We start from the raw sequence: 40,824 nt of genomic DNA on the forward strand, positions 1-40,824 counted from the left end.
ACGCGGCCGCCCGTCGGCCGCGTCCGGGGGCGGTCACGTTCCGCCGGCCCGTCAGTGCCGGTCCGTGATCTGATGATTCGTCAATTCTTTTGTGGTGAAAGCCTCGTGATGCCGTCGGGCGCCGGCTCGCCGGTCAGCCGGCGGTAGGCCGGCACCTCGGCCAGCAGGCTGCGGTGCGTTCCCAGCAGGGGCTGCGCTCCGTCCAGGAACAGGACCCGGTCCGCGCGGCGGGCCGGGCCGATCCGGTGCGTGATGGTGACGACCGTGCCGGGCCGGTCGCGGAAGGCCCGGTCCACCCGGAGTTCCGCGGCCGCGTCGAGGTGGCGGGTCGCCTCGTCGAGGATGACGAGCCGTGCGTCGCAGAGGTGGGCGCGGGCCAGGGCGATCAGCTGCCGTTCGCCGGCCGACAGGGCGGCCGGGGTGACGTGCCCGCCCGGTCCGCCGAGCCGTTCCACCAGGGACCGCGCGCCGACGGCGTCCGCGGCCGTCAGGACGGCGGCTGTCGAGGCGTGCGGGGCCAGCCACCGGAGGTTCTCCGCGACCGTCCCGGTGAAGACGTACGGGTCCTGGGGGAGCAGGACCCGGGCGCGGGCGAGGTCCGGTCCGGTCAGCCGGGCGGGCGCGATCCCGCCGAGCAGTACCCGGCCGCGGTCCGGGGCCACCACGCCGGCCAGGATGTCGGCGAGCGTGGACTTCCCGATGCCCGACGGACCGACGACGGCGAGGTGTTCGCCGTCGTGCACCGCGAGGTCGAAGCCGTCGAGGACCGGGTCCGCGGCGGCGCCGTAGGCGAAGGAGACACCGGTCAGTTCGACCGAACCGTCGGCTGGGCGGGCGGCCGCGTCGTCGGGGTGGTCGACGGGCGTCGCCGTCCCGGCCTCGGCGGGCTCCGGGGCGCCGTCGTCGGGGTGGCCGACGTCAGGGTGGCCGCCGGCGGGGTGACGGTCGGTGGTGGGGCCGTCGTCGGGGTGGCCGCCGGCGGTGGCGAGGCGGTCGGCGGCCACCGCCAGCCGGAGCCAGGAGGCGCCCGCGCCCTGCACCAGCAGCCGCAGGGCGGGTTCCAGGGTGCCCGTCAGATATGCCAGCACGCCGACCACGGCGCCGGGCGTCATCCCCCGGCCGACCAGGGCGGGGGCGGCCAGGACGACCAGCAGCAGGGGGAGGTGCGCGCCCGCGGACACGATCAGCCGCCGCGCGCCGGCGAGCCGGGCGAGGGACCGCCCGGCCGCCTCGTTCGCCGCGACGGTGGCCAGCACCTCGCGCTCGGCCTCGTCCCGGGCGCCGCACGCGACCAGGTCGCGCAGGGCCTGCAGGGCGTCGGCGCAGGACCGCGCCAGTTCCTCCTCGGCCGCGAAGGCCTCCCGCTGGCGGCGGACGGTGGCCGGTGCGAGGGCCGCGAACGCGAGGAGCGACAGCAGCAGCGGGCCGGCGATCAGCAGGGCGGCGGCCGGGGCGAGGGCCGCGCTGCCGGCCACGACGGCGACGGCGGTCAACGCGAAGTGGGACACCACCAGCAGCTGTCCCGCGACGGTGTCGCGGACCGCCTCGACCTGACGGGTGAGCCGGGCGACCGCGACCGCGCCCGAACCGTCGGTCCGGCCGGGGGTGGCGGCGGCGCCGTGGAGCATGCCGGTCACCACCCGGCCCAGCAGCCGGTCGCGCATCGGCTCGACGACTTCGGCCAGCCACGGGTACGTCTGCCGGGACGCCCAGGCGCCGGCCACCGAGACCACGGCGAACAGGGCGAGCCAGCCCGCCGCCTGGGCGGGCCGGCCGGCGAGGAAACCGCGGTCGACGGCCAGGGCCAGCGCCTTGCCGGACACCAGGGCGGGCGCCGCGGAGAGCAGTGACCAGGCGAGGAGCCGGAGCACCGCAGGCCGGCTGTGGGCGAGTGCCGAGCGCAGCAGCCGCAGGCCCGCCCGGCCCGGTCGGTCCGCCCCGCCCGGCGGACGGGGCCGGTCCGGCGGGCGTGCCCGGTCCGGTGGATGCGGCCGGTCCGGCCGGTCCGTGCGGGAGGGAGACATCGCAGCCGCCTTTCACGGGTGAGGACCGGCGGGTGACGGCCCCCACGGGTGGACGGGGCCGGGCCGGGCGGGGCCGGGTGGGGTCAGTCCTGCGGTCCGCCCCCGAACAGGGCCCGGTAGGCGGGGACGGCGCAGAGTTCCTCGTGGGTGGCCAGCGCGCGGACGCGGCCCTCGCAGAGCCAGGCCACCGTGTCGGCGTGGGCGGCCACCGCGGCGCGTCGGGTGACCACCAGCCGGGTGCGATGGCCGGCCTCTTCGCGCAGGGCGTGCAGCACCCGGTTCTCGGTGGCCGCGTCCAGGGAGGAGGTCGCGTCGTCCAGGACGAGCAGCCGGGCGTCGCGGGCCAGCGCCCGGGCGATGCCGAGCCGTTGGCGTTCCCCGCCGGAGAACGGGGCCCGGTCCATCGGGGTGCGGTAGCCGTCGGGGAGGCGGCGGACGAACTCGTCGGCCCGCGCCGCCCGGGCGGCGCGGTGGACGCGGTCGTCCGGGCCGGGGGCCAGGCCCAGGCCGATGGCGTCGAGGACCGTCCGGCCGGGCAGGGCCGGATCGGCGAAGGCGCAGGCGACGGCGGTGCGCAGCTCCTCCGGGCGGACCGCGCCGAGCGGGACGCCGTCGAGCAGCACCGCCCCCTTGTCCGGGTCGAGCAGGCCGGCGGCGACGGCGGCGAGCGCCGAGGTGGCGGCGTCGTCGGCGCCGACCACGGCGGTCCACGTCCCGCCGGGGACCGTCAGGTCGAGCCGGTCGAGCACGGGGCCGCCGGGCCCGCCGACGACCACCCCGCGCAGGTCCAGGCTCCCGGCGCCGGGGAGGGCGGGCGGGAGCGGACGGGTGCCGACGGGCCGCTCCGGTGCGTCGAGCAGCTCGGTGAGCCGGGCGGTTCCCGCGCGGGCCCGGGAGACGTCGAGCAGGCTCTGGGCGGCGCCGAAGCCGCCGAGGCCGATGCCGGTGTAGCCGAGCACGGCCAGCAGCCCGCCGACGGACAGCGTGTGGGCGGCCACCGCCGCGCCGGCGGCAGCCAGGACGGCGAGCTGGGTCGCCGGGGCGAGCAGGGCGGAGCACCAGGCGATCCGGCGCTGGCTGTCCCAGAGTTCCCGGCCGTGCCGGGACAGTGCGGGGACGGGCCGCAGCACGCGGGCGGCCTCGCGGTCCACGGCGCGGGCGGCGGCGATGCTGCGGCTGCCGGAGACGGCGTCGAGCAGCCGGGTCGCGATGTCGGCCTGGGCCTGCTGGTAGTCCTCGCCGAGCCGGGTGGTGCGGCGCAGTTGGCGCCGGATCGCCGCGTAGCCGAGCGGGGCGGTGCCGAGGAAGGCGAGCGCGGCGGTCGGTGCGAGGACGGCCAGGGCGACGAGGGCCGCGGCGGCCATGGCGAGTTGGGCCGCGGAGTAGACCACGGCGGGAGCGGCGAGGGCGGCCTGCGGGGCGCTCGCGGTCAGTCGCGCCGCGACGTCCCCGACCGGGAGGCGGTGCGCTCCGAGCGGGCTGCCGGCCAGTACCCCGTGGACCGCCCGTTCGCGCAGTCGCGCGGTGGCGTCGGTGGAGATCCCGGGGCCGGCGTACTGGCCGACGGCCTCGGAGCCGGCCAGCAGGGCGAGGGTGCCGGCCAGCGGCAGGACGCCCCGGGTGCCGGCGCCGGCCAGGGCGGCGTCGACGGCGCGGGCGAGGACGGCCGGGAGGGCGAGGGCGGCGCCCGTGCTGGTGGTGACGGCGAGGGCCATGACGGCTGCCCGGCCGCGGGTGAGGCCGAGTACCTGCCGCAGCCCGAGTGGTTGCCGCCGTCCTCGCCGGGGAGGGGCGGGCTCGGCCGGGGGCCCGCTCGGCGGGGCGGTCGACGGGTCGGTTCGCGGCACGGTCGACGGGGCGGCGGTCGGCGCGGGTGTCGGCGCGGGCGCCGGGCGGGCGGGGTCCGTGCGCAGTGCCGCGGACGGGGAGGGTTCGGTCGGCACGGGTGACCTCCGGACGGGTGCCTCGCCCGGAGCGGGTGCCGGGACCGGGCCTGGAACGGGAACCGGGCCCCGGCCGTGGGACCGGGGCCCGGCGTCGTCCTCGGCCGGCCGGCCCCGGACCCACGGGGACGGCCGGCCTCGGACACCGGCCGCGGGGCGTGCCCGCGGCCGGTGGTCGCTCAGAGGCAGAGCAGGGTGCTGACCGTGCTGTTGGTGCAGTTGACGGCGCTCAGCGAGCTGAGGACCGAGCGGTACTCGACGGTCTCCTCGACGGTCTCCAGGGCCTGCAGGTTCAGGATCGACATGGTGAACTCCCATCAGGTTGTGGTGCCGTGCTTCCGGCAGTAGCCGGAACTCGTGGGCGGCGGGTGTCGCCGCGGGGGTGGGCAGCCGGCCGGTGGTCGCGCTCGGCGTGCCGGGGGTGGGACGGTCCGGGGCGGGTGCGCACGCGCGCGGCGTGGCGGGCCGGCCGGATCGCCGGGGTGGTCGGTTCGGCCGGGCCGCGGGTGCGGTCAGGCGCGGTTCTCGCGGGGCCCGTCCGGGGCCGCCGGCGAGGGCCAGAACGGCATCGCGGGCGTGTCCGCGAACACCGCTCCGAGTGCGGTCAGCACGCCGGCGCTGCCGGTGGCCAGGTCCATCGAGAGGCGCAGCAACTGCTCGCCGGGGAAGGCGAGGTGGCCCTGGTAGGGGATGGCGTGCCAGGCGAGCCGCCGGACGTGGCGGCGGATCGCGTCCGGGTGCGCGGTGTCCCCGTCCCGGGCCTGGCGGAGCAGGGCGATCAGACCGGCCCGTCCGTTGAACAGGCCCGACTGGACGATGAATTCGGGCTCGGCGGCGCCGCGGATCTGCTCCAGCCGTTCGGTGAGCGCGGCGTCCGGGCGGTGCCGCAGGTACTCGTGGAGGACGGCGGCGATGCCGGCGCTGCCGGACTCCAGGTAGGGCAGCACCCGGGTTCCGTCGTCGACCTGGAGGGTGCCGTCCTCGGCGAGGACGCAGCGGTCCAGGTCGCGGTCGAGGGCCCGCCGGGCGAGGTCGAGCAGCCCGGTGTCACCGGTGTCCTCGTAGAGGCGCAGCAGGAGCAGGGCGGCTCCGGTGGGGCCGTGCATCAGCCCGGTGCGGGCCCCGGCCGGGGCGCCGGTGTCGTCCGGCAGGTGGAGGCCGAGTTTGAGCACGGTGCGCCGGGCGGCGTCCACGGCGGCGTCGAACATGGCCTTGTCGCCGGTGGTGCGGGCGAAGTGGTGCAGGGTCAGGCCGACGCCGGCCAGTCCGCCGGCCAGGTCGGTGCCCAGGCCGTCGGGGTCGTCCTTGCCGAGCCGTTCCAGCAGGTCCAGTGCCTCGGTGCGGCGGCCGAGCAGGTCGAGGACGTAGGCGACGCCGTGGCCGCCGAGGAACAGGCCGGACCGGCAGGGTTCGCGGTTCACCGCCTCGGTGAGCCAGCGGACGTGGTCGGGGTCGATCTCGGCGCCGGTGGTGTGCAGGGCCCAGAGCACGCCGGCCGCGCCGTAGGACAGGCCGAGTCCGTCGTGGGTGAACTGGCCGGGGTCTCCGGGGAAGAGCCGGTCGGTGCGGTCCGGGGTGGCGGTGGCCGTGATGGCGGCGGTGAGCTCCCGGCGCAGGCGTGGCCAACTGGCGGGCTCGCCGTCCAGCAGGTCCTCGAAGGAGCGGTACGGCGTGCCGGCGGTGCCCGAGGCCGAGGGGGCCGGCGGGTCGGGCAGCAGTTGCGGGGACAGCCCGAACCGCTGCCGGGCGGCCCGGACGAGCGAGCCCGCCTTGCCGGGGCTGAGGACGGTCAGCGGCATCAGCGGCAGGAAGAGCCACAGCCGGATGGCGGCCAGTGCGTGGTCGTCGACGGCGAATCCGGTCAGTCCGGGCGGGGCGGCGAATCCGGCCGCGCCGAGTGCGGGCCTGAGGAACTCGTCGACGGGGGAGGCGAGTTCGAAGTCGACGAAGGTGACGCCGCCGTCCGGCCGGACGATCAGGTTGCGCGGGTGGAGGTCGCCGAACACGATGCCGCGGTCGTGGATCGCGCGCAGGCCCTCGGTGATGCCGTCGAGGATGCGCAGCGCCTTGGTGCGGTAGTCGTCGACGGCCGCGGTGTCGGTGTGCGGGTGGACCAGCGGGTAGTTCAACCCGAACCAGCGGTGCAGCGGTTCGCCCTCGACGTACTCCTGGACCAGGAAGTGGTGTTCCCAGGAGGTGAGGTACCCGAGGGCCTGCGGGACGGCGTCGAGGCCGCGCAGGTGCTGCAGGACCTCGTGTTCCCGGCCGAGGCGCCGGACGGCGTCCTCGCCGCGCTGGTCCAGGCCGGCGTAGGGCCGGGCCTCCTTCAGCACGACCTGGGGTCCGCCGCCCTCGGGGCGGCCGAGGTAGATGCCGCCGCCGTTGGAGAAGTGCAGGGCCCGTTCCACCGTGTAGGGGAAGTCGCCCGGGCCGGTCCGCGCCGGGTCGGCCAGGGCCGGGGCGAGGACGGCGGGCACCGGTGCCCACTCGGGGACCTCGAAGACGGCGCGGCGGACGTCGGGGCGCAGCGCGCCGGAGGGCTCGCGGAAGGCGAGGACCAGTTCGCCGGTCTCGGTGCGGCAGAACTGTTCGACGAACCCGCCGTAGCGCAGGTAGAGCGGTCCCTCGCGCCAGCGGAGGTCGCTGAGGATGTACGGTCCGGGGTCGCCGTCGAGGGCGGCGTCGAGGTCGGTGAGACATCGCTCCAGCGCGTCGTCGCCGACCGGGTAGAGCGTCATGAACTTGCCGCTGGAGCCGCGCGGGGCGTACTTGGCGTTCTGCGTCTGGACCAGCGCCGGGCTGCGCAGGAACTTGAACGGGACGCGGTGCTCGAAGCAGTGGGCCCGTACGAGGTCCAGGATCCGCGGGGCGTTGTCCATGCGCGCCGAGACGTGGATCTTCCAGCCCTGTTCGGGCAGCCGGAGGTCGACGGGTTGGAAGCCCACCCACACCTCGCGGGTGTTGCGCGTCCAGCCGGACGGCGCCGGCTCGACGGCGGCGGGGAACTCGTCGAGGGTGGCCCAGCGGACCGGAGAGTCGTAGAAGAGCGGATCGGCGTAGGAGTACGCCTCGTAGCGCATGTCCATCGGAATCCTCCAGGGGGCGTCGAGCAGCGTCGACCGCACGCCGTCGTCCGGGCGTACGGCACCACTGGGCCGGGGGAGAAACCTGGGAGAGGGGGATCGCAGCTGTGGAGGCCTCGGGTGGGAGACCGGGGCGGCTGGTGAGCGGCCCGGGGAGAGTCTGCGGTCAGCGCTCCGGCGGACGCCAGTAGATCCAGGATGTTTGGCTGAATATCCCATCGGGATATTGGTCGGGACGATTGGCATGGGCCCCCACCAGCGGTGATCGCTCCGGGTGCAGGGGCGACTGCGTCCCGTGGTGGGATCGCGCGGGGCCGCGCGACGTGATCGCAGGTCGCACGGCCCGGCCGGCGCACGGCCGCGCCGGGCCGGCCGCCGGTCCGCCGGACCGGTCCGGCCGGCACCCGCGGTGCGATCTTCACCCGGACGGTGCGGTCGGTTCGGCGGCGTACGACCGCTCCGGATTTCCGGTCATGGCCGGATCCCTCCCGGCGCGCTCGCGGCGCAACCGTCGGCGCGTCCGGTCCGCCCGACGGCGCGCGCGGGGGGACGGCCCGTCCCGTGCGACCGGGGTACGAACGGATCGTCCACCACCCACGGCGGGCCGGGGGGTGACGGCGCGGATCCGGTCCGGGGGGCGTGCCCGCCGCCCGGACCGGACGCCGGCCCCCGTGGGCCGGGACTTCACCCGCCCCTGGTGGGCCGGGACCTCACTCGCCCTCGGTGAACGCCTCCCGCAGCCGGGCCTCCTCCTCCTCGGAGAGGTTCGTCTCCAGGAGTTCGGCGTGCAGGCCCCCGAACGCGGACCGGACGGCGTCGAGCACGGCGTCCGTGCTGAGGACGAACAGCGCGGAGGTGCCGGGCGTCACCTTCTCCCGCAGCCGCTTGACGAAGTCCTCGTCGAGTCCCAGGTGCGCGAGGTGGCCCCCCAGGGCGCCGCCGGCCGCACCCACCGCTGCGCCGAGGACCGGCACGAAGAAGACCAGCCCGAGCAGGAAGCCCCAGAAGGCGCCGCCCAGCGCCCCCATGCCGGTCATGTCACTCAGGTGGCGGGTCCTGGGCTTCTTGGCGCCGTCCGGCCAGGCGACCACGGCGCCGTCCTGGACCTTGATCAGCTCCTGGCGCTGCAGCTTCTTCAGGGTGTCGAGGGCCTCGTCGGCCCCGGTCGCGGTGGGGAAGCGCCATACCGTCAGGGTCGCCATCACGGCCTCCGATCGCAGGGGAATGCACGGCAGCCCCATCGTCGGCCCGGACCCCGGGCCCCGCCACACACCGGCTCCGGTGGAGCGACCCCGGGCCGCCGAGGGGCCGTTCCACCGGACAGCCGTCGCGCACCTCCGCGCCCGGGCCGTCGCACGGCCGGCCCGGCGGACCCGGAAGGACGCCGCCGGATTGCCGCGGTCACCCGCGTGCCACAGCGTGGCACGTAGCACTCTCCGGGAGAGGACGTGGTAGGGCGATGTCGGATCGACGGACGGCCAAGCGCATCGCGAAGTTCGTCAAGCCGTTGCGGGTGGAACCGGGATCGCGGGTGGACCTCGCGGAGGACTTCGACCCCCGGTACAAAGCGGGCATGAAGAAGCGCGACGGTGTCGAACTGCTGCGCACCGGCGTCTCGCTGCTGTCGGAGTACCAGGCGCGGCTGGCCGCCCAGGACACCTACGGGGTGCTGCTCTGCCTCCAGGCGCTCGACGCCGGCGGCAAGGACGGGACGATCCGGCACGTCATGAGCGGGGTCAACCCGCAGGGCGTCCACGTGAGCGGCTTCAAGGTGCCGTCCGCGGAGGAGCTCGACCACGACTACCTGTGGCGGTACGCGCAGCGGCTCCCCTCGCGCGGCGAGATCGGGATCTTCAACCGCTCGCACTACGAGGAGGTCCTGGTGGTCCGGGTCCACCCGGAGAACCTGGACCGGCAGAAGCTCCCCGCGGAGGCGAAGGGCCACAAGGTCTGGCACCGCCGCTACCGGGAGATCAACGACTGGGAGCGCTACCTCACCGACAACGGGATCAAGGTGGTGAAGGTCTTCCTGAACCTCTCCAAGGAGGCGCAGCGCACCCGGTTCCTGAAGCGGATCGACCTGCCGGAGAAGAACTGGAAGTTCTCCGCGGCCGACATCCGCGAGCGCGAGCGGTGGGACGACTACCAGGAGGCGTTCTCCGACATGCTGTCGGCGACGAGCACGCCGTGGGCGCCTTGGTACGTGGTGCCGGCCGACCGGAAGTGGTTCGCGCGGATCTGTGCGGCGGCGGTGCTCGCGCACACCCTGATCGGGATCGATCCGCAGTACCCCGAGGTCGACGACGCGGTCCGGAAGGACCTCCTCGCCGCCAAGCGCCGCCTGGAGCGGGAGGCCCCCAGGGGAGCCGCGCGCGACCCCTACGCGGCGAAGCACCGGACCGACTGACGCACCGCGGGCCCCCGGACCGCACCGGCGAGTCCCGCCGGCGCCTTCCCGGACCCCACCGGCCCGTTCCCGGACGTTGAGTTCCCGGACGTTGAGGAGTGAAGATGTCGGAGCAGGCCGACCTGCCGGGACCGCAGGAGCCCCCTGACCCCTGGTACGCGCGTTCTCCCCGGGAGGTCGCGGCCGCGCTCGGGGTGGACCCGGCGACCGGGCTCAGCTCGGCCCGGGCGGCCGAACTGCTCGCCGCGCACGGGCCGAACGCGCTGCCGGAGGAGAAGGCGAGGCCGGACTGGCTGCGCTTCCTCGACCAGTACCGCAGCTACATGCAGATCATCCTGGTGGCCGCGGCGGTGGTGTCGCTGGCGATCAAGGAGTGGACCACCGCGGTCCTGCTGATCGTCCTGACCCTCTTCAATGCGGTGATCGGCCTGCGCCAGGAGGGCAAGGCAGAGAGCGCGATGAACGCGCTCAGGTCGATGATGAAGACCACCGCACGGGTGCGGCGGGACGGCACGGAGGCGGAGATCCCGGCCGAACAGCTGGTCGTGGGCGACGTGGTGCTCGTCCGGGCGGGCGACGAGGTCCCGGCGGACGGGCGGATCGTCGAGGCCAGCGCGCTGCAGATCGACGAGTCGGCGCTGACCGGCGAGAGCGTCCCCGCCGCCAAGGACGTCGCCACCCTGCCGGCCGGGCCGCTGTCCCCGGGCGACCAGACCGACATGGCGTTCATGGACACCCCGGTCACCCACGGCAGCGGACTGCTCGTCATCACCGGGACGGGCGCCGGGACCGAACTGGGCAAGATCTCCGGGATGCTGTCGGCGACCGAGAAGGAGCAGTCGCCGCTCACCAAGGAGCTCGACACGCTGACGCTGTGGATCGCGTCGGCGGCCGGTCTGACCATGGTGGTGATGTTCGTGCTGGGCCGCAGCCGCGACCAGGCCTGGGACGCCCTCTTCGTCAGCGCGGTCTCGCTGGCCATCGCGGCCATCCCCGAGGCGCTGCCGACGGTCAGCCAGGTGATCCTGTCCGTCGGCAGCCTCAACCTGGCCAAACGGAACGCGATCGTGAAGGAACTGCCGTCCGTCGAGACGCTCGGCTTCACCTCGGCCATCAACTCGGACAAGACCGGCACCCTGACGATGAACCAGATGACGGTCGTGGAGGTGCTGAGCCCCACCGACCGCTACACCGTCTCGGGCACCGGCTACCGGCTCGACGGGCGGATCCACCACGCCGTGGGCTCCGCCGCGAGCATCGAGGAGGCCGTCCTGCCCTACCTGGTCGCCAACGACGCCAAGCTGGTCGACGGCGAGGTCGTCGGCGACCCGACCGAGGGCGCCCTGCTCGTCCTCGGCCACAAGGCCGGGCTGGACATCGAGGCCACCCGGGAGCGCTTCCCCCGGCTCGCCACCCTGCCGTTCGACCCCACCTACAAGCTGATGGCCACGTTCAACGAGGCGAAGGACGCCGACGGCCGGCCGGTGGTGCGGTGCTTCGTGAAGGGCGCGGCCCCCGCGGTGACGTCCCGCGCCGGCGCCGCCGTCGCGGACGGCGCGGTCGTCCCCTGGGACGCGGACCTCAGCGGGCGCGCCCAAGCGCAGGCCGAGCGGATGGGCGGCGAAGGACTGCGGGTGATGGCCGGGGCCGTCCGCGACCTCGACCCGGCGGAGTTCGACCCGGACGGCGACCTGCTGGCGCTCGTGCGGGACCTGCGGGTGACCAGCCTGGTGGGCATGGTCGACCCGCCGCGGGAGGAGTCCCGGGCCGCGGTCGCCAGCGCGCAGGCCGCCCACATCCGGGTCCGGATGGTGACCGGCGACGACGTCACCACCGGTGCGGCCATCGCCCGGCAGCTCGGCATCGACGGCGAGGCCGTCCTCGGCGCCGACTTCGCCGCCCTGCCGGAGCACGAGCGGCTGGCCCGGATCGACGGCATCGGCGTGGTCGGCCGGGTCGCCCCCGAGCACAAGGTGCTGCTCGCCGACACGCTGAAGAAGAAGGGCGACGTGGTCGCGATGACCGGCGACGGCGTCAACGACGCCCCGGCCATCAAGGCCGCCGACATCGGCATCGCGATGGGCAGCGGCACCGACGCGGCGAAGAACGCCAGTCGCATGGTCCTCGCCGACGACAACTTCGCCACCATCGTCTACGCCGTGGAGGAGGGCCGGAAGCTCTACGACAACCTCACCAAGTACATCCGGTTCGTCCTGGTGCTGCTGGTGACGTTCGTGCTGACGTTCCTCGGGGCGGCGCTCCTGAACATCGCCGCCGGTGAGCCGTTCACCCCGGCACAGGTCCTGTGGGTGCACTTCGTGGTCAACGCCCCGTTCGGCTTCGCCCTGGGGTTCGACCGGGAGAGCCCCGGCCTGATGCGGCGCACCCCGCGCCCGCGCGGGGAGACGGTGCTGACCAAGCCCGTCATGGTCACCGTCGGGCTCGCCGGGCTGGTCGTCACGGTCGCCCTGCTCGGGCTGACCAAGCTCGGCGAGGCGCACTACCACAGCGCGGCCGTCGGCAACTCGATCGCGTTCACCGCCTTCGCGCTCTGTCTGATCGTGGCGGCCTTCGAATGCCGCAGCGAGCGCGGCACGGCGCTGACCGTCCGGACCTTCGACAGCAAGCAGATGAACCGGGCGGCCCTGGGCGAGTTCGTCCTCGCGGTGCTGGTCACCCAGATGGACGCGTTCCACCGCCTCCTCGGCACCACCGACATCAGCGCCCGGCAGTTCGGCTGGGCCGTGCTGGCCGCCGTCGCGCTCCTGCTGCTGTGGGAGCTGGGCAAGGCCCTGGCCCGCCGGTCGCCGGCCGCCGACGGCGCCCCGGCGACCGCCGACCGTCCGTGACGGCGCTCCCGGATCCCCCGCCGGAGCCGGGCGCCGTCCGTGACAGCACCGACGGCCGGCACCGTTTCGTGCCGGCCCTGCCGGGGCTCGCGGTGCTGCGCGGCTACCGGCGGGACTGGCTGCGCGGCGACCTGCTGGCCGGCGCCACCGTGGTCGCCTACCTGGTGCCCCAGGTCATGGCGTACGGGAGCGTGGCGGGCCTGCCGCCGGTGACCGGACTGTGGGCCATCCTGCCCGCGATCGTCCTCTACGCCCTCGTCGGCTCGTCCCGCCTGCTGTCGGTCGGGCCCGAGTCGACCACGGCGCTGATGACCGCGACCGTGGTCGGGCCGCTGGCCGGCGGCGACACCGGCCTCTACGCGAGCCTGGCCGCGAGCCTGGCGGTGGTGGTCGGCGTGCTGTGCGTGCTCGCCTGGCTGGCCAGGCTGGGCTTCGTCGCCGATCTGCTCTCCCGGCCGGTGCTGATCGGCTACCTCGCGGGCGTGGCACTGATCATGATCGTGGACCAGCTGTCCAAGCTCACCGGGATCGACATCAAGGGGGAGGGCTTCTTCCCGCAGCTGGTGTCGTTCGCGTCGGACATCACCGAGGTGCACCTGCCGACGGTCGCCTTCAGCGTCGCGACCCTGCTCTTCCTCCTCCTGGTGGCCCGCTTCCTCCCGCGGCTGCCCGGCCCGCTGCTGGCCGTCGTGCTCGGCACCGCGGTCTCGGCGGCGTTCTCGCTCCAGGACCACGGCCTCGCGGTGATCGGCGACATCCCGGCCGGGCTGCCCCGCCCCGCGCTGCCGGACCTGAGCCGGCTCGACAAGCTGGTGCTGCCCGCACTGGGCATCCTGCTGGTCGGCTACACCGACTTCATCCTCACCGCCCGCGCCTTCGAGGACTCCGGGCAGGAACAGCGGCTGGACGCCAACCAGGAACTGCTGGGTCTCGGCACCGCCAACCTCGGCGCCGGCTTCTTCCAGGGCTTCCCGGTGAGCAGCAGCGCCAGCCGGACCGCCCTGGCCCAGTCGGCCGGCGGCCGGACCCAGGTGTACGCGCTCGCGGCCGGCGTCGGCGTCCTCGCCGTGCTGCTGTTCCTCAGCCCGCTGCTGCACGACACCCCGGACGCCGTGCTCGGCGCCCTGGTCGTGTTCGCGGCGCTGCGGATGATCGACCTCGCCGGCTTCCGCCGGCTGGCCTCCTTCCGGCGCCGCGAACTGCTGCTGGCGCTCGGCTGCACGATCGGCGTGCTGAGCCTGGACATCCTGTACGGCGTCCTGGTCGCGGTGGGGCTGTCGGTGATCGAGCTGCTCAGCCGGGTCGCGCGGCCGCACGACGCGGTGCTCGGGGTGGTGCCCGGCGTCGCCGGGATGCACGACGTCGACGACTACCCCGAGGCGCGGACCGTCCCCGGCCTGCTGGTCTACCGCTACGACTCCCCGCTGTTCTTCGCCAACGCGGAGGACCTCCGGCGCCGCGCGCTCGCCGCCCTGGCCGAACAGCCCGAGCCGGTCGGGTGGTTCGTCCTCAACACCGAGGCGAACGTCGAGGTGGACATCACCGCGCTGGACTCGCTCGACGCCCTGCGGCTCGAACTCGACGCCCGCGGCGTCGTGTTCGCCCTGGCCCGGGTCAAGCAGGACCTGCGCGACGAGCTCGACGCGTACGGCCTCAGCGAGTCCGTCGGCGCCGACCGCATCTTCCCCACCCTGCCGACAGCGGTGGCCGCGTACCGCGCCTGGGCGGGCGGCGAGGCGGGGCCGGAGGACGCGCCGTCCCGGTGACCGGCGGGACCACCGGTCCCGGGTGACCGGGCCGTCCGACCCTGGGCGCCGTCACGGCCCGATCCCATCCTGGAGGAGCCGCCGGACGGCCCCCCGGAGCCCGCCCGGCACGACGCCCCACGAGTCCCGGAGGACCCGCATGTTCTGCTACCAGTGCGAACAGACCGACCGCACCGGCACCACCCCCGGCTGCGCCGGCCCGATCGGCAACTGCGGCAAGGATTCCGCCACGTCGGACCTCCAGGACCTGCTGGTCCACGCGGTCGAGGGCATCGCCCAGTACGCCGCGAAGGCGCGCGCCCTCGGCACCCCGGACGACGACGCGTCGGCCTTCATCCGCTACGCGGTCTTCACCACGCTCACCAACGTCAACTTCAACCCGACCCGCTTCGCCGTCTTGATCCAGGAGGCCGTCGCCGTCCGCGACCGGGTCAGAGCCGGGTACGAGCGCGCCGCGCGCGCCGCCGGCCACGAGCCGCAGCCGCCGACCGGCCCCGCTGCCTGGACCCCCGGTGCGGACCCCGCCGAACTCGCCCGCCAGGCACAGGACTTCCGCGTGGACACCGGACTCGACCTGGTCGGACCGGACGTCGTCGGGCTCCGCTCGCTCCACCTGTACGCCCTGAAGGGCATCTGCGCCTACGCCCACCACGCCCACGTGCTCGGCCGGCACAGCGCCGAGGTCTCCGGCGGCGTGGAGGACGCCCTGGCCTACCTGGCCGGCGCACCGACCGACCCCGCCGAACTGCTGGAACGCGCCGTCGGCCTCGGCCGGCTGAACCTCGCGGCGATCGAACTGCTCGACGCCGCCAACACCGGCACCTTCGGCGCCCAGCAGCCCACCGCCGTCCGCACCACCCCGGTCGCCGGCAAGGCGATCCTGGTCAGCGGCCACGACCTGGGCGACCTGGAGGCACTGCTGGAGCAGACGAAGGACCAGGGCATCAACGTCTACACCCACGGCGAGATGCTCCCCGCGCACGCCTACCCCCTGCTCAAGGCGTACCCGCACCTGGCCGGCAACTACGGCGGCGCCTGGCAGGACCAGCAGCGGGAGTTCGCCGCTTTCCCCGGCCCGGTCCTGATGACCTCCAACTGCATCATCGAACCGCACGTCAGCTACCGCCGCCGGATCTTCACCGCCGGACCGGTCGGCTGGCCCGGCGTCCGCCACCTCACCGGCCACGACTTCGCCCCGCTGATCCAGGCCGCCAAGGCCCTGCCGGGTTTCCCGCAGACCCCGGCCGAGGAACGGTTCATCACCGTCGGCTTCGGCCGCGACGCCGTCCTCGCGGTTGCCGACCAGGTCGTCGACGCGGTCCGCCGGGGCGCGATCCGGCACTTCTTCCTGATCGGCGGCTGCGACGGCCCCACCCCGGGCCGCGACTACTACACCGAGTTCGCGCTCGGCGCGCCCCGGGACAGCGTGCTGCTCACCCTCGGCTGCGCCAAGTACCGCTTCAACGGGCACGAGTTCGGCGACATCGACGGCATCCCGCGGCTGCTGGACCTCGGGCAGTGCAACGACACCTACTCCGCCATCAGGATCGCGACGGCGCTGGCCGACGCCTTCGAGTGCGGGGTCAACGACCTGCCGCTGACCCTGGCGCTCGCCTGGACCGAGCAGAAGGCGGTCGCCGTGCTGCTCACCCTGCTCGCGCTCGGCATCCGCGACATCCACCTCGGCCCCTCGCTGCCCGGCTTCCTCACCCCCGCGCTGGTCGACGGCCTGGTCGAGCGCTTCGGCCTGAGGGTCACCGGCGACCCGACCGCCGACCTGGCCGCGGCGCTGGAGCGGACGGCGTCGTGAGCACCCCCGAAGCGGACCAGGTGCTCCTCACCACCGCCGACGGCGGACGCCTGGAGTTCCCGTGCGCCCGGGGCACCAGCGTGCTGGAGGCCGCGGCCGAGGCCGGCGCCACCCTGCCGGCCTCCTGCCGGCAGGGCACGTGCGGCTCGTGCCACGCCTCCGTCACCGACGGAGCGTACGAGCTGGGCGCGTACAGCGAGCAGGCCCTCCCGGCGGACGAACGCGCGCGCGGCGACGTGCTGCTGTGCCGCACCTTCCCGTGCGGGCCGCTGACCGCCACCCTGCCGTACGAGCAGTCCCGGATCCTCCACGGCGCAATCCCCGTCCGGACGGCCGTCGTCACGGCGCTCGAACCGGTCGCGCAGGACACCGTGCGGCTCGAACTGCGCCTCGACGGCGAGCCGGACTGCCAGTTCGACCCGGGCCAGTTCATGGAACTCCAGGCCCCGGACGACGAGGCGAAGCGGGCCTACTCGCTCGCCGGCACCGGCAACTGGGAGGGGCGGCTGGAGTTCTACGTCCGGCTCCGGGAGGGCGGGCGGTTCTCCTCGTACCTCGCCGACCGGGCCCGTCCTGGCGACCGGCTCACCGTGCACGGGCCGCAGGGCGCCTTCGGGCTGCGGGAGACCGGGCTGCGCCCGCGCTGGTTCGTGGCCGGCGGCACCGGCCTGGCCCCGCTGCTGGCGATGGTCCGCCGGATGGCCGAGTGGCAGGACCCGCAGCCGGCCCGGCTCTTCCTCGGTGTCAACGAACCGCAGGACGTCTTCGGGGTTCGCGAACTCGCCGCCGTGGCAGAGGAGTTGCCGGGATTCCGGTACGACGTCTGTGTCTGGAAACCGGCCCCCGGCTGGTCCGGCCCGACCGGCACCCCGGCGGACCTGTTCGCCGCCGCGCTGCCCGGACTCGGCGGCGTCGCCCCGGACGTGTACGTCTGCGGGCCGCCGCCCCTGGTCGACGCCGTCCTGCGGGCCGCGCTGCTCGGCGGCGTCCCCCCGGCGCAGGTGCACCGGGAGCGCTTCCTGGCCGGCTGAGACCGGCGCCGCCCCCGCCCCCCTCCTCCGTCACCGGGGCGGGGGCGGCGCCCTGCCGACGGCCGGGCGGCGGCCGCGCGGTTCGGCCACCCGCCACCCGTCGCGGGCGGTAGTGTCCTTGACGCACCGTCAGGCACGTTCCGTCCGTCGAGAGGAACTCCACCGTGGCCGACTCCCCGCAGGTCGACGTCGTGCGGCGCTTCTACGGTGCCAGGGGCGACCTGGAGGTGATCCGGTCGGTCGTCGCCGAGGACGCCCGGTGGGACGTGACGGAGGGCTTCCCCCGGGGCGGCGTGTACGAGGGGCTGGACCGCATCCTCGGTGACTTCTTCCCCTTCCTCGCCGACTTCCGCGAGTTCGGGTGCGTCGGTGACGCGTACTACGAGGACGGCGACCAGGTCATCGTGCTCGGCCGCTACGTCGGCCGGACGGCCGGAGGGGTGCCGGTGACCTCGCGGTTCGCCCACTTCTTCACCCTGCGGGACGGCCGGATCACCCAGCTGCGGCAGACCTCCGACACCCTGCCCATCGCCCGGGCACTGGAGGCGGGGGCGGGAGCCGGGGCCTGACCGTTCCCGGAGCGGCCGGGCCGCCGGCGTCCCGCGGGTCGGGAGTGCGGTCCGGGCGGGGTCAGAAGGCGGAGTGGGCGAACCAGTGGGTCAGGAGCTCGTCGTCCCCGGAGACCTCGACCCCGTCGGCGGTGCGGTCGATCCGCCCGTAGAGCAGGAACAGCAGGTCGGCGGCGGTGGCCCGGACGGTGGCGTCGGCGGTGGCGCCGGCGCCGTCCGGGTCGAGGCCGAAGCCGTCGGGGCGCAGCCGGACCAGCCAGTCGCCCTCGCCGTCGGTGCGGCCGAAGCGGATCGTCCGGTCCGCGCCGCGCAGTTCGGCGGTCCCGGGCGCGAAGAGGGCGGCGAAGGGCAGGTTGGTCAGGAACTCGGCCACGCCGTCGGCGGCCAGGGCCGGGTCGACGACCGGCGTCAGGCCGAGCGCGAGTTCGGCGTCGACCCGGTGGACCAGGGTCTCGAACAGCATCCGGCGCACCCAGAACCGGGCGTGCTGGTCGGCGCCCCAGGCCCACATCGGCGCGTCGAGGTCGGTGAACGCGTAGGCGGCCAGCTCGGCGGACTCGGCCAGCCAGGCCGGGTAGTCCTCCGGCCGCTCGGGCAGCCACAGGTCGACGTCGCGGCTGCGCGGCGGCTCCTGGATCCGCTGCCGCAGCAGCACGGTGAACCAGCGCTGCACGCTGCCGGCGTGGCGGACCAGGTCGGCGAGGGTCCAGCCGGGGCAGCCGGGCACCGGGAGCGACGGGTCGGCCTGCTGCACGGCGGCGACGAAGCGGGCGGTCTCGGCGGCAACGGCCGTGCCGTGGTCGTGGGGGGTCATGAAGGTGCTCTCCGGGGATGCGGGCCGCGCGGCGCCTCGGGACGGCGGGTGCGCCCGATGGTTCATCGCATGAAACAACGGTGGCGACGCTAGGCCTGAAAGGTTGAGCTTGTCAAGCATCGGGTGCGTCGAGCGCCGCCAGCAGCTCCGGCCCCGACCACCGCCGCGCCCCGCCCGGACCCGCCCGCTCTGCCTCGCGGACCAGCGCCGCCAGCCGGGCGTTGGCCGGCGCCGGCAGACCGTGCCGGGCGGCGAGCGCGATCACCTCGCCCTGCAGCGCGTCGACCTCCGTCGGACGCCCCCGCTCCAGGTCCTCCCACATGGACGAGCGGGCCCGGGCGTCGATCCGCAGGGCGGCGGCCGCCACCCGCCGGAACAGCACGTCGGGCAGCCCCAGCACCCGGGGCATCCAGCGCGGCGGCAGCGGACCCAGCCGGGCGGGCGCGATGCCCGCCGCCCGGAAGGCCGCGAGCGCCTCCCGCTGGCACCGGGCCAGACAGGCACGGTACGCCCGGGCGCCGAGCTCCTCGCGCAGCGGCCGTCCGGACAGGGCGTTCACCGCGTTGTTCAGGTTCATCAGCAGCTTCGCGGCCTGCACGCCGGGCATGTCCGGGTGCAGCGCCAGCGCGAGCCCGCCGGCCCGGGCCGCCGCCGCGAACCGGCGCGCCTGCGGGGCGTCCTCGACCAGGAGCGCACCGCCGCTGCCCTGGTGGACGGCGGCCGGGCCGCTGCGCACGACGTTGTACGGGACCATCCCGGCGAGCACCCGGTGGGCCGGCAGCCCGGCCCGCAGCTCCTCGGGGTTGTGCAGGCCGTTCTGGAAGCTGATCACGACCGCGCCGGGCGCCAGCCGGCCCGCCAGCTCGCGCCCGGCCGCCCGGGTGTCGGCAGACTTGACGGTCACCAGCACGTAGTCCGCCGACGCCGCCGCGGCCGCGCCGGTGGCGACGGTCAGCCCGCGCACCTCCCGCCGGGCACGGCCCGGACCGCTCAGGGTCAGCCCGTCCCGTTCGACGGCGGCCATCGGTGCCGGCCGGCCGATCAGCGTGACGTCCGCCGCGGCGGCCAGCATGCCCCCGAGGTGGCAGCCGATGCTGCCGGCGCCGAAGACCGCGATCCGCGGTGCCCTGTTCACTGGTGACGTCCTTCCGGCGGCCGGCTGGTGCGGCTCGTGGCGGGTGGGTGTGGTCGGCGGGTGCGGGTGCGGGTGCGGGTGGCCCGGTGGCGTGGGGCCGGGGTGGGGCCGGGGTGGGGCCGGGTGGGGCCGAGTCGGTCCGGGTGGGCCGGGTCAGCCGGCCAGGTCCGGGTCGGTCGCGCCGATCTGCTCGAAGAGCGGCTGCGCCTGGAACCAGCCGGCCAGTCCGCTGCCGACCTGTCCGCGGGTGATCAGCGCCGTCTCCCGGTCGATGTGCTTCGGGGTGCCGGCCGCCATGGCGAGCAGCTGGGCCTGGCAGGAGCGCTCCATCGTGACGAACCACCAGACCGCCTCGGCGACCGACCCGCCGACCGTCAGCAGCCCGTGGTTCTGCAGGATCACCGCCTTGTGCGCGCCGAGCGCGGCCGCGATCCGCTTGCCCTCGTCGACCTCGTTCACCACGCCGCGGTAGTCGCTGTACAGCCCGTGGTCCTCGAAGAACGCGCAGGCGTCCTGGGTGAGCGGGTCGAGCCTGATGCCGAGGCTGGAGAAGGCCTTCCCGTGCAGCGAGTGCGCGTGGGCGGCCGCGATCGCGTCGGGGCGGGCCGCGTGCACCTGGGAGTGGATCACGAACGCGGCCCGGTTCACCGGCCGGCTGCCGTGCAGCAGGGTGCCCTCGTGGTCGACCAGGAGCAGGTCCGAGGCCTTGATCATGCCGAAGGGCATCCCGAACGGGTTCACCCAGAACCGGTCGGGGTGCTCCGGGTCGCGCACGGTGATGTGCCCGGCGACCCCTTCGGAGAAGCCGAACCGACCGAACAGCCGGAATCCGGCGGCCAGTTGCTCCTTGCGGTACTGGCGTTCGGCGGCCACCGACTCGAAGCTCGGCGGCAGTGGCAGGGTGACTCCGGCGGGCAGCGGTCCGACGGCGGCGGCGAGCGCGGCGGGCAGCGGGGTGCCCGCGCCGGAAGGTGGTGGGGTGCTCATGGCCCCAGAAGATACAATGCTGTATCCGATACGACAATGGATCCGATCCGCGTGCGGATCCGGGCGACACGCGTGCGGATCCGAGGGATCCGATGGATCCGACCGAGCAGGGTGAACCGAGTGAACCGAGTGGACCGGGATGCCGCCGATGCCCAAGGGTGAGACCAAGCGACGACCGCGCACCCGTGCGGCACTGCTCCAGGCCGCACTGGAGACCTTCGCCGAACACGGGTTCCGCGCCGCCACCATCGAGCAGATCTGCGAGCGGGCCGGCTACACCCGGGGCGCGTTCTACTCCAACTTCAGCAGCAAGGAGGAGCTGTTCCTCGGGCTGTTCGACGCGCACAGCGACCGGATCCTCGCGCGGATGACCGAACTGGTCGACTCGATCGCCACCGAGGACCTCACCGTGCACGCGCTGGTCGAGGTCCTCTGCGAGGTCGAACCGGCCGAACGCGACTGGTACCTGGTCACCACCGAGTTCACCCTGCACGCCATCCGTGACCCGCAGGCCGCCTGGGTGCTCGCCCGGCACGACGCCCGGCTGCGCGCCCAGCTCGCCCGCGCCCTCACCGACCACCTGGCCCGGGCCGGCCGCACCCTCACCGCGGACCCCGACGAGGTCGCCCGGTTGCTGATCGCGATCCGCGAGGGCGGCCTGGCCCAGAGCTACGTGGAACCCGAGCAGCTGCCGCCGGGCAGGCTCGAACGGCGTTTCCTGGAGCCCCTGTTGACGGCGCTGACCACGGACACCCGGGTGCCCTGAGGCGCGGCAGCGCCCCGGTCGGGACGCCGGCTCAGGACCGCGCGGCCGGGCGGCGCCCCCAGGCGGTGATCAGGCCGGGGGAGAGGTCGGCGAGCTCGGGGGAGGACAGGTAGGCGAGGGCCCGGTCGAGTTCCCCGGGCGCGAGGCCGCCGTCGGCCTCCAGGGCGTCGCGCATGCTGAGCCAGGTCTCGCGCCAGAAGGCGGTGACGGGAGCGCCGGGGGTCAGCGGCGGCACGTGGACCTCGGCGCCGACCTCCCGCAGGCCCAGCCCCCGCAGCAGGTGCGGATAGCGGGTTACCCAGCCGGTGTCGGTGCCGATCCGCCGGTGCAGCGCCTGCCACATGGCGGCCATGGTCCGCCGGTAGACGGCCTGCGGCGAGTCCGCCGTGGTCAGGTCGACGGCGTCGCCGACGACCAGCCAGCCGCCGGGCGTCACCCAGTCGGCCAGGCGCGCCAGCACCTGCGCGTGCCCGGGCAGGTGCATCAGCACGAACCGGCAGTGCACCAGGTCGAACCGGCCGGGTGCCAGCGCCGGATCGGTGATGTCCGCGGCCGTGGTGCGCAGCCGGTCGACCGGGCGGGCGTCCACGAAGCGCGGGTCCCGGTCCAGGGCCAGCACCTCGTCGGCACCGGCCTCCTCGGCCAGCCAGCGGCTGATCGTCCCGGTGCCGGCGCCCACGTCCAGGCAGCGCCACCCCGGGCCGACGCCCAGGGCGGTCAGCCGGGCCCGGGTCACCGCGTCGTAGGCCAGGGCGCCGTAGTCGATGCGTTCCCCCTCGCCGCTCCTGTCGGGGGCGAAGAGCCCGGTGCCGTAGTGACCGTCGTCCGGGGCGGGCTGCGGGCCGGAATGCGGGCCGGAATGCGGGGCGGGCTGAGGGCCGGGCTGAGGGCCGGGCGCGGCAGCCGGATCCACGGGGGGTTCCTGCACGGGGGCTCCTCACCGGGGGAGGGGACGGGAGCGGGGCGGCCCGTCGCCCGCCCCCTTCGCTCGGAAGGCGGTCGACGACCAGTCACCCGTCCCACCCCCGGAGACCGTCAACCGTTCGACGCCGGGAACCGACCCGAACGGCCGTGTCGGTCCGGCTGCTGCGGCTCCCGGCCCCGGTGGGCGGCGATCAGCTCGGCGTAGTGCAGCCCGCTGCTCTTCACGGTGCGCCGCTGGGTCGGGTAGTCGACGTGGACCAGGCCGAACCGCTTGTCGTAGCCGTACGCCCACTCGAAGTTGTCCAGCAGGGACCAGGCGAAGTACCCCGCCGGTCCCGCTCCCCGGGCGGCGGCCCGGGCGCAGGCCGCCAGGTGCTCCCGGAGGTAGTCGCCGCGCTCGGGGTCGTCCACGCTGCCGTCGGGCGCGACGGTGTCGGGGTAGGCGGAGCCGTTCTCGGTGACGAAGATCCGCCGCACACCATAGTCGTGGGTCAGCCGCAGCAGCAGCTGTTCGAGGCCCGGCGCGTGGACCTCCCAGGGCATGGCGGTGTGGCGCCGGTTCGGGCCGGGCAGCTGGCGGAACCGGGGGGCCGGGCCGCCCGGGTCGTCGGCGACGATCTGCCGGAAGTAGTAGTTGAGGCCGAGCCAGTCGAGCGGCGCGGCGATCAGCTCCAGGTCGCCCGCGCGTTCGGGCAGGTCGACGCCGTACTCGGCCCGCATGTCGGCCGGGTAGCCGCGGCCGAGGACGGGGTCGAGCCACCAGCGGTTGACGTGGCCGTCGGCCCGGGCGGCGGCGGCCCGGTCGGCCGGCGAACCGCTCGCGGGCTCGATCGGGCTGAGGTTGTTGACGATGCCGATCCGCGCGCCGGGCACGGTGGCCCGCAGCGCCCGCACGGCCAGGCCGTGGCCGAGGTGGAGGTGGAAGGAGGCCCGGACCGCCGCGGTGAGGTCGGTGACACCGGGTGCCATCGTGCCGTCGAGGTGCCCGATCCAGGCGGAGCACAGGGGCTCGTTGAGGGTGGCCCAGTGGGTGACCCGGTCACCGAGCCGTTCGCCGACCACGGCCGCGTAGTCGGCGAAGCGTTCGGCGGTGCAGCGGGCGGGCCAGCCGCCGCGGTCCTGCTGGGCCTGCGGGAGGTCCCAGTGGTAGAGCGTCGGGAAGGGCACGATGCCGGCGTCGAGGAGGCCGTCGACGAGCCGGTCGTAGAAGTCCAGGCCCGCCGGGTTGACCCGGCCGTCGGCCAGCGGCACCACCCGCGGCCAGGCGACGGAGAACCGGTAGGCGTCCAGCCCGAGGGAGCGCATCAGGGCGATGTCCTCGGGCCAGCGGTGGTAGTGGTCGCAGGCGGTGTCGCCGGTGTCGCCGCCGGCGATCCGGCCGGGGGTGTGCGAGAAGGTGTCCCAGATGGACGGCGCGCGGCCGTCGGCGTTCGCCGCGCCCTCGATCTGGTAGGCGGCGGTGGCGGCCCCGAACAGGAAGTCGGCGGGCAGGGCGCTGAGGTCGGTCATGGGACGGCCTTTCGGCGGGCGGGGGACAGGGGTCCGGTCGATCCGGTCATTTGACGGCTCCGGCGGTCAGCCCGGCCACCAGGAAGCGCTGGAGCAGGAGGAACCCGGCGACGACGGGCACGCTCACCACCAGGGAGGCGGCCGTCACCTGGTTCCAGTGGACGTCGTTGAGGGTCGCGTAGCCCTGGAGGCCGACGGCCAGCGTGCGGGTCCGGTCGTCGGTGAGGACGGAGGCGAAGTGCACCTCGCCCCACGCGGTCATGAAGGCGGACACCGCGACCGCCACGATGCCCGGTCGGGCCGCCGGGACGATGACCCGCACCAGGGCCCGCACCGGACCGCAGCCGTCCACCAGGGCGGCCTCGTCCAGGTCGCGGGGGATGGAGTCGAAGTACCCGACCAGCATCCAGATCGAGAACGGCAGCGAGAAGGTCAGGTAGGTGAGGGTCAGCCCGCCCCGACTGCCGTACAGGGGCAGCCCGGTGGCGTTGCCGACGTTGACGAGGAGGAGGAACAGCGGCAGCAGGAACAGGATGCCCGGGAACATCTGCGTGGACAACACGGTGACGGTGAACAGCCGCCGCCCGCGGAAGCGGTAGCGGCTCACCGCGTACCCGGCGAGCACCGCCACCAGCACCGAGCAGACGGTCGAACCACCGGCGACGACGAGCGAGTTGACGAGGTAGCGGCCGAGCGGCACGGTGTGCCAGACGTCCAGGTACGGCCGGAGGGTCACCGTGCTGGGGATCCAGCGGAACGGGCCCTGGACGTCCTGGAGCGGCTTGAGCGAACTGGAGTCCGTCGAACCTACTTTCATTCGACGGCCGCACCCAATCGCGGTCCACCCGGAGGATCCGGTCCCATGCCCGCGTACCACCATGAACCACCGACCATGAGCCCCTCGACGGACCCGGCCGACTGGCCCGAGGTCGATCTCTACCTTCGCAAGTCCAAGGTCGTGCGGGAGGGCGACAAGCGGGACATCACCTCCATCCGCGCCCAGGAGGCCGAGGGGCGCGAGTGGGCCGTGCGGAACCGCTACCGTGTCCGGCGGGTCTGGGTCGACAACCTGTCGGCCTGGTCGGACGTCGCCCGCCCCGGATTCGACAACGCCCTCGCCGCGGTGCTCGATGACGAGGTGCCCGCCCTGTGGTGCTTCGCTCTCGACCGCTTCACGCGCAAGGGCATCGATGACATCGGCCCGGTGCTGGGGAAGGCCCGGGTCATCTTCCACTGGGAGCGACTCGACAGCTCGGACCCCAACGACCGGCGATGGATCACCGACCGGGCCGAGCAGGCGCGGGAGTACTCGGAGCGACTCAGCGACAACATCAGGGTCACCAAGAAGAACCAGCTGAGGAACGGCCAGTGGTCGAACCGCCCGCCCCACGGGGTCGAGGCGACCAAGGACCGCAAGCTGACCAACGGGGCCCTCTGGCCGATCGTCCTGCACGTCTTCCGCAGTGTCGCCGACGGGATAAGCGGGCGCCTGCTCTGCAGGGGGCTGAACTCCGGGCCGAATCCCGTCCCGTCGCCCCAGGGCGGGGAACGGGCGGTGTCGACGATCTCCTACATGATCCACAATCCCGTCTACGAGGGCTGGCAGACGGTCAAACACCCGAACAAGCCGCGTGACCCGATCCCGTACCGGGACGAGAACGGGAACCGGGTGCGGGTCTGGGCCGACGGCGCCGAGCCCATCCCGCGCGAACTCGCCGAACGAGCAAGGCAAAAGCTCACCGGAGGGAACTTCGCCGGCCGGGAGGCAGTGGACAACCGCAAGCGTCATCTGCTGACCGACGCGACGCGGTGCGCGGGCTGTCGCGGAGCCGCATCCGCTCACGGAATGAACCAGTTCTGCAACCGCCACCGAGCCTGGCAGGACTGCCCGGCTCCGGGCTGCATCAGGCGCCAGGTCTCGAGGACTGGGTGGTCGAGGCGTGGTTTGCCAGGCTGAACGGAGCCGACATCGACGACCCTCTGCTGCTCATCGCCGCCGAGCGGTGGAGCGGCTACCAGCAGCCGGAGACCGCGGAGAAGCTCGCCGACGCGGTGGCCGCGCTCGCGGCTGCGGAAGGGGTAGTCCAGCGCTTGGCCCAGCAGCAGGCCGACGGGTTCTTCGACCCGCCCTTCGACACCCATCTCCCCAAGCTACAGGCGGAGGCGCGCGCGGCGCTGCTCGTCGCGAAGGAACGGGTGGCAGCGGCGACTCCGAAGCGGCTCGACGTCTCCTGGCTGTTGGAGGACGCCAGCATCCGGAGCGCCTGGGCGACCGCCGGTCACGGACTTCGACGGGAGTTGATCAGGCTCCTGGTGCGACGAATTGTCGTGTCGAAGGGCAACCGCGGGATCCGGTTCGACGGTGAAGCCCGGATCGAGATCCACTGGCTCGACGAACCGGATTCCTGGGTCGCCCCGCCGGATACCCCGGCCGGAGGATCCGACTGAGCGGTCGGCCGGTCACGAGCCGATGAGCTGTGCGGTCTCGGGCAGGAGCGCCGAGGCCGCACAGCTCAACCCCTGCTCCGGGCGTCGCGCTACCAGCGCAGCTCGGCCGCGCCAAGTCACCGGTACTCCGGACCATAAGGGAGTCCTGCACCACCGGATTCCCGGAGGCCTCGGTGTCCCCTGCTCGAACGTCCGCCGCCGCACTCGCCACCGACCGGGAAGGACGCAGTCATTGCGATCCGCGGGTCGGGCCGATGCTCGGCCGCTTCCACCTGGGCAGCGGCCCGGTACACACCGCGCCTGCCGGAGAACCGGGATGGCGTATTGCCACGGCTTCGAGGAAGGCGGCTCTGGTCCTGGCTCCACTGGTCGGGGCGACGGAAGCGCGGACCGCTTCGGAGGCCACGAATATCCACGACCTGCAGACCGGACGGGACGAGTTCACGATCTCGGTCGACGGAGCCCACTCCCTGTCGTCCAGGATGGTCATGCGAGGGCGGCGGGGCATGCACATGTGCGACGGCATCCGCTTCGTGGAGACGACAGGTGCCGAAGGGACGCCGTGCGGGTGCCCACCGACGTGGCCCCAACGTCGCGCGGCGTCCAGGGCCGGGCGAGGGCCGAAGCCGGAGATCGCCCTGGTGTTCCGCTTGCCGGATGCGCCGGAGCTCGGGTACTTCGACCTGGTGTCGTCCTCCTGGTTGCTGATGGAGGAGGTCCAGGTGCTTGCCGCAGTGCTCAGTCCAGGGGGATGCGGCCAGAGCGGGCGGCCTGCCCAAGATCAGACGGAAGGCGCAGGACGGAACACGTCAGATTCCGGTGGTGGCTTCGACCCTGCCCTCTTTCACGGCAGTCTGCAGGGCGGCGAAGTCGTCTTCGTTCTGGTCGGCGTAGGCTTCGGCGAAGTCGGCGATGGCCTGGTCGAACCGGTCTGAGCCGCCGAGGTAGGCAGCCAGCGCGACCCGGTCACCGGATCGGGCGTGTGCTCGGGCCAGGGTCCAACCGCACAGCCGGCCGTACACCGCCATGCCCGATGGGAGCATCATTTCGATCGGTGCGGACAACTTCCAGTCCCGCAACTGCCGCACGTAGAAGTCACGGTCCGCCCCGTCCTCGCCGGTGACCCGGGTCCAGCCGAGGAAGATGTCGCTCTGGGCCTGCATGAGGTGCTGTCCGGCGACGACGCGCTCACCCTGGTTGCTGTACTCGCTGTGCCCGGCATACTTCACCAGGACGGAGGGCTGGGCCTCCTTGGCTTGCAGGAACAGCGGCTCGACGCCGTCTCCGGAGTCCATCAGCGCAATCCAGGCGCGGGTGCCGACACTGCCGACCCCGACGACCTTGCGGGCCATCTGGACCAGCGTGAATTGATCGAGCAGGTGTCGCCGGTCGGACTGCAGAGTGCGCCGGTACTTGCCCAGCACGGTGTGAATCATCTTGTAGATCGCATCGGCCTGCACATCGCTGGAAATCTCTTCCACGGGGACGATGGTCGGGGGATCGCTGACGATCTGCCGCCGACCCTCGACCATGGCGGTGAGCTTGCCCAGCGCTTGCGTGCTGTCGTGGGTGTGGGCCTTGGCCAGAAGCTCCTCGGCCGCCTTGAACCTCTTCGCCTTCAACTTGGACCTGAACTCTGCTACGGCCTCCTCGATGTCCAGGTGTGCGTACCAGACGTCCAGGAACGGCTGCTTCGCAAAGCGGTGCATCGCCTTGCGATAGCCCTTCGCTGCCGCCAGGACGATCTTGCGGCAGGCCTTGTCGGAGAACTCGTTGTCGCGCCCCGCCACCACCAGGCTCGCGGCCAACCGTTTGACATCCCACTCGAAGGGCCCGGGCAGACTTTCGTCGAAGTCGTTGACGTCGAAGACCAGCTGCCGCTCCGGCGAGGCGAACGCACCGAAATTGGACAGATGCGCGTCTCCGCACAGCTGGACCCGCAGGCCTGAGGTAGGTGTGGCAGCCAGATCCGCCGCCATCGGCAGTGCGGCCCCGCGATAGTACGTGAACGGCGATACCAGCATGCGTCCGTGCCGTACCGGCACGAGTTCCGGCACCCGCGAGGCCGCCTGGCTCAACAGCAGCCCGACCGGATCCCGCGATCTGCCCGGCCGGAACTCTCCATGCGTCTCCAGTGGCACCGACCTGCGGGCGTCCTTTCCCACTGCTACCCGGTCCGCCCGGCTCAGAGGCCCTGCCGCCGGCCTCGGGTCCCGGGTGGATGCCCCTGCATGACGCTTCCCACTCGTCAGGCCGTTCTTCTTCGTTGTCATGGCCACTCCCGTCAAGCCGCAGTGCATACTGCCGGCTTGCAAATCACCGCAGATAGCTACAGATATACCCATTCCACTCATTCGGTGCCACGCCGGAACGGTATGCCTCCCCGAAGGGGTGAATTGCTGACACGGTCCTGCAGCCACTCGATCCGTCATTTCGCACGGTCCGTTGGAGGAAGCGGAGCCAGCAGAATCCACGCGGCTCTCTGCGAACCACGGACGAGCCGAGTCGGCAGGTCGTGAGCTACCGGAACTGCTCAACTGTGCACAACGACGGCATCCGCTTCCGTGCGGCCCAGGGGAACTGCCGGCGCCGCAGAGGCGGCGCGTCACTGCTTCGGCGGCAGAACCGGCGAGGTCACAATGGGGCATGGCATCAGGCCTCAACCCGGTTGCTCCGCCCCCACTGACGCCGGATCAGGCCGCCGCGCGGGGTGAGCAGTGGTGGCCGGTGGCGCTGGCGATTCTGGTTGCCGCGCTCCTCCACGTGGTGTTGCCCGCGAAATACCGGGTGAGTCCCCCATGGGTGGTCCCGGTGGTCATGCTCGCACTGCTGGCCGCGCTGATCATCGGAGACCCGGGCCGCATCGATCGCCAGAAGCCATGGCTACGGATCACGACCCGCATCGCCATTGCCTTCATGACGATGGCGAACCTGTTCGCCGCCGCCCACCTGGTGGCCGACATCCTGACCAACAACAAGCTGTTCGCCAACAATGCCGTCGGGCTGCTGGCCACAGGCGGAGTGATCTGGGCCACGAACGTCATCACCTTCGGGCTGTGGTTCTGGGACCTGGATCGGGGTGGTGCCGCCGCTCGTGCACACCAACCGTATGCGAATCCATCATTGGTGTTCCCGGAGATGCAGCACGCGAGCTACGTGCCGACCACCTGGGTACCGATCTTCGCCGACTATCTGGTGCTGGCCTTCTGGACCGCCACCGCGTTCAGCCCCACCGACATCTCCGCGATCAAGCGGTGGGCCAAGCTGTTGATGATGATGGAAGCGGTGGCGTCCCTTGGCATCGGCGCGCTGGTGATCGCTCGCGCGATCAACATCCTGCAGTAGGCACACTCGACCTCCGGGGAGCTGCGGTGGCTGACCATCCGTCGAAGAGCAAGGAGCCGGGTCGTCAGAGCTGGCCAAGCGGTCTGCGGGCGACCGCAGCCCGGGTGACTCCCCTTACCGCCGTCGCCCCACTGTCGAAGGTTCCCTGCACACGGGCAGCCGACGCTCCGAGACCAGCCGGGCGCTTGATCCCTGTCTCTCGGGGCTCGGGCGCCGCGCCAAGCCGGGGTGCTCCCGCCGCTGACGCGGCGGGTCATGGGACGTTGATCACCGCGACGTGGATCACGGCCTCGGAGTGGGCCGGGGAGGGCTTCGTAGCCCCGCCAATCAGTGACACCGTGTAGGCGGTCCTGTCGTGGTAAGCGTTCAGCGCATGGGCGACGGTGGCGATGTGGGGCGGCAGGGGCGAGGTGTGCGGGCCTACCAGTGCTGGAGCAACAGTGTGCGGATGCCGATCGGCCCGCGTTCGGACGGGACAGGGGTATCCGCGGGCGGGTGGGTGCGACTGGTCTTCGTTGGGCCAGACGTTCAGATGGGCCGGTCGTGGTGGGCAGCCGCGGCCTTGCGGGCGAGGCGGGCGAATCGGCTGCGGGCGATGCCGGGCTGTCCGGTGTGCTCGTCGTCCTGCTCTTCGTCGACGCCGAAGCCGTCCTCGTCGTCGAGTTCGAGTACGGCGGCCGGATCATCCTCGCCAACCGGGCGATGGCGGCCGAATTCGGCTCGCTGACCGGTCAGTTGCTCCAGCGGAAGATCCTCGACCTGTTCACCCTCCGGGACGGCGCCACGCTGCCCGTGCTCGCCGAGGCCGTCCGGCTGCACCGCCGCTCCCAGTACGACGCCCGGGTCTCGTGGACGGCCGCCGGCGGCATCGAGCGGCACGGGGAGATGAACGTCGCGCTGGTGAGCGACAACGCGGAGGAGAGGCCCAACCTGCTGCTCTCCCTGCGCACCCACGCCGAGCTCCCGGCCCCACCGCCCGCCCCACCGCCCGCGCCGCGTGCCGAGGTGAGTCCGACCGAGGCGCGGATCCTGGCCGCCGCCAGGGGCGCCACCACCGCCCAGATCGGCAAGGAGATCGGACTCCCCATGGACGGCGTGAACCACCACCTCGCCCGGCTCAGCCGCCGCTGGCACGTCCCCAACCGGACGGCCCTGGTGGCCCGGACCCACACATACGGCGTCCTCGCGGTGGACGCGTGGTCCCCGGAACCCGCACACCTTCCGGGGGGTGGCAATGCCATTGGCGTCGGCGAATAACCCAATTACCCGTGCATTCGACGAGGTCGATCATCCGGCGGAAAGAATCCGCATCAGTCCCAGCCGGTCGAATCGTCCAGGTGGGGCTGGACCTGGCCCGCGACGGCCCCGGAGGCCGGGGACACGGCCTGTGCGGCGGGCGTGGCAAGGGTGAACGCGGCGGTGGCCAGGGTGGCGATGCCCATCGTGACGATGACCGACTTGAGTTTCTTCATGGTTTTCCAATCCCCCTCGGATACGGGCCCCGGTGGCCTGTTGGCGATTACGAGTCTTCAATCCGCCGAGTTTCCGTGTAAAGCGCCCCGCCATTGCAGCAAGCTGCATGACCTCTTCTTCATCTCCCGGGGCCGGGGCGTGGTGGTCGAGACTCTTCCTGGCCAGCAAGGTGACCAGGAGTGAGGACGTACGTCATGGCGAACAGTAGGCAGCCGAGGAAGTCGACGGCCCGCCGGGGGGTGGTGCTGCGGACCGAGCGGCTGACGCCGCACATGGTCCGGGTGGTGCTCGGTGGCGAGGGGCTCAAGGACCTGCCGGTGGGCCGGAACACCGACGCCTATGTGAAGTTGCTGTTCCCGGCGCCGGGGTTCGAGGGCCAGGACCTGAGCAACCCCGGCGAGCTGCGGGCGAACCTGCCGCGCACCCAGTGGCCCCGGACGCGGACCTACACCATCCGGCACTGGGACCAGGAACTCGGCGAGTTGACCGTCGACTTCGTCCAGCACGGTGACAAGGGCCTGGCCGGCCCGTGGGCCGCGTCGGTGGCTCCGGGTGCCACGGTCTGGTTCGGCGGGCCGGGCGGCGGCTACGCGCCGGACCCGGCGGCCGCCTGGCACCTGCTGGCGGGTGACGAGAGCGCGCTGCCCGCCATCGCCGCAGCCCTGGAGTCGTTGCCTGCGGGAGCGAAGGCCGTGGCCTTCATCGAGGTCGCGGACCAGGCGGAGGAGCAGCCGATGGCGGCGTCGCCCGGCGCCGAGGTCGTCTGGCTGCACCGGGGCGCGCGCCGGGTCGGCGAGCTCCTGGTGGAGCGGGTGACGGCCCTGGAGTTCGCGGACGGCGACCCGCAGGTCTTCGTGCACGGGGAGGCGGCCTTCGTCAAGGAGCTCCGCCACCACCTGCGGGTCGAGCGCGAGCTGCCCCGGGAGCTGCTGTCGATCTCCGGCTACTGGCGGCTCGGCATGGACGAGGACGGCTGGCAGTCGTCCAAGTCCGTCTGGAACGCGCAGGTCGAGCAGGACGAGGTGACGGCCCTGGCGGCTGCCGAAGCCACCGTACGGAGCGCCCGGTGATCCGGGTCGAGGTCGATCCGGTCCGCTGCGTGGGCGTCGGCCAGTGCGCGGCGATCGCCCCCGAGGTGTTCGAGCTGCTCGACGAGGGCAGGTCCGCGCCGGTCACGGGGTGGGTGGACGAGGCCGACGCCGAGGCCGCACTCGCGGAGGATGCCCGCGAGCTCTGCCCCGCCCAGGCCATCTCGCTGCACCGGACGAGTCCGCCCGGCTGATCGCGGGTGGGGCGGGAAGGAGGAATGCTGCCTGGCCGACCGGTGATCCCCGGGTACGGGACGCGCGGGGGCGGATCCAGTCGTCGAGGTCGAGTCAGCATGCGCAATCACCAGGAACATTCGCGCTTCACCCACGTACAGGGGGTACCTGTCACCCTCCGGCCCGACGTCGTCGTTCTGGGGCCGACCGGTGCACGGGCCGGCGAGCTGCACGAGGAACTCGTCCGGCGCGCCGACCGGTGGCAGGCCGTCCGGGGCGCGGCGGCGCGGCCGCGCTTCACCGACACCGCGCTGGTGGTGCGTGACACGCTCCGGGAGATGCGTGCACGGGCCCCCGACACGAGCGCCGCGGTCGTGCACCGGGAGGACGGCACGGTGGACTGGCTGCACCTGGCCGGCGCGCCGGCCCGGCCGTCCTGGAGCGGGATCCGCACGCTCACAGACCTGTTGACGTTCGACCAGCCGCCGCCGGGCGACGCGCTGCGGGCCGCGGAACCGCTGCTGGGCAGGTGGAGCGGCCTGCTCACCGTCCCCGGGCAGGCCTTCGACGCGCACCGGGAGGACCCGGACGAACGGCTCGCGCTCACCCTCGTGCTCGACGGACTGCGCACACGGGCCGTCGAGCCGTATCCGGGCCGAAGCCCGCGGCCCGACGGCCCGGTGGTGGCCGCGGCCGGGCCGACGGAGGGCTACTGGCTGCTGGACGGGGCGCTCGGTCTGCTCGCCCGGTGGGCGGTGGATCCCGACCCGGCCGCTACCGAGGGCCCGGTCGTCACCGAGGGCCCGGGCACGGAGCGGGTCGCCGCGGTGTACCGGGTCCCCGAACTGCCGGGCGACTGGCGGATCGCGAGGATCAGCGACCGGCCGTCGGAAACCGTGGTGGCCGAGGCGTGGGGCGCCCACGCCGCCGAGGCGGTGCGCCACGCCACCGCGCTCGAACGGCGCCACCGGGTTGGTGCGCCGTCGACCGACGAGCTGCTCGGGGCGTTGGGAGGGGAGGGGATGCGGCGCCTCGCCGCCGACATCCTCGGGTGTCTGGCAGTCCGGCGACGGTGGGTCCGGGGCATCCGGGTCGAGGCGGATCCGCTGCTGGGCGGCCAGTCGCTGGCCTGGGGGCCGGTCTGGCTGCGCTGAGCGCGGCGGCGAGCACGGAAGCGAGCACAGCGGTAAGCAGAGCGACCAGCACAACACCGATCGCGTCCGTTCAGAGGTTCTTGAGCCTGCGGCCGAGGACCGGGCCCAGTGCCGCCAGTGCCTCGCGCCCCATCAACTTCTCGTGCTGGAAAGGGAGTTCGTGCGCCTCGAACCGGCCGCCGACGAAGGGGGCCCAGCCGCGGCGTGGCCGGTGGGGGAACCGGTCCGGTCCACGGCCTCGAAGAACAGCACGTCCCCGTCGAAGTGGTCGAGCGCCTCGAGGGAGCCCAGCTCCAGGTTGTTCGCGGTGATGTCCAGCAGCGCGGCCAGGGTCTGCTCCTCCAGGCCGGCCAGGGCGCTGTCCTGCGCCTCGAGGATCTCCTGGATCCGGCGCAGGGGGATCGGTCCGTCGCCCGGTTCCTCGTGCAGTGCCGGGAGCCGGTCGAAGGCCAACTCCACCAGCTCGCGCGGGGCCGGAGCCTCCGTACGCCTGCCGTACCCCGCGTCCACGACGGCGAGCAGGGCCACCCGCTCGCCCGCCTCGCGCAGCCGCGCCGCGAGGGCGTGGGCCACCTTGCCGCCGAAGGACCAGCCCAGCAGGTGGTACGGGCCCTCGGGCTGGATGTCACGGATCCGGCCGAGGTACTCCTCGACCATCGCGTCGAGGTCCGGGGCGAGCTCGTCCACGCCATTCAGGCCGTCGGCCTGGAGACCGTAGACCGGGCGCTCCTTGGGCACGTACCGCAGGAGCCCGGCGTAGCACCAGGCCATGCCGCCGCCCGGGTGCACGCAGAACAGCGGGGGGTGGGCACCGGTCGGCCGCAGGCGCAGCACCGGATCCAGGGCGCTGCCCCGGGAGCCGGGCCCCTCCTCGATGTGCCGGCCGAGCGCCGCCGCGGTGGGGTTCCTGAAGAGGTCGCGGATGGACAGCCGCACGCCGAGCACGGCCCGCATCCGGCTCGCCAGCCGGGTCGCCAGCAGTGACTGGCCGCCCAGGTCGAAGAAGCTGTCGTCGGCCCCCACCGAGGGCAGGCCGAGGATCTCGGCGAACAGGTCGCACAGGACCGTCTCGTGCGGGGTGCGCGGGCCGGTCCGGGCCGGGGCCGTCGGCAGGGCCGGCTCGGGGAGGGCGCGGTGGTCCACCTTGCCGTTGGTGGTCAGCGGGAGCCGGTCGAGCTCGGTGAAGGTCGCCGGGACCATGTACTCGGCCAGGGCGTCGGCGGCGTGCCGCCGCAGCTCCGCCAGGTCGAGCGTGGAGCCCGACACCGCCACCAGGTAGGCGGCGAGGCTCGTCTCTCCGCTCGGGTCCACCCGGGTGGCCACCGTCGCCTGGGCCACCCCGGGGTGCTCGCCCAGGACGGACTCGATCTCGCCGCGCTCGACCCGGAAGCCGCGGATCTTCACCTGCCCGTCCGTGCGGCCGACGAACTCCAGGTGGCCGCCGTCGAGTCGGCGCACCCGGTCACCGGTGCGGTACATCCGGCTCCCCGCGGGCCCGAACGGATCGGCGGCGAACCGCTCTGCCGTCAGCTCCGGCCGCCGGACGTACCCCCGGGCCAGCCCGGCGCTGGCCAGGTAGAGCTCGCCGGTCTCGCCGAGGGCGACTTGCGCCAGCGACTCGTCGAGCACGTGGGCCCGCATGCCGTCCAGCGGGAGGCCGAGCGGCACCGGCGCGGGCACGTCCCGGCTCGCCGTCCACGGGTGCTGGGTGGCGAACAGGGTCGTCTCGGTCGGGCCGTACGCGCAGCGCACGACGGTGCGGGGGCAGTGGTCGAGGACCCGGCGGACCGAGGCGGGCGAGATGACGTCGCCGCCGGTGATCACCTCCAGCACGCCGGCCAGGCTCTCCGGCTGCTCGTCGGCGATGACCCGGAACAGCCCCGCCGTGATCACTCGTGCGACGCCTCAGCGCGGGGCGCTCACGGTGTGGCTCCGATGGGGACGGCCATGGCCGCGGCCTCGGTGGCGTCGGTGGGCACCGTGGCTTCGGGGCGGCGCAGGTCGAGCACGATGAGGATGGCGGCGGCGACGCCCAGGTAGACGAGCAGGGTGGTCAGTGCCTGGCCGGTTCCGTGGCCGTCGAAGTAGATCGTGTGGTGCAGGAGGATGTAGGCGTTGCGGGGCGGCAGGTAGGGGCCGATGTCGCGCCAGAAGGCGGGCAGGTAGGGCACGCCGGTTGCGCCGCCGCCGGACGGGTTGCCGAACAGGATGATCACGACGACCGTCAGCAGGGTGCCCACGGGGCCGAGCAGCTTTTGCAGGATCGCGGCGACGGCGGCGACCACGGTGACGATCAGTGTGCAGATGGGCCAGGTGATCCAGAACTTGCTGCTGGGGAATCCCTGCAGCCAGTAGCAGACGATCAGATCGACGACGAGGCCGCTCACGACGGCGAATCCGGCGAGCTGGGCGGCGCGCCAGCGGCCTGCCGCCCTGCCGGTCACGGCCATGAGCAGGGTCGAGCTCATGTAGCCGCCGATGAGCAGCGGGACCAGCATGAGCCCTTGGACCAGGCCGAACGGGTCCTTGGCCACCAGCGGCGTCGGGGCGTACGGCTGCACCGTCACGGTCTGGCCGGTGGCTTTGGCTGCCTCCTCGAACCGCAATGCGAGGTCGAGCGGTGCCAGGTCGCTCATGGACGGCACCACGATCAGGGTGTTCGAGGTGCCCGAGGAGATCAGCGCGCCGAAGAGCCGGGCTTCGTCGATCGCGGTCTTGGCGGCGGCTTCGTCCGGGTACTGGGTGACCTTCAGGGAGATGTTCTTCTCGGCCGCGGCCAGCACGGGCGAGTCGCCGACTGCGCCGAACGGCAGGTTGGTGGCCTTGGGGGCGTGCGAGGCGCTCATGTAGTTGGTGGCGAACAGGCATTGCATGACGGCGCAGATGCCGAGCGCCGCGAGGATTCCGGCCAGCGCCCGCCGGCGGTTGGGTGGGGCTGGCGTGGGGTCGGTCGGGGCCGTTGTGCCGGCTTCCGGTCGTCCGGCCCGGGCAGCTGCCCTGGCCGGGCGGATGCGGCCGTACCAGGCGATGACGGCCATGCCGGCGAAGGCGTAGAGGAACAGCACGATCAGTGGGGTGGAGATGTCGCTCCCGCCGAAGTAGAGCACGTGATTGATCAGGTTGACCGCGCTCTGCGCCGGGAAGATCACGCCGATGTTGCGCCAGTAGACCGGCAGCAGGTACGTGCCCGATCCCCCGGCCGGCGGGCCGCCGACGACGATGAAGAGCAGCGCCACGAGCAGGGTGCCCATCCTGCCCACCAGGGCCTGCAGTCCGGCAGCGGCCAGTGCCACCGCCGAGGTGATGAGCCAGAAGCACGGCAGCAGCGACCAGAAATGGCTGCTGGAGAACGCGCCGATCCCCAACCCGGCGATCAGGTCGGTCAGCAGCGCGCCCACCAGCGCGTAGCCGACCAGGATGGCACCACGCCACGGCGCGGCGGCGATGCCGTGGGCCGCCTTGTAGACCAGCACGGCGGCCAGGTATCCGCCGATCAGCAGCGGCAGCAGCAACAGCGACGTCACTGCGCCGACCGGGTCTGTGGACGGGAGCGGCTTGACCGTCTGCACCGTCAGCGGCCGGCCCAGCTTGTGGGCCGCATCGAGGAACGCCGGCTCCAGCTCGGTCTGGGCGAAGAAGCTCTTGGCCGGGACCACGATCAACGTGTCGGACGAACCGTCGCTGACGTACGCGCCGTACAGCTCGCCCCGCTCGGCCGCGTCCGTCACAGCCGACGGGTTCGGATAGGAGGTCAGGTCCAGCCCTGTTCTGGACGCGACCTCGGCGACCACGGGCGAGGGCGGCCCTGCCACGCCGAACGGCATGTTCCGTGGCACGAGCAGTTGCTGGGCGCTGACAAGGCACAGCACGAACACGGCCTGCAGAAGAAGCACCAGTCCCAGGGAGAAGCCGACCTTCGCTGCGGTACTCCGTCCACCCGCAGCCGAAGGAGCCTGCTTCGCCATCTCTGTCCTCCAGCCGGCCGTCGTCGCGGGCACCTTGAGAGCCCGCAAGCACCGCGTCCTGATGCCGTGTGCCGGGGACGTGGGTCTCCCCTGGTCGTCGAGCGAATGCGCACTGGATCACGCACGCTTCACACCGTTGCCCGGTCTCGGTGCGACCGGGCCGTCATCAGCCCGATTCCGGTACGGCCACAATCAGGACATGGGCGCGGTCGCGCGGCAACTCGGTGGCTGGGCCATGGGCCGCAGCGCGCCCCGATCGGGGGAAACGCTCGCGACCAGGTGGCGCAAGACCTCCGCCTCCGGGGCGCTGTCCCCCGTGGGCGGTGATTGTGTGGTGGCCAGGCTTCCGGGCGCGACCGGGTGCACGGAGGGAGGAGGCGTCCAGTCGTGGTCTCCTCGACCGAGAGTGTGACTCCGTCCGCCTGCTCAGGACGGCATGCACCGAACACGGCTGTGGACCCCGCAGAGCCTTGGGCACCCCTCGGGCCGCCTCCAGGGCCGGCTGCCGACAAACCGGAAACGCAGTGAACGCGTGGGGCAGACGCCGGCCGAAGCCTTCTCCGTATTCGAGAGGGACGAGGCCGTCGTGACCGAGGATCAGATCCTGCTGGGCAGCGGTTTGACCGTCGCGCTCGCCGTGGGCTCGCAGATCCTGGCGAGCAAGCTGCGCGTCCCTTCGCTGATCGTGCTGCTGCCGGTCGGATTCGCCGCCGGTGCGCTCACCAAGGTGGTCCGTCCCGCCAATCTGGTGCCGGACTTCACGGCCCTGGTGTCGCTCGGGGTGGCCGTGATCCTCTACGACGCGGGGCTGGGTCTCGATCCCCAGCAGCTGAAGGGCGAGACCCGCAGGGTGGTGACGCGGCTGATCGTGCTGGGGATCCCCATCACCGCCGGAGCCTGTCTGGGGCTGGTCGCCGCCCTGTTCGACGTCCCGATCAGCGTGGCCATGATGATCGGTGTCATCCTCGTCGTCTCCGGGCCGACCGTTGTCGGCCCGCTGCTGGAGCACGCCAGGCCGGCCGACCGGGTGCGCTCCGTCCTGAACTGGGAGGGGACGCTCATCGACCCCCTCGGCGGCATTCTGGGAGCCGTCGTCTTCCACATCATCGTCCGGTCGCAGGACAAGGAGGGCTTCCGGTTCGGCCTGTTCCTCGGGAGCATGGCCGTCGGCCTGATCGGTGGCGCGGTGGGCGTTTCGGTGCTGTGGCTGACCCTGCGCAAGCTGCGGCTCGGCGGGACGCTCGGCACGCTCGCGCAACTGGCCACGGTCGTCGCGGTGGCCGCGGGCTGCGACATGGTCCTGGACGACACCGGTCTCATCGCGGCGATCGTCACCGGGATCGCCGTGGCGAACCTGCCCGGGTTCGACATGCCTGCGCGCCGCCCGTTCTTCGAGACGGTCGTCCAACTGGTCATCGGCCTGCTGTTCATTTCCATCTCGGCGTCGGTCGCACCGAAGGCCGTCGCTTCGGTGCTGGTTCCTTCGCTGGCGCTCGTCGCGGCGCTCGTCCTGGTGGTGCGGCCGGTGGTGTCCGTCGTCGCGGCGGCCGGGACGGAGGTGGGCCCCCGGGAGCGGGCGTTCATCGGCTGGATGGCGCCCCGCGGCATCGTCGCCGCGTCCACCGCGGCGACGTTCTCCGCCTCACTGGCCGCCACGGGGCTGTCCGGCGCCGACAAGATCCTCCCGATCACCTTCCTGGTGATCGTCGGAACTGTCCTGGTCTACGCGCTGACCGCCCGGCCGGTCGCCGTCCGGCTGGGCGTCGGCGCGTCCGCACGCTCGCGGCCCCTGCTGGTGGGCGGCTCCCCGTGGGTGATCGACCTCGGGCAGTCGCTCCGCGCGGCCGGCCTGGAAGTGATCATGTGGGCCGGTGACCCCGGGGAGCGGGACCGGATCAGGGAGGCGGGGCTGGAGCTGACCGCGGGCGAACTCCTCGCCACGGCCACCGATCCCCGAGCCCGGCTGGAAGGTGTCACGACCGCGCTGCTGCTCACGGACGACGACGATCTGAACGCGCTCGCCTCGGTGGTCGTACAGGACAGCCTCGACGGCCCGGTGTACCGGGTCGGCCCGCCCCCCGGCGGCCAAGGCATCGTCGCCCCGTTCACCGGCGGACGGGTGCTCTTCGCCTCGGACCTCGTCCGCGACGTACTGCAGGCCCGCTACGAGCAGGGTGCCCGTTTCGTCCTGCAGCCCGCCGCCGACCCGCTCCCCTCGGGCCACGAGCTGCTCTTCGTCGTACGGGCCGACGGCCGACTCGACCCGGTCACCCGGGGACAGGACACCGAGCCGGCGAAGGACGACACCCTGGTGCTCCTCGGGCCGGCGCCGCGGACCGCACGGTCGGACGGCGCACGCAGCGGGGGCTGACCGCGTGTGCCGTCCGGAGGGGCGGCCGGGGACGGAGCCCGCAGCGGTCAGTTGCCCTCCGCGCCGACTCGACGCCCGGCCCGCTGCCAAAAGCGCCGCTGCAGGCGGAGGGTGAGGACGCCGACGATCACCAGGACCACGACGTTCAGCAGCAGTTGGAACAGAGACCCGCGGGCTTCGTGCCAGTCGGCGAAGGCCATCGAGACGGCGATGTCCGAGGCGGCGGGGATGGTGGTCACCGAGATGAAGACGCCGAGGAGCGCGCTCGCCCGCGCCTCGGTGAGCGAGACGATGCCGACCACACCGGCGAGTGCGGCCACGACCAGCGAGAAGAAGTTGGGCGTATCGATGAGCTGGGACACCGGCCGCAGACCGTGCTTGAACGCATCGGACTCCTGGTCCAAGGCCCGCGACAGCGCCGAGAAGCCCAGCGTCACGACGATGGCCAGGGCGAACCCGAGGGTCAGTGCGCGGGCGCCCTCGCGGACCCGGCGGCGGTTGCCGCGGTCGATCCCCAGCGCCATGCTGACGATCGCGTTGTACTCGGGTCCGACCACCATCGCGGCCACGATGAGGATCTGGGAGTTCGACATGATGCCGACTGCGCCGATGAGCCCGGCGATGACCAGGAACAGGTAGAAGGACGGCAGGTAGGTCCCCTCCGCCCTGATGTGGGCCTCGACGGCGGCCCACAGCGGCGTGTGCACGAGGGTGCTGGGCTGGTCGGCCTCGATCCGTTCGGCGTGCCGAGAGAACATCATCTCGACGTCGTCGACGGCGATGGACCCCGCGTGGTCGATCCCCAGACTGCGCAGGCCGCCCAACACACCGTTCGCGGCGGCCTTCATGACGTCGCACTCGAGCGCGTCGCCGTCCGGCGAGCTCGACACCGATCGCAGAACCACCAGGTTGAGGACGTCGCTGTTCGCGGTCAGCATGTCGATCGTCCGCTGGGTGAGCGAGGGCGGCGTCACCATCCGAAAGTGGATCAGGTCCATCCGAAGTCCTCCTACGGCCTGGGCCAGGGCGCCGCAGCGCCCCTCGAGACAGTGCGGCGGTGGCCGCCCGTCCCCGCGGCTGCGGCCCGGCGGTCCACTGCCGTGAACAGTGGGCCGCCCGGGCCCGGCCCCGGGGAGCCGCGCGGGCGCGTGATCCGGCCGGGGGGTTCCCACTGTGGTGGTGGGGGTGG

Annotated in this window: 31 protein-coding genes and 1 pseudogene; 16 read left to right on the forward strand and 16 right to left on the reverse strand. The window is 73.2% G+C overall.

Annotated elements, in window-relative coordinates; all coding sequences use genetic code 11:
* Positions 1–80: 80 nt before the first annotated feature.
* From ACFV04_RS26630 to ACFV04_RS26650, 5 genes are all read right to left on the reverse strand, one after another.
* Positions 81–1,871 carry an ATP-binding cassette domain-containing protein gene (locus tag ACFV04_RS26630; RefSeq protein WP_380532940.1) on the reverse strand — a complete coding sequence of 597 codons (1,791 nt, stop codon included), beginning with the start codon at positions 1,869–1,871 and terminating at the stop codon, positions 81–83.
* 236 nt (positions 1,872–2,107) lie between these two features.
* On the reverse strand, positions 2,108–3,739 hold the full coding sequence (locus ACFV04_RS26635; RefSeq protein WP_380532943.1) for an ATP-binding cassette domain-containing protein: 1,632 nt from the start codon (positions 3,737–3,739) through the stop codon (positions 2,108–2,110).
* A gap of 407 nt (positions 3,740–4,146) precedes the next feature.
* Entirely contained in the window at positions 4,147–4,272 is a 126-nt protein-coding gene (locus tag ACFV04_RS26640; RefSeq protein ID WP_350522840.1) for a SapB/AmfS family lanthipeptide, read from the reverse strand.
* 207 nt (positions 4,273–4,479) lie between these two features.
* The gene (gene lanKC / locus ACFV04_RS26645; protein WP_380532946.1) at positions 4,480–7,053 is read right to left on the reverse strand and encodes a class III lanthionine synthetase LanKC; all 2,574 of its coding nucleotides are present in this window, start codon (positions 7,051–7,053) and stop codon (positions 4,480–4,482) included.
* Between the two features lie 707 nt (positions 7,054–7,760).
* Entirely contained in the window at positions 7,761–8,252 is a 492-nt protein-coding gene (locus ACFV04_RS26650) for a DUF1269 domain-containing protein (protein ID WP_360265775.1), read from the reverse strand.
* 257 nt (positions 8,253–8,509) lie between these two features.
* Between ACFV04_RS26650 and ACFV04_RS26655 the strand changes: the two genes are divergently transcribed.
* From ACFV04_RS26655 to ACFV04_RS26680, 6 genes are all read left to right on the forward strand, one after another.
* The gene (locus ACFV04_RS26655; RefSeq protein ID WP_380335519.1) at positions 8,510–9,457 is read left to right on the forward strand and encodes a polyphosphate kinase 2 family protein; all 948 of its coding nucleotides are present in this window, start codon (positions 8,510–8,512) and stop codon (positions 9,455–9,457) included.
* A gap of 104 nt (positions 9,458–9,561) precedes the next feature.
* Positions 9,562–12,306: a cation-translocating P-type ATPase gene (locus tag ACFV04_RS26660; protein WP_380532950.1), complete on the forward strand. Its 2,745-nt coding sequence runs from the start codon at positions 9,562–9,564 to the stop codon at positions 12,304–12,306.
* Positions 12,307–12,374: 68 nt separating this feature from the next.
* Positions 12,375–14,072: a SulP family inorganic anion transporter gene (locus ACFV04_RS26665; RefSeq protein ID WP_380532998.1), complete on the forward strand. Its 1,698-nt coding sequence runs from the start codon at positions 12,375–12,377 to the stop codon at positions 14,070–14,072.
* A gap of 139 nt (positions 14,073–14,211) precedes the next feature.
* Positions 14,212–15,882, forward strand: a complete 1,671-nt coding sequence (hcp, locus tag ACFV04_RS26670; protein ID WP_380532953.1) for a hydroxylamine reductase — start codon at positions 14,212–14,214, stop codon at positions 15,880–15,882.
* Positions 15,879–16,913 (forward strand): 2Fe-2S iron-sulfur cluster-binding protein, encoded by a 1,035-nt coding sequence (locus ACFV04_RS26675; protein ID WP_380532955.1) that lies wholly within the window; start codon positions 15,879–15,881, stop codon positions 16,911–16,913. Before hcp ends, ACFV04_RS26675 begins: the two co-directional genes overlap by 4 nt.
* Before the next feature lie 164 nt (positions 16,914–17,077).
* Positions 17,078–17,482, forward strand: a complete 405-nt coding sequence (locus ACFV04_RS26680; protein WP_380532958.1) for a nuclear transport factor 2 family protein — start codon at positions 17,078–17,080, stop codon at positions 17,480–17,482.
* A gap of 61 nt (positions 17,483–17,543) precedes the next feature.
* Here the strand turns inward: ACFV04_RS26680 and ACFV04_RS26685 are convergent, their stop codons facing one another.
* The 3 genes from ACFV04_RS26685 to ACFV04_RS26695 form a co-directional block, all read right to left on the reverse strand.
* On the reverse strand, positions 17,544–18,296 hold the full coding sequence (locus tag ACFV04_RS26685; protein WP_380532961.1) for a maleylpyruvate isomerase family mycothiol-dependent enzyme: 753 nt from the start codon (positions 18,294–18,296) through the stop codon (positions 17,544–17,546).
* Positions 18,297–18,408: 112 nt separating this feature from the next.
* Positions 18,409–19,368, reverse strand: coding sequence for a 2-dehydropantoate 2-reductase (locus ACFV04_RS26690; protein WP_380533001.1), 960 nt, complete (start codon positions 19,366–19,368; stop codon positions 18,409–18,411).
* 216 nt (positions 19,369–19,584) lie between these two features.
* Positions 19,585–20,418 (reverse strand): class II aldolase/adducin family protein, encoded by an 834-nt coding sequence (locus ACFV04_RS26695; protein WP_380532963.1) that lies wholly within the window; start codon positions 20,416–20,418, stop codon positions 19,585–19,587.
* A 148-nt stretch (positions 20,419–20,566) separates the two neighbouring features.
* Here ACFV04_RS26695 and ACFV04_RS26700 point away from each other — a divergent pair, with 148 nt between their 5' ends.
* Complete coding sequence (locus ACFV04_RS26700; protein ID WP_380532966.1) at positions 20,567–21,184, forward strand: TetR/AcrR family transcriptional regulator; 618 nt, start codon at positions 20,567–20,569, stop codon at positions 21,182–21,184.
* Between the two features lie 31 nt (positions 21,185–21,215).
* Here the strand turns inward: ACFV04_RS26700 and ACFV04_RS26705 are convergent, their stop codons facing one another.
* The 3 genes from ACFV04_RS26705 to ACFV04_RS26715 form a co-directional block, all read right to left on the reverse strand.
* Positions 21,216–22,112 (reverse strand): class I SAM-dependent methyltransferase, encoded by an 897-nt coding sequence (locus ACFV04_RS26705; RefSeq protein ID WP_380335495.1) that lies wholly within the window; start codon positions 22,110–22,112, stop codon positions 21,216–21,218.
* Between the two features lie 107 nt (positions 22,113–22,219).
* Positions 22,220–23,617: a GH1 family beta-glucosidase gene (locus tag ACFV04_RS26710; protein ID WP_380335492.1), complete on the reverse strand. Its 1,398-nt coding sequence runs from the start codon at positions 23,615–23,617 to the stop codon at positions 22,220–22,222.
* A 46-nt stretch (positions 23,618–23,663) separates the two neighbouring features.
* Positions 23,664–24,434, reverse strand: a complete 771-nt coding sequence (locus ACFV04_RS26715; RefSeq protein WP_380532969.1) for a carbohydrate ABC transporter permease — start codon at positions 24,432–24,434, stop codon at positions 23,664–23,666.
* Between the two features lie 75 nt (positions 24,435–24,509).
* Here ACFV04_RS26715 and ACFV04_RS26720 point away from each other — a divergent pair, with 75 nt between their 5' ends.
* The 3 genes and pseudogenes from ACFV04_RS26720 to ACFV04_RS26730 all read left to right on the forward strand — a co-directional run.
* Positions 24,510–25,574 carry a recombinase family protein gene (locus tag ACFV04_RS26720; RefSeq protein ID WP_380532972.1) on the forward strand — a complete coding sequence of 355 codons (1,065 nt, stop codon included), beginning with the start codon at positions 24,510–24,512 and terminating at the stop codon, positions 25,572–25,574.
* Complete coding sequence (locus ACFV04_RS26725) at positions 25,547–26,065, forward strand: hypothetical protein (RefSeq protein ID WP_380532975.1); 519 nt, start codon at positions 25,547–25,549, stop codon at positions 26,063–26,065. Before ACFV04_RS26720 ends, ACFV04_RS26725 begins: the two co-directional genes overlap by 28 nt.
* Positions 26,066–26,319: 254 nt before the next feature.
* Positions 26,320–26,778: pseudogene (locus ACFV04_RS26730) on the forward strand (hypothetical protein); the annotation flags it as partial.
* Between the two features lie 96 nt (positions 26,779–26,874).
* Here the strand turns inward: ACFV04_RS26730 and ACFV04_RS26735 are convergent.
* The gene (locus ACFV04_RS26735; protein WP_380532978.1) at positions 26,875–28,206 is read right to left on the reverse strand and encodes a DUF2252 domain-containing protein; all 1,332 of its coding nucleotides are present in this window, start codon (positions 28,204–28,206) and stop codon (positions 26,875–26,877) included.
* A gap of 505 nt (positions 28,207–28,711) precedes the next feature.
* On the opposite strand from ACFV04_RS26735, the gene ACFV04_RS26740 reads away from it, so the two are divergent.
* Together ACFV04_RS26740 and ACFV04_RS26745 are read left to right on the forward strand one after the other, a co-directional pair.
* Positions 28,712–29,410 (forward strand): hypothetical protein, encoded by a 699-nt coding sequence (locus ACFV04_RS26740; RefSeq protein WP_380532981.1) that lies wholly within the window; start codon positions 28,712–28,714, stop codon positions 29,408–29,410.
* A gap of 543 nt (positions 29,411–29,953) precedes the next feature.
* The gene (locus tag ACFV04_RS26745; RefSeq protein WP_380532984.1) at positions 29,954–30,667 is read left to right on the forward strand and encodes a helix-turn-helix transcriptional regulator; all 714 of its coding nucleotides are present in this window, start codon (positions 29,954–29,956) and stop codon (positions 30,665–30,667) included.
* A gap of 53 nt (positions 30,668–30,720) precedes the next feature.
* Here ACFV04_RS26745 and ACFV04_RS26750 read toward each other — a convergent pair whose 3' ends face one another.
* Positions 30,721–30,882, reverse strand: a complete 162-nt coding sequence (locus ACFV04_RS26750; protein ID WP_380532987.1) for a hypothetical protein — start codon at positions 30,880–30,882, stop codon at positions 30,721–30,723.
* Positions 30,883–31,077: 195 nt separating this feature from the next.
* Between ACFV04_RS26750 and ACFV04_RS26755 the strand changes: the two genes are divergently transcribed.
* From ACFV04_RS26755 to ACFV04_RS26765, 3 genes are all read left to right on the forward strand, one after another.
* Positions 31,078–31,953: a siderophore-interacting protein gene (locus ACFV04_RS26755; protein WP_380335473.1), complete on the forward strand. Its 876-nt coding sequence runs from the start codon at positions 31,078–31,080 to the stop codon at positions 31,951–31,953.
* Positions 31,950–32,165, forward strand: a complete 216-nt coding sequence (locus ACFV04_RS26760; RefSeq protein WP_380335470.1) for a ferredoxin — start codon at positions 31,950–31,952, stop codon at positions 32,163–32,165. The genes ACFV04_RS26755 and ACFV04_RS26760 overlap by 4 nt, the downstream gene beginning before the upstream one ends.
* Before the next feature lie 99 nt (positions 32,166–32,264).
* A complete protein-coding gene (locus ACFV04_RS26765) occupies positions 32,265–33,299 on the forward strand; it encodes a hypothetical protein (protein WP_380532991.1) in 1,035 nt (344 codons plus the stop codon).
* 132 nt (positions 33,300–33,431) lie between these two features.
* On the opposite strand, the gene ACFV04_RS26770 is transcribed toward ACFV04_RS26765, so the two are convergent.
* The gene (locus ACFV04_RS26770; protein WP_380532993.1) at positions 33,432–35,192 is read right to left on the reverse strand and encodes a thioesterase domain-containing protein; all 1,761 of its coding nucleotides are present in this window, start codon (positions 35,190–35,192) and stop codon (positions 33,432–33,434) included.
* 26 nt (positions 35,193–35,218) lie between these two features.
* Positions 35,219–37,192, reverse strand: a complete 1,974-nt coding sequence (locus ACFV04_RS26775; protein ID WP_380335461.1) for a hypothetical protein — start codon at positions 37,190–37,192, stop codon at positions 35,219–35,221.
* A gap of 658 nt (positions 37,193–37,850) precedes the next feature.
* Between ACFV04_RS26775 and ACFV04_RS26780 the strand changes: the two genes are divergently transcribed.
* Entirely contained in the window at positions 37,851–39,635 is a 1,785-nt protein-coding gene (locus ACFV04_RS26780) for a cation:proton antiporter (RefSeq protein ID WP_380335458.1), read from the forward strand.
* 47 nt (positions 39,636–39,682) lie between these two features.
* Here the strand turns inward: ACFV04_RS26780 and ACFV04_RS26785 are convergent, their stop codons facing one another.
* Positions 39,683–40,633 (reverse strand): DUF389 domain-containing protein, encoded by a 951-nt coding sequence (locus tag ACFV04_RS26785; RefSeq protein WP_380335455.1) that lies wholly within the window; start codon positions 40,631–40,633, stop codon positions 39,683–39,685.
* Between the last annotated feature and the right edge of the window lie 191 nt (positions 40,634–40,824).

Origin of the sequence: Kitasatospora sp. NPDC059599, assembly GCF_042735125.1 — a bacterium.
In the GTDB taxonomy this organism is placed as follows: Bacteria; Actinomycetota; Actinomycetes; order Streptomycetales; family Streptomycetaceae; genus Kitasatospora.

Excerpts from the sequence above, each read along its gene's own strand:
- ACFV04_RS26655 (WP_380335519.1), top strand. The coding sequence starts at position 8,510 with ATGTCGGATCGACGGACGGCCAAGCGCATCGCGAAGTTCGTCAAGCCG.
- lanKC (WP_380532946.1), bottom strand. The coding sequence starts at position 7,053 with ATGGACATGCGCTACGAGGCGTACTCCTACGCCGATCCGCTCTTCTAC.
- ACFV04_RS26640 (WP_350522840.1), bottom strand. The coding sequence starts at position 4,272 with ATGTCGATCCTGAACCTGCAGGCCCTGGAGACCGTCGAGGAGACCGTC.
- ACFV04_RS26750 (WP_380532987.1), bottom strand. The coding sequence starts at position 30,882 with ATGAAGAAACTCAAGTCGGTCATCGTCACGATGGGCATCGCCACCCTG.
- ACFV04_RS26715 (WP_380532969.1), bottom strand. The coding sequence starts at position 24,434 with ATGAAAGTAGGTTCGACGGACTCCAGTTCGCTCAAGCCGCTCCAGGAC.
- ACFV04_RS26700 (WP_380532966.1), top strand. The coding sequence starts at position 20,567 with ATGCCCAAGGGTGAGACCAAGCGACGACCGCGCACCCGTGCGGCACTG.
- ACFV04_RS26685 (WP_380532961.1), bottom strand. The coding sequence starts at position 18,296 with ATGACCCCCCACGACCACGGCACGGCCGTTGCCGCCGAGACCGCCCGC.
- ACFV04_RS26660 (WP_380532950.1), top strand. The coding sequence starts at position 9,562 with ATGTCGGAGCAGGCCGACCTGCCGGGACCGCAGGAGCCCCCTGACCCC.
- ACFV04_RS26765 (WP_380532991.1), top strand. The coding sequence starts at position 32,265 with ATGCGCAATCACCAGGAACATTCGCGCTTCACCCACGTACAGGGGGTA.
- ACFV04_RS26755 (WP_380335473.1), top strand. The coding sequence starts at position 31,078 with ATGGCGAACAGTAGGCAGCCGAGGAAGTCGACGGCCCGCCGGGGGGTG.
- ACFV04_RS26695 (WP_380532963.1), bottom strand. The coding sequence starts at position 20,418 with ATGAGCACCCCACCACCTTCCGGCGCGGGCACCCCGCTGCCCGCCGCG.
- ACFV04_RS26690 (WP_380533001.1), bottom strand. The coding sequence starts at position 19,368 with ATGCTGGCCGCCGCGGCGGACGTCACGCTGATCGGCCGGCCGGCACCG.
- ACFV04_RS26720 (WP_380532972.1), top strand. The coding sequence starts at position 24,510 with ATGAGCCCCTCGACGGACCCGGCCGACTGGCCCGAGGTCGATCTCTAC.
- ACFV04_RS26740 (WP_380532981.1), top strand. The coding sequence starts at position 28,712 with ATGGCATCAGGCCTCAACCCGGTTGCTCCGCCCCCACTGACGCCGGAT.
- ACFV04_RS26785 (WP_380335455.1), bottom strand. The coding sequence starts at position 40,633 with ATGGACCTGATCCACTTTCGGATGGTGACGCCGCCCTCGCTCACCCAG.
- ACFV04_RS26635 (WP_380532943.1), bottom strand. The coding sequence starts at position 3,739 with ATGGCCCTCGCCGTCACCACCAGCACGGGCGCCGCCCTCGCCCTCCCG.
- hcp (WP_380532953.1), top strand. The coding sequence starts at position 14,212 with ATGTTCTGCTACCAGTGCGAACAGACCGACCGCACCGGCACCACCCCC.
- ACFV04_RS26650 (WP_360265775.1), bottom strand. The coding sequence starts at position 8,252 with ATGGCGACCCTGACGGTATGGCGCTTCCCCACCGCGACCGGGGCCGAC.
- ACFV04_RS26710 (WP_380335492.1), bottom strand. The coding sequence starts at position 23,617 with ATGACCGACCTCAGCGCCCTGCCCGCCGACTTCCTGTTCGGGGCCGCC.